Origin of the sequence: Salirhabdus salicampi, from assembly GCF_024259515.1 — a bacterium.
In the GTDB taxonomy this organism is placed as follows: domain Bacteria; phylum Bacillota; class Bacilli; order Bacillales; family Alkalibacillaceae; genus Salirhabdus_A; species Salirhabdus_A salicampi.
In genome coordinates, this window is sequence record NZ_JANBWE010000005.1 from 115,343 (window position 1) to 173,013 (window position 57,671).

At 37.7% G+C, this 57,671-nt stretch carries 59 protein-coding genes, 1 tRNA gene, 1 pseudogene and 2 other annotated features (2 of these 63 running past the window's edge); of the genes and pseudogenes, 30 read left to right on the forward strand and 31 right to left on the reverse strand.

Going from position 1 to position 57,671, the window contains the following annotated elements:
- From rlmD to treC, 3 genes are all read left to right on the forward strand, one after another.
- On the forward strand, nt 1-483 hold the final stretch of the coding sequence (rlmD, locus tag NLW78_RS13855) for a 23S rRNA (uracil(1939)-C(5))-methyltransferase RlmD (RefSeq protein ID WP_254497752.1). Its footprint begins 933 nt before the window's first position; the window shows 483 of its 1,416 coding nt (coding positions 934-1,416); the start codon falls outside the window, past its left edge; its stop codon occupies nt 481-483.
- A gap of 365 nt (nt 484-848) precedes the next feature.
- Nucleotides 849-2,258, forward strand: a complete 1,410-nt coding sequence (treP, locus tag NLW78_RS13860; protein ID WP_254497753.1) for a PTS system trehalose-specific EIIBC component — start codon at nt 849-851, stop codon at nt 2,256-2,258.
- Between the two features lie 69 nt (nt 2,259-2,327).
- Entirely contained in the window at nt 2,328-4,010 is a 1,683-nt protein-coding gene (gene treC, locus NLW78_RS13865; RefSeq protein WP_254497754.1) for an alpha,alpha-phosphotrehalase, read from the forward strand.
- A gap of 60 nt (nt 4,011-4,070) precedes the next feature.
- Here the strand turns inward: treC and NLW78_RS13870 are convergent, their stop codons facing one another.
- The 10 genes from NLW78_RS13870 to NLW78_RS13915 all read right to left on the reverse strand — a co-directional run bounded on the left by NLW78_RS13870 (nt 4,071) and on the right by NLW78_RS13915 (nt 13,153).
- Nucleotides 4,071-4,985, reverse strand: coding sequence for an ABC transporter permease (locus NLW78_RS13870; protein WP_437181983.1), 915 nt, complete (start codon nt 4,983-4,985; stop codon nt 4,071-4,073).
- 13 nt (nt 4,986-4,998) lie between these two features.
- On the reverse strand, nt 4,999-6,000 hold the full coding sequence (locus tag NLW78_RS13875) for an ABC transporter permease (RefSeq protein ID WP_254497755.1): 1,002 nt from the start codon (nt 5,998-6,000) through the stop codon (nt 4,999-5,001).
- 97 nt (nt 6,001-6,097) lie between these two features.
- Nucleotides 6,098-7,732, reverse strand: a complete 1,635-nt coding sequence (locus tag NLW78_RS13880; RefSeq protein ID WP_254497756.1) for an ABC transporter substrate-binding protein — start codon at nt 7,730-7,732, stop codon at nt 6,098-6,100.
- 58 nt (nt 7,733-7,790) lie between these two features.
- Nucleotides 7,791-8,759 (reverse strand): ABC transporter ATP-binding protein, encoded by a 969-nt coding sequence (locus NLW78_RS13885; protein WP_254497757.1) that lies wholly within the window; start codon nt 8,757-8,759, stop codon nt 7,791-7,793.
- Nucleotides 8,734-9,750, reverse strand: coding sequence for an ABC transporter ATP-binding protein (locus NLW78_RS13890; RefSeq protein ID WP_302328571.1), 1,017 nt, complete (start codon nt 9,748-9,750; stop codon nt 8,734-8,736). Before NLW78_RS13890 ends, NLW78_RS13885 begins: the two co-directional genes overlap by 26 nt.
- 247 nt (nt 9,751-9,997) lie before the next feature.
- Nucleotides 9,998-10,165, reverse strand: a complete 168-nt coding sequence (locus NLW78_RS13895) for a hypothetical protein (RefSeq protein ID WP_254497758.1) — start codon at nt 10,163-10,165, stop codon at nt 9,998-10,000.
- 74 nt (nt 10,166-10,239) lie between these two features.
- The gene (locus tag NLW78_RS13900; protein WP_254497759.1) at nt 10,240-10,686 is read right to left on the reverse strand and encodes a hypothetical protein; all 447 of its coding nucleotides are present in this window, start codon (nt 10,684-10,686) and stop codon (nt 10,240-10,242) included.
- A 107-nt stretch (nt 10,687-10,793) separates the two neighbouring features.
- Nucleotides 10,794-12,236 carry a hypothetical protein gene (locus NLW78_RS13905; protein ID WP_254497760.1) on the reverse strand — a complete coding sequence of 481 codons (1,443 nt, stop codon included), beginning with the start codon at nt 12,234-12,236 and terminating at the stop codon, nt 10,794-10,796.
- Nucleotides 12,237-12,734 (reverse strand): prepilin-type N-terminal cleavage/methylation domain-containing protein, encoded by a 498-nt coding sequence (locus tag NLW78_RS13910; RefSeq protein WP_254497761.1) that lies wholly within the window; start codon nt 12,732-12,734, stop codon nt 12,237-12,239.
- Complete coding sequence (locus tag NLW78_RS13915; RefSeq protein ID WP_254497762.1) at nt 12,734-13,153, reverse strand: prepilin-type N-terminal cleavage/methylation domain-containing protein; 420 nt, start codon at nt 13,151-13,153, stop codon at nt 12,734-12,736. Before NLW78_RS13915 ends, NLW78_RS13910 begins: the two co-directional genes overlap by 1 nt.
- Nucleotides 13,154-13,538: 385 nt before the next feature.
- Here NLW78_RS13915 and NLW78_RS13920 point away from each other — a divergent pair, with 385 nt between their 5' ends.
- From NLW78_RS13920 to mbcS, 9 genes are all read left to right on the forward strand, one after another.
- Nucleotides 13,539-15,179 carry a GspE/PulE family protein gene (locus NLW78_RS13920; RefSeq protein ID WP_302328580.1) on the forward strand — a complete coding sequence of 547 codons (1,641 nt, stop codon included), beginning with the start codon at nt 13,539-13,541 and terminating at the stop codon, nt 15,177-15,179.
- A gap of 24 nt (nt 15,180-15,203) precedes the next feature.
- Nucleotides 15,204-16,253: a type IV pilus twitching motility protein PilT gene (locus NLW78_RS13925; RefSeq protein ID WP_302328572.1), complete on the forward strand. Its 1,050-nt coding sequence runs from the start codon at nt 15,204-15,206 to the stop codon at nt 16,251-16,253.
- Nucleotides 16,240-17,448 (forward strand): type II secretion system F family protein, encoded by a 1,209-nt coding sequence (locus tag NLW78_RS13930; protein WP_254497764.1) that lies wholly within the window; start codon nt 16,240-16,242, stop codon nt 17,446-17,448. Before NLW78_RS13925 ends, NLW78_RS13930 begins: the two co-directional genes overlap by 14 nt.
- A 33-nt stretch (nt 17,449-17,481) precedes the next feature.
- The gene (locus NLW78_RS13935; RefSeq protein ID WP_254497765.1) at nt 17,482-17,919 is read left to right on the forward strand and encodes a prepilin-type N-terminal cleavage/methylation domain-containing protein; all 438 of its coding nucleotides are present in this window, start codon (nt 17,482-17,484) and stop codon (nt 17,917-17,919) included.
- Nucleotides 17,920-17,995: 76 nt separating this feature from the next.
- Nucleotides 17,996-18,748: a prepilin peptidase gene (locus tag NLW78_RS13940; RefSeq protein WP_254497766.1), complete on the forward strand. Its 753-nt coding sequence runs from the start codon at nt 17,996-17,998 to the stop codon at nt 18,746-18,748.
- A gap of 28 nt (nt 18,749-18,776) precedes the next feature.
- A complete protein-coding gene (gene pilM, locus NLW78_RS13945; RefSeq protein WP_254497767.1) occupies nt 18,777-19,769 on the forward strand; it encodes a type IV pilus biogenesis protein PilM in 993 nt (330 codons plus the stop codon).
- Nucleotides 19,769-20,299 carry a PilN domain-containing protein gene (locus NLW78_RS13950; protein ID WP_254497768.1) on the forward strand — a complete coding sequence of 177 codons (531 nt, stop codon included), beginning with the start codon at nt 19,769-19,771 and terminating at the stop codon, nt 20,297-20,299. The genes pilM and NLW78_RS13950 overlap by 1 nt, the downstream gene beginning before the upstream one ends.
- A 2-nt stretch (nt 20,300-20,301) precedes the next feature.
- Nucleotides 20,302-20,934, forward strand: coding sequence for a hypothetical protein (locus tag NLW78_RS13955; protein WP_254497769.1), 633 nt, complete (start codon nt 20,302-20,304; stop codon nt 20,932-20,934).
- 158 nt (nt 20,935-21,092) lie between these two features.
- Nucleotides 21,093-22,667, forward strand: coding sequence for an acyl-CoA synthetase MbcS (gene mbcS / locus NLW78_RS13960; RefSeq protein ID WP_254497770.1), 1,575 nt, complete (start codon nt 21,093-21,095; stop codon nt 22,665-22,667).
- A 204-nt stretch (nt 22,668-22,871) separates the two neighbouring features.
- On the opposite strand, the gene NLW78_RS13965 is transcribed toward mbcS, so the two are convergent.
- From NLW78_RS13965 to NLW78_RS13995, 7 genes and pseudogenes are all read right to left on the reverse strand, one after another.
- Nucleotides 22,872-23,252 carry a hypothetical protein gene (locus tag NLW78_RS13965; protein ID WP_254497771.1) on the reverse strand — a complete coding sequence of 127 codons (381 nt, stop codon included), beginning with the start codon at nt 23,250-23,252 and terminating at the stop codon, nt 22,872-22,874.
- 109 nt (nt 23,253-23,361) lie between these two features.
- Entirely contained in the window at nt 23,362-23,871 is a 510-nt protein-coding gene (locus NLW78_RS13970) for a GNAT family N-acetyltransferase (protein ID WP_254497772.1), read from the reverse strand.
- 151 nt (nt 23,872-24,022) lie between these two features.
- Nucleotides 24,023-24,505, reverse strand: a pseudogene (locus NLW78_RS13975) (HIT family protein).
- Between the two features lie 115 nt (nt 24,506-24,620).
- The gene (locus tag NLW78_RS13980) at nt 24,621-24,770 is read right to left on the reverse strand and encodes a hypothetical protein (protein ID WP_254497773.1); all 150 of its coding nucleotides are present in this window, start codon (nt 24,768-24,770) and stop codon (nt 24,621-24,623) included.
- Nucleotides 24,771-24,914: 144 nt separating this feature from the next.
- Nucleotides 24,915-25,448, reverse strand: coding sequence for a GNAT family N-acetyltransferase (locus NLW78_RS13985; RefSeq protein ID WP_254497774.1), 534 nt, complete (start codon nt 25,446-25,448; stop codon nt 24,915-24,917).
- Between the two features lie 199 nt (nt 25,449-25,647).
- Complete coding sequence (locus NLW78_RS13990) at nt 25,648-25,950, reverse strand: hypothetical protein (protein WP_254497775.1); 303 nt, start codon at nt 25,948-25,950, stop codon at nt 25,648-25,650.
- A 572-nt stretch (nt 25,951-26,522) separates the two neighbouring features.
- Complete coding sequence (locus tag NLW78_RS13995) at nt 26,523-28,058, reverse strand: sodium/proline symporter (protein WP_254497776.1); 1,536 nt, start codon at nt 28,056-28,058, stop codon at nt 26,523-26,525.
- 373 nt (nt 28,059-28,431) lie between these two features.
- Here NLW78_RS13995 and NLW78_RS14000 point away from each other — a divergent pair, with 373 nt between their 5' ends.
- Nucleotides 28,432-29,415: an aldo/keto reductase gene (locus NLW78_RS14000; protein WP_254497777.1), complete on the forward strand. Its 984-nt coding sequence runs from the start codon at nt 28,432-28,434 to the stop codon at nt 29,413-29,415.
- Nucleotides 29,416-29,564: 149 nt separating this feature from the next.
- Here NLW78_RS14000 and NLW78_RS14005 read toward each other — a convergent pair whose 3' ends face one another.
- On the reverse strand, nt 29,565-30,986 hold the full coding sequence (locus NLW78_RS14005) for a hypothetical protein (protein ID WP_254497778.1): 1,422 nt from the start codon (nt 30,984-30,986) through the stop codon (nt 29,565-29,567).
- A gap of 88 nt (nt 30,987-31,074) precedes the next feature.
- Nucleotides 31,075-31,629 carry a GNAT family N-acetyltransferase gene (locus NLW78_RS14010; RefSeq protein ID WP_254497779.1) on the reverse strand — a complete coding sequence of 185 codons (555 nt, stop codon included), beginning with the start codon at nt 31,627-31,629 and terminating at the stop codon, nt 31,075-31,077.
- Nucleotides 31,630-31,713: 84 nt separating this feature from the next.
- On the opposite strand from NLW78_RS14010, the gene NLW78_RS14015 reads away from it, so the two are divergent.
- From NLW78_RS14015 to NLW78_RS14025, 3 genes are all read left to right on the forward strand, one after another.
- Nucleotides 31,714-32,109, forward strand: coding sequence for a GNAT family N-acetyltransferase (locus NLW78_RS14015; RefSeq protein WP_302328573.1), 396 nt, complete (start codon nt 31,714-31,716; stop codon nt 32,107-32,109).
- Between the two features lie 155 nt (nt 32,110-32,264).
- Nucleotides 32,265-33,050: an N-acetylmuramoyl-L-alanine amidase gene (locus NLW78_RS14020; protein WP_254497780.1), complete on the forward strand. Its 786-nt coding sequence runs from the start codon at nt 32,265-32,267 to the stop codon at nt 33,048-33,050.
- 216 nt (nt 33,051-33,266) lie between these two features.
- The gene (locus NLW78_RS14025; RefSeq protein ID WP_254497781.1) at nt 33,267-33,440 is read left to right on the forward strand and encodes a hypothetical protein; all 174 of its coding nucleotides are present in this window, start codon (nt 33,267-33,269) and stop codon (nt 33,438-33,440) included.
- Between the two features lie 140 nt (nt 33,441-33,580).
- Here NLW78_RS14025 and NLW78_RS14030 read toward each other — a convergent pair.
- Nucleotides 33,581-33,653 (reverse strand) — tRNA-Ala (locus tag NLW78_RS14030).
- A gap of 222 nt (nt 33,654-33,875) precedes the next feature.
- Between NLW78_RS14030 and NLW78_RS14035 the strand changes: the two genes are divergently transcribed.
- Nucleotides 33,876-34,190, forward strand: a complete 315-nt coding sequence (locus NLW78_RS14035) for a hypothetical protein (RefSeq protein ID WP_254497782.1) — start codon at nt 33,876-33,878, stop codon at nt 34,188-34,190.
- A 147-nt stretch (nt 34,191-34,337) separates the two neighbouring features.
- Here NLW78_RS14035 and NLW78_RS15625 read toward each other — a convergent pair whose 3' ends face one another.
- Together NLW78_RS15625 and NLW78_RS15630 are read right to left on the reverse strand one after the other, a co-directional pair.
- Nucleotides 34,338-35,414 (reverse strand): redoxin domain-containing protein, encoded by a 1,077-nt coding sequence (locus NLW78_RS15625; RefSeq protein WP_263499981.1) that lies wholly within the window; start codon nt 35,412-35,414, stop codon nt 34,338-34,340.
- A 75-nt stretch (nt 35,415-35,489) separates the two neighbouring features.
- Nucleotides 35,490-35,624 carry a hypothetical protein gene (locus NLW78_RS15630; protein WP_302328574.1) on the reverse strand — a complete coding sequence of 45 codons (135 nt, stop codon included), beginning with the start codon at nt 35,622-35,624 and terminating at the stop codon, nt 35,490-35,492.
- Nucleotides 35,625-35,872: 248 nt separating this feature from the next.
- Here NLW78_RS15630 and NLW78_RS14050 point away from each other — a divergent pair, with 248 nt between their 5' ends.
- Nucleotides 35,873-36,076 (forward strand): cold-shock protein, encoded by a 204-nt coding sequence (locus tag NLW78_RS14050; protein ID WP_254497785.1) that lies wholly within the window; start codon nt 35,873-35,875, stop codon nt 36,074-36,076.
- Between the two features lie 478 nt (nt 36,077-36,554).
- Here NLW78_RS14050 and NLW78_RS14055 read toward each other — a convergent pair whose 3' ends face one another.
- Together NLW78_RS14055 and NLW78_RS14060 are read right to left on the reverse strand one after the other, a co-directional pair.
- Nucleotides 36,555-36,686 (reverse strand): YfhE family protein, encoded by a 132-nt coding sequence (locus NLW78_RS14055; protein WP_254497786.1) that lies wholly within the window; start codon nt 36,684-36,686, stop codon nt 36,555-36,557.
- Nucleotides 36,687-36,767: 81 nt separating this feature from the next.
- On the reverse strand, nt 36,768-37,322 hold the full coding sequence (locus NLW78_RS14060; RefSeq protein ID WP_254497787.1) for a GNAT family N-acetyltransferase: 555 nt from the start codon (nt 37,320-37,322) through the stop codon (nt 36,768-36,770).
- 313 nt (nt 37,323-37,635) lie between these two features.
- On the opposite strand from NLW78_RS14060, the gene recX reads away from it, so the two are divergent.
- On the forward strand, nt 37,636-38,454 hold the full coding sequence (recX, locus tag NLW78_RS14065; RefSeq protein WP_254497788.1) for a recombination regulator RecX: 819 nt from the start codon (nt 37,636-37,638) through the stop codon (nt 38,452-38,454).
- Between the two features lie 103 nt (nt 38,455-38,557).
- Nucleotides 38,558-38,899 carry a YfhH family protein gene (locus NLW78_RS14070; protein WP_254497789.1) on the forward strand — a complete coding sequence of 114 codons (342 nt, stop codon included), beginning with the start codon at nt 38,558-38,560 and terminating at the stop codon, nt 38,897-38,899.
- 41 nt (nt 38,900-38,940) lie between these two features.
- On the opposite strand, the gene NLW78_RS14075 is transcribed toward NLW78_RS14070, so the two are convergent.
- Both NLW78_RS14075 and NLW78_RS14080 read right to left on the reverse strand, forming a co-directional pair.
- On the reverse strand, nt 38,941-39,096 hold the full coding sequence (locus tag NLW78_RS14075; protein WP_254497790.1) for a YpzG family protein: 156 nt from the start codon (nt 39,094-39,096) through the stop codon (nt 38,941-38,943).
- A gap of 2 nt (nt 39,097-39,098) precedes the next feature.
- The gene (locus NLW78_RS14080) at nt 39,099-39,260 is read right to left on the reverse strand and encodes a small, acid-soluble spore protein K (RefSeq protein ID WP_254497791.1); all 162 of its coding nucleotides are present in this window, start codon (nt 39,258-39,260) and stop codon (nt 39,099-39,101) included.
- A gap of 122 nt (nt 39,261-39,382) precedes the next feature.
- On the opposite strand from NLW78_RS14080, the gene NLW78_RS14085 reads away from it, so the two are divergent.
- A complete protein-coding gene (locus tag NLW78_RS14085) occupies nt 39,383-39,622 on the forward strand; it encodes a YfhJ family protein (protein ID WP_254497792.1) in 240 nt (79 codons plus the stop codon).
- Here NLW78_RS14085 and NLW78_RS14090 read toward each other — a convergent pair whose 3' ends face one another.
- Complete coding sequence (locus NLW78_RS14090; protein WP_254497793.1) at nt 39,623-40,603, reverse strand: metal-dependent hydrolase; 981 nt, start codon at nt 40,601-40,603, stop codon at nt 39,623-39,625.
- 69 nt (nt 40,604-40,672) lie between these two features.
- Here NLW78_RS14090 and mutY point away from each other — a divergent pair, with 69 nt between their 5' ends.
- The 4 genes from mutY (at nt 40,673) to NLW78_RS14110 (ending at nt 44,608) form a co-directional block, all read left to right on the forward strand.
- Entirely contained in the window at nt 40,673-41,746 is a 1,074-nt protein-coding gene (gene mutY / locus NLW78_RS14095; RefSeq protein ID WP_437181987.1) for an A/G-specific adenine glycosylase, read from the forward strand.
- A 148-nt stretch (nt 41,747-41,894) separates the two neighbouring features.
- Nucleotides 41,895-42,077, forward strand: coding sequence for a gamma-type small acid-soluble spore protein (locus NLW78_RS14100; RefSeq protein ID WP_254497795.1), 183 nt, complete (start codon nt 41,895-41,897; stop codon nt 42,075-42,077).
- A 149-nt stretch (nt 42,078-42,226) separates the two neighbouring features.
- On the forward strand, nt 42,227-42,757 hold the full coding sequence (ntdP, locus tag NLW78_RS14105; protein ID WP_254497796.1) for a nucleoside tri-diphosphate phosphatase: 531 nt from the start codon (nt 42,227-42,229) through the stop codon (nt 42,755-42,757).
- Between the two features lie 75 nt (nt 42,758-42,832).
- A complete protein-coding gene (locus NLW78_RS14110) occupies nt 42,833-44,608 on the forward strand; it encodes an ABC transporter ATP-binding protein (RefSeq protein WP_254497797.1) in 1,776 nt (591 codons plus the stop codon).
- Between the two features lie 267 nt (nt 44,609-44,875).
- Here NLW78_RS14110 and NLW78_RS14115 read toward each other — a convergent pair whose 3' ends face one another.
- The 4 genes from NLW78_RS14115 to NLW78_RS14130 form a co-directional block, all read right to left on the reverse strand.
- Nucleotides 44,876-45,937 (reverse strand): FUSC family protein, encoded by a 1,062-nt coding sequence (locus NLW78_RS14115; RefSeq protein ID WP_254497798.1) that lies wholly within the window; start codon nt 45,935-45,937, stop codon nt 44,876-44,878.
- Between the two features lie 77 nt (nt 45,938-46,014).
- Nucleotides 46,015-46,530 carry a phosphatase PAP2 family protein gene (locus NLW78_RS14120; RefSeq protein WP_254497799.1) on the reverse strand — a complete coding sequence of 172 codons (516 nt, stop codon included), beginning with the start codon at nt 46,528-46,530 and terminating at the stop codon, nt 46,015-46,017.
- Between the two features lie 95 nt (nt 46,531-46,625).
- Nucleotides 46,626-51,101: a glutamate synthase-related protein gene (locus tag NLW78_RS14125; RefSeq protein WP_254497800.1), complete on the reverse strand. Its 4,476-nt coding sequence runs from the start codon at nt 51,099-51,101 to the stop codon at nt 46,626-46,628.
- A gap of 338 nt (nt 51,102-51,439) precedes the next feature.
- Nucleotides 51,440-52,735, reverse strand: a complete 1,296-nt coding sequence (locus tag NLW78_RS14130; protein ID WP_254497801.1) for a glutamate-1-semialdehyde 2,1-aminomutase — start codon at nt 52,733-52,735, stop codon at nt 51,440-51,442.
- Nucleotides 52,736-52,842: 107 nt separating this feature from the next.
- Here NLW78_RS14130 and NLW78_RS14135 point away from each other — a divergent pair, with 107 nt between their 5' ends.
- The 5 genes from NLW78_RS14135 to trpE all read left to right on the forward strand — a co-directional run.
- Nucleotides 52,843-53,547 carry a DUF421 domain-containing protein gene (locus tag NLW78_RS14135; RefSeq protein WP_254497802.1) on the forward strand — a complete coding sequence of 235 codons (705 nt, stop codon included), beginning with the start codon at nt 52,843-52,845 and terminating at the stop codon, nt 53,545-53,547.
- A gap of 88 nt (nt 53,548-53,635) precedes the next feature.
- Nucleotides 53,636-54,655: an ABC transporter ATP-binding protein gene (locus NLW78_RS14140; RefSeq protein WP_254497803.1), complete on the forward strand. Its 1,020-nt coding sequence runs from the start codon at nt 53,636-53,638 to the stop codon at nt 54,653-54,655.
- Entirely contained in the window at nt 54,648-55,439 is a 792-nt protein-coding gene (locus tag NLW78_RS14145; RefSeq protein WP_254497804.1) for an ABC transporter permease, read from the forward strand. The genes NLW78_RS14140 and NLW78_RS14145 overlap by 8 nt, the downstream gene beginning before the upstream one ends.
- Before the next feature lie 3 nt (nt 55,440-55,442).
- A complete protein-coding gene (locus NLW78_RS14150; protein WP_254497805.1) occupies nt 55,443-56,228 on the forward strand; it encodes an ABC transporter permease in 786 nt (261 codons plus the stop codon).
- Nucleotides 56,229-56,321: 93 nt separating this feature from the next.
- Nucleotides 56,322-56,578: a binding site (T-box leader), on the forward strand.
- A gap of 60 nt (nt 56,579-56,638) precedes the next feature.
- Nucleotides 56,639-56,891, forward strand: a binding site (T-box leader).
- 69 nt (nt 56,892-56,960) lie between these two features.
- On the forward strand, nt 56,961-57,671 hold the 5' portion of the coding sequence (gene trpE / locus NLW78_RS14155; protein WP_254497806.1) for an anthranilate synthase component I. Its footprint extends 696 nt past the window's final position; the window shows 711 of its 1,407 coding nt (coding positions 1-711); its start codon is at nt 56,961-56,963; its stop codon lies beyond the right edge, outside the window.

Consider the following 57,671-nt stretch of genomic DNA (forward strand, 5'->3'; position numbering starts at 1 on the left):
AAACTTTACAATGAAGTGAAAAAAGTCGCGGAGTTGACGGGTGAGGAAAAAGTCGTAGATGCATACTGTGGTGTAGGAACCATTGGCTTATGGTTAGCGTCAAATGCGAAGGAAGTAAGAGGGATGGAAGTTATTGAAGATGCAGTGAAAGATGCACGGAAGAACGCAGAGAAACGAGGAGTCGATAACGTAAAGTATTACACCGGAACAGCTGAAAGCTGGTTGCCAAAATGGAAGAAAGAAGGGTTTGACCCTGATGTTATTATTGTGGATCCTCCTCGTACTGGATGTGACAACCGTTTCCTGGAAACAGTAAAAAAGATCAGACCGAAAAAGTTTATTTATGTCTCATGTAATCCATCAACGTTAGCGAAGGATTTAGATGCATTAATGAGCAAATACGAAATCAAATCGATTCAACCAGTCGACATGTTTCCGCAAACAAGTCAAGTAGAAAGTATTACGTTGTTAGAATTGAAATAAAAAGAAATCTCTATTGCCTATAAAACACATTGTCGAAATCAACGGAGAAAAATTGTTAAAGAGAAGGGGAACAGAATTGAACGTTTCTGTTCTCCTTTTTTTGAAAAGTGCCCAGCATTGAAGAATCCCTGCTTTTTAACGTATTACATCTCTCTTCGATAGGTTTTTTACGTGTAAGCGTTTTAACAATATTTTCTGCTTTACGAATTGTAAGCGTTTTTTATATAATAGTTTTTGTGATTTAGCAGGGAAAAGGAAAAAAAATATGGATAAATGCTTACGAAACACAAAAATTAAAGGTGAGACATTACCCATACCCTTCTTCCAGACGCATAACAACAAAGATGATCTAGGGGGTACAACAGATGGATTTACGTAAACAGACAGAGAAAATCGTCGAGGCCATTGGTGGTAAAGATAACATCGATGCTGCAACACACTGTGTAACTCGACTTCGACTTGCGTTAAAAGATGAAGCGCAAGTAAACAAAGATGAATTAGAAAATCTCGATATTGTAAGAGGTTCCTTTTCATCAAATGGGCAGTTCCAAATCGTAATTGGACAAGGGACTGTCGATAAAGTGTATAAAGAATTTGTAGAAGTAACTGGAGTTGGAGAAGCTTCGAAAGACGAAGTGAAAGAAGCGGCAGCACAAAAACAAGGCCCAATTCAACGTGCAATTAAAACGCTTGCAGATATATTTATCCCAATTTTACCAGCTATCGTAACAGCCGGTTTATTAATGGGTATTAATAATATCTTAGCAAACCCAGGTATTTTCTATGAGGAATCATTTATTGATCGAAATCCAAACTGGGCCGGGTTAGCGGACATGATTAACATTATTGCGAATACAGCATTCGTCTTCTTACCTGGTTTAATTGGTTGGTCCGCAGTTAAAAAGTTTGGCGGTAGTCCGTTACTCGGTATTGTTCTCGGACTAATCTTAGTTCACCCAGACTTATTAAACGCCTGGGCTTACGGTAACGCTTTAAAAGAAGGTACCATTCCTTATTGGAATTTATTTGGATTAGATGTTCAAAAAATTGGGTATCAAGGACAAGTATTGCCAGTATTATTTGCATCTTATGTCCTTGCCAAAACAGAAATTTTCTTGAAAAAACGTGTTGGAGATGCATTCCAGCTACTAGTGGTAGGACCATTAACATTATTAGTTTCAGGCTTTTTAACTTTCATCCTGATTGGACCGGTTATGTTTACAGTAGGTAACTGGATTACAAGCGGATTAGTTACAATCTTTGATACGTTTGCGCTATTAGGTGGATTGATTTACGGCGGTCTGTACGCAGTGTTGGTTGTAACAGGTATGCACCATACATTCTTAGCTGTTGATATTCAATTAATTGGCAGCACAGGTAGCACATTCTTATGGCCAATTCTCGCGCTATCCAATATTGCCCAAGGATCTGCGGCATTAGCGATGATGTTCGTCACTCGCGATGAAAAAGTAAAAGGTTTATCTTTTACATCTGCTATATCTGCCTACCTTGGAATTACAGAACCTGCGATGTTCGGGGTTAACTTACGATTTAAGTTCCCATTCTATGCAGCATTAATCGGTTCAGCTATTGCAGCATCATTCATTACAATCCAAAAGGTTAAAGCAACATCTATCGGTGTAGGTGGTTTACCTGGATTCTTATCAATCTTTCCAGATAAATGGATACCATTCTTCATCGGTATGGCGATTGTAATTGTCGTACCATTCGTGCTAACCTATATCTTTGGTAAACGAGCAATGCGTAATCAATAAAAATTCTTTTACATGGCAACCGTTAACGGTTGTCATGTTCTTTACATAACTTCGGAGGTGTTAACAATAATGGATCAACAATGGTGGAAAAATGCGGTAGTATACCAAATTTACCCAAAGAGTTTTAACGATACGACTGGTAACGGTGTAGGAGATATTCAAGGAATTATTGATAAACTCGACTACTTGCAAGAGCTAGGCGTAGATGTCGTTTGGCTTACACCGATTTATAAATCACCACAAAATGATAACGGCTATGACATAGCTGACTATTTTGATATTCATGAAGAATACGGAACGATGGAAGACTTTGACCGATTATTAGATGAAGCCCATCAACGTGGTATAAAAATTATTATGGATATAGTCGTAAACCATACGTCAACAGATCATGAATGGTTCCTTAAATCAAGAGCTTCGAAAGATAATGAATACCGTGATTTTTATATTTGGAAAGATGGCGAAGATGGACAAGAGCCTACAAACTGGCAGTCTAAATTTGGTGGATCTGCTTGGGAATATGATGAAAATACCGGACAATATTACTTGCATCTTTTCGATGTAACACAAGCGGACTTGAATTGGGAGAATGATAAAGTGCGTAAAGAAGTGTATGATATGATGCACTTCTGGTTGAAAAAAGGTGTAGATGGATTTCGTCTAGACGTTATTAATTTAATTTCGAAAGACCAGCGTTTCCCAAATGACGACGGGTCAGTACCTCCAGGAGACGGCCGTAAATTTTATACGGATGGACCAAAAATTCATGATTACTTACATGAAATGAATAATGAAGTGTTTTCACATTATGACATTATGACAGTTGGGGAAATGTCATCTACTACGATTGAAAACTGTATTAAATATACACGGCCAGATCGTAAAGAATTAGACATGACATTCAACTTCCACCATCTAAAAGTAGACTATCCTAATGGGGAAAAATGGGTTACAGCTGACTTTGATTTTGTTCAGTTAAAAGACATTTTGTCTACATGGCAAAAAGAAATGCATAAAGGTGGAGGCTGGAATGCGTTATTCTGGTGTAACCATGACCAGCCACGTGTCGTTTCTCGATTTGGTAACGATGGGGAGTATCATAAAGAATCTGCCAAAATGTTAGCTACGACGATTCATATGATGCAAGGTACACCATATATTTTTCAAGGTGAAGAATTCGGTATGACAGACCCGAAATTTGATGATATCGATCAATATCGTGATGTTGAATCATTAAATATATACAAAATGAAAAAAGAAGAGGGAATGTCTGACGAAGATATCCTAGCTATTTTAAAGCAAAAATCACGTGACAATTCACGTACACCAATGCAGTGGAATGACGGTAAAAATGCAGGGTTTACAAAAGGTACACCTTGGATTCCAGTTTCCAAAAACTATAAAGACATAAATGCAGAAAAGGCCGTAAAAGATAAAGATTCCGTCTTTTATCATTACAAAAAGCTAATTGAGCTTCGTAAACAGTATGACATTATAACGACTGGAGATTATCAGTTATTGTTAAAAGATGATCCGCAAATTTTTGCATACGTTCGTAATGGTGAAGGAGAGAAGTTGTTAGTCGTAAACAATTTCTATAACAGTGAAGTAAGCTTTACGTTACCAAATGAGGTAGATGTAGAAGGTTACAGTGGTGAAGTAATATTGTCTAACTATGACAATTCAGCTGAGAATTTTCGTAACATAACTCTACGTCCGTATGAGTCTGTTGTATATTACTTGAAAAAATAATCACAATTCGTTCAAATAAAAACACTCCTTGAGTTTTATACTTAAGGAGTGTTACTTGTATTAGTTCTTCATTTTAGGATCCAGAGCATCCCGTAAGCCATCACCAATTAAGTTAAACCCAAGTACCACGAGCATTATGGCAACCCCTGGAGCGATTAATGTCCAAGGAGCTAACTGAATGAAATCACGTGAATCAGCAAGCATCTTCCCCCATTCAGGCAATGGTGGTTGTGCCCCTAGACCTAAAAATCCTAAAGCAGCAGCTTCTAAAATAGCTGTACCAAAACCTAGTGTCGATTGAACAATGATAGGTGCTAAACTGTTTGGAAGTATATGGTGAATGAGAATACGACCATTTTTCATTCCTTGAGCTCTTGCTGCCATTATAAATTCCTCTTCCCGTAAACTAATTACTTTTGATCGAACGAGTCGGCCGAAAATCGGAATATTAATGATCGCTATTGCAATTAAGGCATTTTCCAATGAGGCCCCTAAAATTGCAACGATTGCAATCGCTAATAAAATACTAGGGAACGCGAGTAAAATATCGAATATACGAGAAATTAACATATCAATCCAACGTCCGAAATATCCTGCAATAATGCCAAGCAATGTTCCGAAAACGAGCGCACCAGTTACGGCGAAAAATCCTACTTGTAGTGAAATTCTCGCACCATAAGCAATTCTCGTAAATATATCTCTGCCTAAGTTGTCTGTACCTAACCAATGCTCACCACTTGGTGGCTGGAGTCGCTTAATAATTTCCTGATCTTCGTAGGAATATGGAGTTAATAAAGGAGCAAACAAACCGAGTAATATAAAAAATATGATGATGATAAACCCCGTAACCGCGAATCGGTTTTTTCGCAACTGTTTATATGCATCTTTCCAAGGCGAATTCACTTTCATATCTTCTTGTTTTTGTACGGGGGTTGAAGCAAGCTCAATTTGTTCTTTTTTCTCTTCTAGTTTCATGTTCAAATCCCCCCTAATATTTAATCCTTGGATCAATATAAGAATATAGCAAGTCCACAATTAAATTGATCATTACGAATATGAACGCAACAATTAAAATCCCCGATTGGATTACAGGGTAATCACGATAATTTATCGCATCAAAAATATATCGTCCTACTCCCGGCCAACTAAAGATTGTTTCTGTTAATATTGCTCCACCTAATAGTACTCCTGTTTGGAGACCGATAACTGTGAGAACAGGAATAATAGCATTTTTAAGAGCGTGCTTATAAACAACTAAAAATTGCCCTGCACCTTTCGCGCGTACCGTACGAATGTAGTCAGAATTCATCACTTCTAACATACTTGAACGGGTCATACGTGCGATGATGGCCATCGGAATGGTTCCTAAGGCGATACTCGGCAAGACGAGGTGTTTTAACGTTGTGATTAATCGTTCAAAGTCAAGGTGTAGAAGAGAATCAATCACATAAAAATGGGTGATTGCAGTAATAGGATCTCGGCTATTTTCTCTACTTGATGCAGGTAACCATCCAAGCTCCTGGGCAAATACCCATTGCTCCATTAAAGCGAGCCAGAAGATAGGCATAGATACACCGACTAGAGCGAAAAACATAGCTAAAAAGTCAAACCAAGAATTTTGTTTCCATGCACTAATGATACCAGCGTTAACTCCAATGAAAATCGCAAATAACATGGCAAAAAAGGTGAGCTCAAAGGTAGCCGCCAATTTTGGCAAGATCTCAGTAGCTATTTCCGATTTTGTTTTTAGCGATATTCCTAAATCACCTTGTAATAGGTTGCTAACATAAATTCCATATTGAACGACATATGGCTTGTTTAACCCCATCTGTTCTTCCAATTTTTCGATTGCTTCTTCAGTGGCTGTTTCACCAAGGAGAATTTGAGCAGGATTACCTGGTATAAAGTGAACAATAGAGAAAACAAGTAAAGTCATTCCCAGCAGGACAGGAATTAACATAAGTAGACGTCTTATTGTGTAGGCTAGCATAGCATTCACCTCAATTCTCTGTTATTATCGTTGCTGTTTTATTAGAAAAAATAAAGGGTAGTAGAGGCTCACTCTACTACCCTCCAGTCGTGTATAGTTACTCTAATTCAACTTCTGCAAGTGATTCACTTGTAGATGGGTGTGGCACATAGTTTTTCACATAATCTTGAGCTGCTAAAACTGGAGTAGAGTGAACTAATGTAACCATTGGTGAATCTTCTAAAATAAGTCGTTGTGCTTCTTTATATAGTTCTGCACGTTCTTCTTGATCAATAGATACTTTTGCTTGGTCTAAAAGTTCATCAACAGTAGAATTTTGATAGAATGTACGGTTACTTCCGCCAGCAGCATCACCATGTAGTAAGCTACCTAAGAAGTAATCAGGGTCCCCGTTTGTACCAGACCAGCCTAACATGAACATTTCTTGTTCACCGTTTGCTGTTTTTTCTAAGTAAGGCCCCCACTCTTCACGTACAATGTTTGCTGTAATCCCAACTTGCGCTAAATCGTTTTGAATGATTTCAGCAACAGTTTCTGGGTCCGGCATATATGGTCTCGCAACAGGCATCGTCCATAGATCAATTTCGACACCGTCTTCATAGCCGGCTTCTGCTAATAGTTCTTTTGCTTTGTCTAAATTATAGTCATATCCTTCTAATTCATCGTTAAAGCCAAGATAACCTGGTGGTAATGGGTTTACCGCAGGGATAGCGTAGCCAGCATATAACGCTTCAGCAATCGCTTCACGGTTAACTGCATGATTAATTGCTTGACGAACGAGCTTATTATCCAGCGGTGCTTTGCTCGTGTTTAATCCTAAGTAACCGAAGTTGTTAGCAGCACGTGTGTGCAATACTAACGTGTCATCAGACTCAACACCTGCAGCATCATCAGGGTTTAAGCCATCCATAATATCAATCTCACCTGAACGTAAAGAGATTAAGCGTGCAGCGTTATCCGGGATAACCTCGAAAATTACACGATCTAGTTTAGGTAAACCATCTTTACGGTAATCTTCAAATTTCTCTAGCACGATTGTGTCATCTTTAGTCCAACTAACAAATTTAAATGGACCTGTACCAACAGGGTTTTCGTTAATTTCTGGACCATATTGCTCAAGTGCTGCTGGAGAAGTAATCGCAAAGTAACTCATAGCCATATTTTGTAAAAAGTAGCCTAGTGGACGGTTTAATACGAATTCAATTGTATAGTCGTCTAAGACATTAATTTCTTCGATGACATGACCTTCGTCACCTTTAAAACCGCCAAACATAATGCTGTAAATAACATATGAGTATCCTTCATCTGTAAAAGCGTATTTGTGACCAGGATCAGACCAACGCTCAAAGTTTGTCTTTACAGCTTCTGCGTTGAACTCAGTTCCGTCATGGAAAGTTACACCTTCTTCAAGATAGAATGTGTATTTTTTTCCGTCATCTTCTACATCCCAGTCGTGAGCTAAACCAGGTGTAATGTCGAAGGATTCCTTGTCAAACTCTAGTAAACTTTCGTAAATTTGTTTCGTTACACGGGAAGATTCCCCATCTGTTGTACTAGCAAAGTCTAAACTCTCGGAATCTCCTCCTCGAGCAAAGACAAGTACCTGCTCACGTTCCTCGTTGTTGTTGTTATCGCTGTCGTTCGATGGGTCTTCATCGTCTGATGCCTCGTTGTTACATGCTGCTAAAACTAACGCAAGCATGAGAACGAGTAAAAAAGAAAACTTCTTCATACTTTGTTTACCCCCTATTAATTTCATTTTTATATGATGACCACTTCGTTGCATCGCTTTATTCATATAAATGACATGCAACGAAGTGGTTATCGCCAATTTCTTCAAACTGTGGTCTAATCTCTTTACATATGTCCATTGCTTTCGGGCAACGTGTGTGGAAGGCACACCCTGCAGGGGGGTTAGACGGACTTGGTACGTCTCCTTCTAAAATGACACGTTCCTTTTTCTCATCGGGATCTGGAACCGGAACGGCGGATAGCAGAGCTTGTGTATATGGATGCTTCGGATTACTATACAATGTGTCCTTGTCTGCAAGCTCGACCATTCTTCCTAAATACATTACGCCGACTCGGTCGCTAATATGTTTTACGACGCTGAGGTCGTGGGCTATAAAGATATATGTAAGGTTAAACTCATCCCGCAATTCTTCCATTAAATTTAAGATTTGTGATTGTACCGATACATCTAACGCAGATACAGGTTCATCACAAATGATTAACTTCGGATTATTTGCTAAAGCACGCGCTATACCGATTCGCTGTCGTTGTCCACCACTAAACTGATGGGGATAACGTGATGCGTGGTATGAGCTGAGTCCAACAACTTCCAGTAGTTCGTGGATCCTTTGCTTACGCTGTTTTGAATCTTTAATACCATGGACTAACAGAGGTTCACTAATGATTTTCTCTACTGTGTGTCTCGGATTTAACGAAGCATATGGGTCCTGGAAGATAATTTGCATATCTCTTCTAAGCTTCCGCATCTCTTCATCGTTAAGATGAGTAATGTCTTGGTCTTCAAACTTCACTTCACCTTCAGACGGTTCAATTAGTCGCAAAATGGACTTTCCGGTCGTAGATTTACCACAACCAGATTCACCAACAATGCCAAGAATTTCACCTTCCATAACGGTAAAAGAGACGTCGTCCACTGCTTTCACTTCACCGACTTTACGGCCGAACACACCGCCTTTTAAATCAAAATATTTCTTGAGTCCGTTAACTTCTAATATTGGTTTCTGCATCTTTTAGTTCATTCCCTTCATTCTCATCATATAAGAAGCATCTTGATTGGCGGCCATTTTCATGGGAAAGAAGTTCTGGTGTTTCCGCAAAGCATCGCTTAAAAGCAAACTCACAACGGTCGGCAAAGCGACACCCGACCATATCCATACTTGGTTTAGGCACAGTACCGGGAATAGAGTACAACCGTTGTTCTTTTTCGTGTAATTTCGGTAAGGAACGGATTAGTCCCTTCGTGTAGGGATGTTTTGGATCTTTTAAAATTTCACGAGTTGTTCCTTCTTCGACCACCTGTCCGCAATACATGACAACAACACGATCACAAACCTCTGCAACAACACCTAAGTCGTGTGTAATCATTAAGATGGCAGTTTCTTTTTCTTTATTCAAGTTTTTCATTAAATCTAATATTTGGGCTTGAATGGTTACATCTAATGCAGTTGTAGGTTCGTCTGCTATGAGCAATTCAGGGTTACATGACATCGCCATCGCAATCATAACTCGTTGCCTCATACCACCTGACAATTGGTGGGGATATTCATCCACAACTGATTCTGCTCTGGGAATTCCAACAAGTTTTAGCAGATTAATAGATTTTAATCTTGCTTCTTTCTTACTAATGTTTTGATGGAGAAGAATAGATTCCATAATTTGATCTCCAATCTTAAAGAGAGGGTCTAAAGATGTCATCGGCTCTTGGAAGATCATTGCGATTTCATTTCCGCGAATTTCGCGCATACGTTTTTCTGATACCTGGGCAAGATTTTCCCCTTTGAAGTTAATATCCCCGCTTACGATTTTCCCAGGAGGGCTTGGGATTAACTGCATTACTGATAAAGAAGTAACACTTTTTCCACTGCCGGATTCTCCTACAATACCTACAACCTCGCCTTTATGTACTTTGAAACTCACACCATCAACAGCGGGAATTTCGCCTCCATCTGTCATGAAATGGGTGTGAAGTTGTTTAATTTCTAATACGACATCTGCCATTACTTTTCACTCCTTGGGTGTCATTCTTGAATCTAGTAAACGGTTATATTTCATTTATATGTCTTAGAAAGGATTTACATCATAGAAAATTCAAAAAAATAAATTAATATGCTTCGCCTTACTAATATACTTAATATTGGTATTATTTTCAATAGCAGTATTTTATCTTTTCTGAATATTTAGTCGAGGTATTGTTATAAGGAAGGGGAAATGAAAAAAAAACCCATCAAATGATGGGAGTACGTAACTATTCTTCATCATATAATATTTCGTCAGCACGGTCTTCTACTTCTTCCTCACCGTATTTCTCAAATTGGGAAAGCATTTCATTCGTGATTTGTTCAATTTCTCGTTTACTATAACCGAGCTGCTTCATTGCAATTGTCGTATAAGCCATCGCATGGTTTTTTTTCATTTTTTATCCTCCTGTACTAAGTATTTCTATTTTTAATATGTACAGTTTCCGCCGTTGTTATTGATCAATCCTGTTTATTGGGAGAGTACTTTAACATTTTTAAATTGGAATTCCGTTTTTTGTTTATAACTTGTGACAATGAGTACATCGATTAGTTGGGCATCCATTGAGAATGTAACGGGAAAGCGAATCCTTTGCCATTCATCGGATAACGTTAGTCGTTTGCTTGTCTGTTGTTGAAGAAATTTCCCTCTTCGGTCTGTTTCTTCTGTGCGGATATATATATGGCCTTCACCTTTCACTTCAAGCGATACGGTTACAGGGACGCCTTGTTTAATGTCTTTTACGGTGAAAACGGCTCCTTCTAACGGCTTCTCTCCTTTAGTTTGAACAATGTAACGATTATGTACGTTCTCTATAGCCGAGTTCACTTCAAAAAAGTTGATATCACTTTCTGCAAACAAACGGGAAGGAGAGAAGGTAAGTACGATTAGAAGAAAAACAGTAAAAAGTGTTTTCATATGTCACCTCTAGTTTGAACGATTACCCCAATATTTTTTGTATAGTTTTCCCTAAACTTTTATACCTTTATACAAAACAAGCTGACCATCACTGGTCAGCTTGTTAATTAGTATTTGACTTCAACTAATTTTGAAATCAGATCTGCAGGATCAGTGACTTCATAGACGGAACATTCTTCTAAGAAATCAACAGAACCGAGCGGGTAATGATACACAATGTGTCCGCCCTCATTCTTTTTTTCTTTGCCAGTATACTCTTTAATCTGGATGTGGGAGATAGGGTTTATTTCGGTCTCATATTGATCATCTTTATAATGGACAATGACATCCCCTTTAACGTGAATATTGTTTTTTAAATCATCAAATAAAAGATCTGTTTTATCCTTTACATTGAGGAATATGATATTGTTGTACACCTCAAAAGTGCCTGCTTGGCTACTGTATGATCCGGTAGCCGCATCGATGTAAAGATCTTCTCCAACTTGGAACTTAGAACTATTACCGGCATCGATGAGTAGGCCTTTCTTAAGATATGTACTTCTCCCGGTTCGGTAAGAGCCATTCGTGAGGTTAAACTTTTCCTCAAAAACAGCGTTGCCGCCAATTTCCATATAATTACCGTTAAAATCAACCTTCTTATAAAATTTTACATTTCCACAAACGGTAAACTTAGGCTCACCTTCCCCTTGTCCTTTTTTATTGTCTTGTTGTGTTTTGAAGATTCCTTCCACAAAGCAATGTCCGTCGATCATAATAGACGAATTTTGACTAAGTGTAACATTGTTGTTAAAATTCGCATCACCATTCACTTTTAAATTGGACTCTTGTGTAACAGATGTCTGGCCCTCGACATTTAAATTGTTCACTTCAATATTGTAGTAGGATAGCTCTGCATCGCTATACACATTTACATCTTCATCATAAGTTTCATACTCAATTGTTTCGGTTTCCTTCCCCTTCGTTTCTTCACCAGTCATGTTGCTCCAATTATGTTCTTGCCAATCATAATCTTCCTCTTCCAGGAAATTCGGAGGTTCTAGATGATTATGATCAAAACGTCTTACATCAATATCACTTAATAGATCGACTAACATAATTGTAGCTGTTAAATCTTTCTCCTTATCTCCGTCAATACCACGTACAGAAACGGTTACAATCGCTTCGTTTAAGTCATCAGATACAGAAATTGTGTAATCATGAAGCAACTGAAATTTCCGTTCCGGGTACTGTTCGTCTATGGTAACCCCATTAACATAAGCATCAATTTCACTAAGCATCGTATCAATATAGTTTCGGATGTTATTTTTGCTAAGAGTTGTTTTCGGTTCTGGGGGATGTTCATCAATATAATCTCTCACTCTGTCTTCGACATAGGTAACACCCATTTCAGCAATATGGGTGGTGCGGTAAATTTTATCCATTTGATGTGATTGTTTAGCGGTTGTAATTGCACTACTTGCAATGACCACTCCAAACAAGGAAATGATTACGACTGCGAAAAGAGAGAGGGCTAACGTGTATCCCCGCTCTTCTTGTAATTTTTTTACCATTTACTCCTCACCTCCTGCTTTCGTCATACGGGATATAACCGGGTTTAGTGTAACCTCGTCGTTTCTGCCGTTGGAATCACTCGTTAAACGTAATTGTACATGTAGCTTTTTATTTGCTTCATCTGTTAGATCAATATGAATGGAGTTCTCCTCTGTTAAAGTGATTGGTCCGCTGCCATTATCGACATGTAAAGATATCGGGTAGTAGTATGTATTAATCGTTGTTGTGTTTGCACCTTCATTATTTACGGCCGTAATCGAGAAAGAATGTTCGTTTATATAGTCAATCGTATATTCGGAGCTCCGTTGATGAACATTGGTAAGGGAAAAGATAATGTGGTTTGCGTGACTACGAATGTTGTTACTATCTTCAGCTGCATGGAAATTGTTCATGCTTGTCACAATAATCCCTATGACCAGTGCTGAAACCGTACCGATGATCGCTAACGTTGCTAACAGTTCAATTAACGTTATCCCTCTACTATCCAGTTTCTTCATTAGTCATTCACTCCTACATACTTATACGTCTCCGTAATTCTTGTGTTGTCTTGATTAACAATTTCAATTTTCACCTTACGTAGTTCGGTATGTTCTTCATCATTAATGATCAATTTTAATTTCAACTTTTCATTATCTATAAAAGTGCCATCTTCGTTAACCGCATTTATGTATGGATTATTTTCGCTATTGAAGGAAGTATATTCACCGTTCGTAGCTGGAAGTGCGTCTTTGCTCTGCAGCTCATCCAATACGACTTTAGCTAAATTCGTTCCTTTTATAGAAGAATCATTTTTTTGTGTGAATGTAGCACCTTGAGCAAACAAAGAGAAGAAACTAAGGAGAATAATAGATATGATTACAATCGACGCTAATAATTCGGTTAGGGTTAATCCTTTTTCATTGTTTATTATGTTCATCATAATCCTCTTTTCTTAACCGAAAATTAAAAAGAAATTCAGTTCAAATCTTGTAAAATAGTAATTTTATAGTAATATGAATATAGGTAATTTGCAATATTTGGGAAAAATATCTAGGTAAATAGTCGTAATCTATTTTAAAAAGCAAGTTCTATCCCATATTATAAACGCTTAATGAGGATAACATAAATACTTTCTCGGAAATCCTTAGTAAACTTACAAAAATAGTCAAAAATCGATGATATCATTCAATATTTTCTAATGAAAAGTTCTAGCAACAGTAGTATGATAATAGTATAAAAACTAATAGATTTACGAGACTTGCTAAGCATACAGAAAATCTTGCTTTATTGTGGAGGGTTTTATAGTGGCAATCCAAAAAAATATGCGACTTGGTGACCTACTCGTAGAGAGTGGAGTCATTTCAAAAGATCAGCTCATGCAAGCGCTCGATGAAAAAGAATCTCATCAAAAAATCGGTGATATATTACTTCAAAAAGGGTACATAACCGAATTACAGTTAGTAGAAGTACTGGAGTTTCAACTCGGTATTCCAAGAGTTAGTTTATATAACTATCCTTTTGATACATCACTCTTCAAGTTAATTACAAAAGAGTTTGCGAAAAGAAATCTCGTTATTCCTTTGAAAAAGGAAGTAGATAAGTTATACGTTGCGATGGCGGATCCAATGGATTATTTCGTCATAAATGATTTACGTCTATCTACAGGCTTTAATATTGAACCACTAATTGCAACAAAGGATGACATCATCCGTTGTGTGGCTAAATATTACGAAGTAGACGATTTCCAAACCGAGTTAGGGGACGACGTTGAGGAAGAAGAAGATGTCCAAAGTCTTGTTGATGATGAAGACTCTCCGGTAGTAAAACTAGTAAATCAATTAATTCAGCAAGCGGTAATCCAAAATGCCAGTGATATACATATTGATTGCCATGAAACAAAAGTGTTAGTTCGCTATCGTGTGGATGGCTCACTTCGAACCGAAAGAAGCCTTCCGAAACACGTTCAAGGTGCATTAATTACTAGAATTAAAATCATGGCCAACTTAGATATTACGGAGCACCGAGTACCACAGGATGGGCGTATCAAGATTAATGTTGATTACCGACAAATTGACCTTCGAATTAGTACTCTCCCTACAGTATTTGGGGAAAAAGTCGTAATCCGTATTCTCGACTTAACGATGGCAAAAAGTGACATTGACCAAATCGGGTTTGAAAAAGATAATTTAAATAAATTTTTGAAACTAATCAAAAAACCGCACGGTATTGTCCTCCTGACTGGACCTACTGGATCTGGTAAGTCATCGACAATGTACTCAGCGTTAAGCTATTTGAATAAGGACGACACAAATATTATTACGGTTGAGGACCCTGTAGAGTATCAAGTTGAAGGGATCAACCAAATTCAAGTAAATACGAATGTTGGCCTTACCTTTGCAAAAGGATTACGAGCGATTTTACGACAAGACCCTAACATTATAATGGTAGGGGAAATACGTGACCGGGAAACAGCAGATATGGCAGTTCGTGCCTCTATAACAGGTCACTTAGTATTTAGTACACTCCATACGAACGATTCGATTGGTACTATTAACCGCCTAAAAGATATGGGAGTTGAACTGTTTCTCATTGCTTCCTCTATTAACGGTGTAGTGTCACAGCGGCTTGTACGAAGATTATGTCGAGATTGCCGAAAGCCATCACCAGTATCTGTGAGTGAGAAAGAGATATTTGACCGATACGGTGTTGAAGTTGATCAAATATATCGTGGAGAAGGATGTCCTACGTGCAATATGACTGGTTATAAAGGAAGAACAGCTATTCACGAAGTTCTCGTCATTGACGATGAAATAAAAGAAGCCTTACTGAACAATGAATCTACGATGAAAATACGAGACTTAGCAGTAAAAAATGGCCTTACCTTTCTAGTTGAAGATGGCTTACGCAAAGTACAAAAGGGCATTACAACAACGGAAGAAATATTACGTGTTGCACTCGAATAGAAATGTCGAACTAGGGGGTAAAGCATGAAAGAACGCATGGATGAGCTATTACACAGGGCATATACAGAAGGAGCTTCCGATGTACACTTAACAGTTGGAATGCCTCCAGTATTTCGTTTATATGGGCATCTGGAAACAATAGGGAACACACCATTTTCCAAAGTAGAACTGGAAGCTATGACAAAATCATTAATGCCGGAACAACTATGGGATGAATTTCAACAAAACGGAGAAGTGGACTTCTCCTATGACCTTGCTGATATTTCCCGCTATCGTATTAACGTATATAAACAACGGGAAGGATTGTCAGCAGCAATTCGCTTAATCCCTGGAGGAATTCCGTCCCTTGAAAGTTTACAAATGCCAAACGTACTACAAAAAATCGCAGCAAAACCACAAGGTCTAGTCTTAGTAACAGGTCCAACAGGTAGTGGTAAATCAACGACGTTAGCCGCAATGATCGATTACATTAATGAAACGAAGCGTAAACACATTATTACACTAGAAGATCCAATCGAATATATTCATCACAACAAGAAGTCATTGCTGGAACAACGTCAAGTAGGACGGGATACCCAAACATTTGCAACGGGATTACGCTCAGCGCTACGTCAAGATCCCGATGTTATATTAGTAGGGGAGATGCGTGATTTAGAAACGATAACGACAGCAGTAACCGCAGCCGAAACAGGACACTTAGTTTTTGGAACATTACACACAAATAGCGCACCGTCAACAATTGAACGTATTGTTGATGTATTCCCAGGAGAGCAGCAATCCCAAATTCGATACCAGCTTGCTTCAGTACTAGTTGCAGTTATTTCACAGCGATTATTCCCACTAAAACACGGAAACGGCCGGATTGCAGCAACAGAAATTTTAGTACAAAATAACGCAGTAAGTAGTTTAATTCGAAATCATAAAATTCACCAGTTACCAAATTTAATGCAAACGTCGAGAGATCTAGGTATGCACACCCTTGAGATGAACATTAAGTCTTTACTACAAAGACAACTCGTATCCCATGAATCTGTTCAAGGTTATTTAGAGGAGAATGTTTATGGCTCAATTTAACTATGTAGCCCGCGATCGACAAGGGAAAAAGCATACAGGAGTCATCCAAGGTGATACGAAGAAGATGGTTCACTCCCGATTACGTGATCGGGGTTTACGTGTCGTAGATTTACAACCGAAAAAAGAAACCCTTTGGTCCAAAGATATTTATATCGGTAATCCTGTTAAGTTAGCAGACTTTGTCATTTATTTACGGCAATTTTCTACGTTAATTAAATCCGGAGTAACAATTGTTGATTCCACTCGAATTTTAATTAATCAAACAGAGAGTAAAGTATTAAAGAAAACGTTGGCTCAGGTGGAAGTAGACTTAAATGAAGGGAACTCCCTGTCTGATGCATTAGGGAAACACCCGAAAGTCTTTACACCTTTATTTATAAATATGGTCCATGCAGGGGAGGTGAGTGGGTCACTAGAAGAAACGTTAGAAGAGTTAGCCGAATACTTCGAACGCCAACATGAAACGAAGCAAAAAATCAAATCAGCTATGACATATCCTGTTGTGGTCGGTTTCATTGCATTAGCAGTAATCGCTTTTCTATTAATCTATGTCGTCCCAACATTTGTCGATATGTTTGCCCAATTTGACGGAGAATTACCAGGAATTACGAAATTTGTCATAGGTTCAAGTGCCTGGTTAATTGGAAATTGGTGGCTATTATTGTTAATCATTGTTATAATTGGTATAGGCTTGTATGCAATGATGCAAAAACCTGATACAAAGTATTACATAGATTTATTTCTATTAAGAATACCGATTTTCGGGAATCTATTAAAAAAAGCGTTAATTGCTCGTTTTAGTAGAACGTTAAGTTCGTTGTTAATGAATTCTGTCTCGATTTTAAAGGCGGTAGCATTAACAGAAAAGGTAGTCGGTAATGAAGTGTTTTCTAGAGCATTAGGGGAGTCGAGGTATGTATTAGAGCGGGGACGATCGATGTCGGAACCGTTAGACAAGCATTGGGCATTCCCACCTCTTGTTACCCAAATGATCGCAGTAGGCGAACAAACGGGTACTTTGGACCATATGCTTGGGAGAATTGCAGATTTCTATGAATCCGAAGTAGAAACCGCAACAGATTCTCTCAAATCATTAATTGAGCCGTTAATGATTGTTGTTTTAGCAGTAATTGTCGGGACTATTGTACTAGCGATTATGGTTCCGATGTTTGAACTATTTAACAATGTAGGTTAATAAATTTTTTAATATACTAAGGGGGAAAACCTAATGAAAAAATTGATGAAAAATGAAAAAGGTTTAACACTGATTGAATTGCTAGCTGTAATTGTAATTCTGGCAATCATTGCAGCAATTGCGATTCCGATGATTGGGAACTTAATCCAAAAATCAGAAGAAGATGGAGTTAAGGCTGATGCTATTAGAATTTTAGAAGCAGCGCAATTGTATCAGTTAGAAAATCCTAATGAATCTAGTGCAACTTTTGCGGTATCAGGATTAAGTGAATACCTTCAATTGACGGATGACAAATTGGCAGGTGCAACTGTGAATTTTTCTAGTTCTGAATTAGAAATTGATACAGGTAATATATCAGCTGGTAAAATAAAATTAAACTTTACTGGAGCTACAATAATGGAAATTAATGATGACGAAAGTGGTTCAGGTGAAGATAGTGGGACTCCAGGTGTTAGAACAATTGGAGACTAAAATGTTTAATTTAAAACCGTGGTTATATACCAATAACCACGGTTTTTCAAACAAAATTTAGAGGACTGAAAAAGCTGTGGTATATATAATCGGATATTTCTTTATCATTGGCCTAGTTATAGGTTCATTTGCAAATGTAGTAGGTTTACGAGTTCCAAAAGGAAAATCAATTGCAGCACCAAGGTCAGCCTGTCCTTACTGCCAACATCAACTAAAATGGTATGAACTCATTCCTGTATTTTCTTATTTGTTTCAAGGTGGTAAATGTAAAGCATGCAAAGCTACCATATCACCGCTATATCCAATTATGGAGCTATTGTCAGGGTTATTATTTGCATTCGCTGCTTACATAAATATGTTTCAGCTTGAGTTACTCGTTTCCTTAACATTCATTACGATGCTACTGATCATTACAGTAAGTGATCTAGCCTATATGTTGATTCCAAATAAAGTCGTTTTCTTTTTCTTCGTATTATTCATCATTGAAAGAACCTTCGTTCCACTACAGCCGTGGTATGATTCTATGCTCGGTGCTGTAGTTGCGTTTTTATTATTGCTTCTGATCGCCCTTGTTAGTAGAGGGGGGATGGGTGGCGGTGATATTAAGCTTTTTGCCGTCATTGGCTATGCACTAGGTATGAAATTAGCAATATTAGCATTCTTCTTCTCTGCTTTTTTAGGTGCTGTTGTCGGGTTAATCGGAATGGCTTTAGGACTAGTGAAAAGGAAAAAACCGATACCATTTGGTCCATTTATTAGCGTAGGGTCATTGCTAGCATATTTCTTCGGGGAAGAGCTATTAACATGGTACATTTCGTTTTTAATATAATAATTTCATAGAGTTAGGTGAAGAGGAAATGGCGTTATTAACGAATAAAAGATATGCGAATATTGAGTTTCAAGACTACGTAATTCGCTATGCTGAACTAAAAAGTCAAAAAAAGCCTGTTGTCGTAACCAATTGTGATGAACATTATTTACCTTCAGGAGTAGTGGAGAACGGGAAAATTATCGATCATGATTTGTTTAGTCGGGCGATTAAACAATGTGTTCGAAAGTGGCAATTAAAGGGTAAACAAGTTCGTTTCATCGTGCCAGATTCCTCCGTTATTGTTCGAAAAATGGACGTGCCATCGAAAATTGCCGATGAGGAGTTAGTTGGGCATGTATATTTTGAATTAGGGCATTCTATTCATCTACCCTTTGAAAACCCCCTTATCGATGTCGTTCCACTTGGAGCAAAGAGTGAAGATACGAAGGAAGTTTTAGTTGTTGCATCATCTGAGGAAATTGTGAATAGCTATTACAATTACTTGAAGGATGAAAGAGTCATACCAACCGTGGCTGACATTTCACCACTATGTCAATATCGTTTGTTGGATCATTTTGGTTTAACGAATGAAAATGATCAGTTCATGTTAATTCAATGCAATGTGAAATCTGTCTCTTTAAGTATCTTCGAGCAACATCGCCCAGTCTTTACCCAGGAAGTGAACGTACCTTATCCAGAGAATTCTTGGAAGGTTGTACCGTTGCATCAAGGTGGACAATTAAACCGGGAACAGTTTCAACGGAAACATGTTTTAAACGCCTTTGAAGAGGTTTATAACGAAATTGACCGTATATTACGTTTCTATCAATTTTCATTGCACAATGGAGAAAGGCAGATCACCCGTATTTTAATGACGGGAGATCATCCGTTCTTAGAGGAATTAATGGAACATATTAAAGAACGCTATGGTATACCGTTAGACATCCTTCCTCCGAATGAGATTCGCACAACGAAAAACTCAAACCCGAATTATAAGTTTTATAATGTGTTAGGTTTGGCGATGAAAGAGGGAGATTAATGTTAGTAGAAGTTAACCTTTTACCAAGGAAAGAACGAAAAAGTAAAATTTTTGTCTTTGGTGTTGCAAGTAGCGTCTTATTATTGGCTGCGGTTAGTGTACTAGCCTTTTATTACATCTCTAGTTTGAAGGAAAACATTGCTCAAATGGAAAAGCAGGCATCTCAAGTAGAACAGCAGGCATCAGCTTTACAAGCAGAATTAAATGATTCGGTGTCGGATTTCTCACAGTTAGATCATACAGTCACCATGCTACGTGACTACCCTGTTGCTAGTTCTCAAGTAGTGGCTAATGCTTCAAAGCTGTTGCCAAGTGCTGGATATTTTCAGTCCCTTCAATACCATGCTGGTAGTATCAGTTTAAACATACTGCTTGAAGATGATATAGCTGCTGCTTATTATTTCAACCACCTGTCGAACGCAGAATGGGTAAACGAAGTAACATTATCGTCCGTCGCAGAACAAGGTGACGGCTATATTGCCCACTACCAAATAACCGTTAATGCAGATGTGTTAAAGGGAGGGCGGTAGCTATGAAAAAAGAGTTAAACAAAGTTCAGAAAATGATATTAAGTATCTCTGCCGTTGTTGTACTTGGAGTTATTGTTGGAATCTATTTCTTTAACGTAAAGCCCTTATTAGCTGAACAGGATAAGGTGCAAGAATCGTTAGCCCAAAAGCAAAAATTATTAAAAGCAGTAGAAAAACGTTATGATGAAGAGATGAATCAATATGCTGATAAAAGCACGGTACATTTGCAAGAGCAATTACCGTTAAACCCGAATGTAGAACAAATTATTTTTGCGTTAAATGAGATTGAAGAAGCCACGGATAGCAATATATTTTCCTATAGTCTTTCAGAGCCACAACCATTTGCAAGTGAAGGTGAAGAAGAGGATTTTCGTGATATTATGAGTTTACATCTTCAATTGACAGTAGAAAGTCCAACATATGAAAATATGATGTCCTTTGTTGAATTGTTAGAGCAAAATGAACGGATCTTCTCCGTAGACAACCTATCATTTAACGACCCTGGTCCAGAGGGAAACTATTTGTTAACTTTATCGTTATCAACGTTCTATTACGAAGGGATAGAAGGGTTACAAGATGAGGCACCAACATTTAATATCCCTGAACCTTCTCAAAAGGAAAATCCATTTCAATAATATTTCATAAAACTCCCGATATAGACGGGAGTTTTTTACTAGACAGTAATACTAAGCATAAATGGAGAATAATTATCTAACAATTAAAAAGATTCATTAAAGTTTGATATAATCTAAATTGAAAACAAGCATATAAATTAGGATTAGGAGGGATCGGAATGAATCGTAATGAACTGATTGCACCTCAAAAATATAACATTGTAACAGAGTTTGAGAAATATACGACGAATAATAGAGTAGCGTTGAAATGGGAGAATGAGGAAGGTGCAAAGAACGAAATTACGTACAAAGAACTAATCCGTAATGGAAACAAAATCGGCAATGCGTTCAAAGGTGAAGGGCTGCAAAAAGGTGATAAAATCCTTGTTATGATACCTCGCTTAATTGAAGCTTATGAAGTGTATATTGGGGCATTAAAGGCGGGTATCATCTTAATTCCTAGTTCAGAAATGTTAATGCCGAAGGATCTCCAATACCGCATTGACCATGGAGAAGTGAAAGGAATTGTTGCGTTACAGCCATTTGTAGACCGATTTAAAGAAGTAAAGCTTAGCGAAAATGTGAAAAAGTTTGTACTAGGTGGCGAGGCAGAAGGATGGAAGCCATTGCAAACATTAATGGTTGAACAATCGGATCAACTTTCAACTGCCGAAACGTCACGGGATGATATGGCTTTTTTATCGTATACTTCAGGAACAACCGGCAATCCGAAGGGTGTTGTCCATTCCCATGGTTGGGGGTATGCTCACTTAAGAACAGCCGCGAAAAGTTGGCTCTGTATTGATGAAGGAGATACGGTTTGGGCAACAGCTGGTCCAGGCTGGGCGAAATGGGTATGGAGTCCATTTTTATCAGTACTCGGCAGTGGCGCAACCGGGTTTGTATATCAAGGGAGATTCGACCCGAACAAATATTTAAGTTTGTTAGATCAATATGATGTAAATGTTCTTTGTTGCACACCAACCGAATACCGATTGATGGCTAAAGTAGATAACCTAAAAGATTATCACTTAACGAATCTACATAGCGCAGTATCTGCCGGAGAACCGTTAAACCGTGAGGTCATTGATACGTTCCAAAAATATTTCGATGTAACGGTACGGGACGGTTATGGGCAGACGGAAAATACATTACTCGTTGGAATTATGAAGGATATGGAAGTAAAACCAGGCTCAATGGGAAAACCGACACCTGGTAATAGAGTAGAAATTATTAATGAAGATGGTGAACCGGTCCAAGTTGGGGAGATCGGTGATATTGCTGTTCATAAAGATACACCAGCTTTATTTAAACATTACTATAAAGATGACGAACGGACGAAAGCCTCTTATCGAGGTGATTACTACTTAACTGGTGATCAAGCGAAAAAGGATGAGGACGGGTACTTTTGGTTTGAAGGGCGTAGTGATGACATTATCATTAGCTCAGGATATACAATTGGCCCATTTGAAGTTGAAGATGCCCTCGTCAAACATCCGTCTGTGAAAGAGTGTGCTGTTGTAGCAAGCCCTGATGAAGTAAGAGGTAATGTTGTGAAGGCATTCGTCGTTTTAAAGGAAAATATTAAGCGAACAGAGAAGTTAGTGAAGGAACTGCAAGATCATGTAAAAGAATTAACGGCACCTTATAAATATCCTAGAAAAGTGGAATTTATCAAGGAACTTCCGAAAACAACATCAGGAAAAATTAGAAGGATTGAGTTAAGACAAAGAGAGCAAAAAGTACATGAATAAAAAAGAGTGTGACTTTATTTCTAACGGGTTCAGTTTCGTGAGAGAAAAATAGCTGATAACAACGGAAATAATACAATGATGAGTATACATTCCGAACTTTATTTCGCAGTATAAACAGCAAATTAAAACGCTCAGAAAAATATCTGAGCGTTTTATCGTATTATTTTATTTTCTTTTCAACTAAACTACCCGTTAGTGAAGTAACTATTTTTCTGTTTTCATAAAATTGACAATTTCATCTGCATCAGATGTATTCACCACAATTCCGCTATGGTCAATCAATATATAGGTTGGAAAATCGTCAATTAAGTGTCCATATTTTTCTAAGATTGCCTCCGATCTATTAAGGACCGCAGTTTCCGTTAAATTTATATCAGTAGATTCATTTAATTCCGAAACAACATTACGCATCTGTTGATATTGTGTTTCGATATCTTTATCAATAAAGGCTTTAAAATGGTAATTTCCCTCTTCTGGTACATTCATCATCCCGCCTTCACTTTTGGAACTTTCCGTACATCCTACTACAAGGAAGAGAGACATAAACAGAATTAAAAAAGGATGTCTTTGCATCAATATACTCACATTTTACACCTCCTATTTTTTAACATGCCTATTCATAACTTTATAAGCAACACGGGCTACGGCATTGACAACTCTCTGTTCACTATTAGCACCCCTAAGTTGAATAGTCTTAAATAGTCAACTTAAAGTAAACAAACTTTACACGGTTTCCATTCATTATAAATTCTTCATTACTTGTTGATATATGCTTAAACCCGCTTTTTTCCAAGACTTTTTGTGAAGCTATATTGTTAGTCGTTGTCTTCGCTAAAATCTGTTTAATACCTTGCTTGTTAAGAGTGTCTAATAACAGTTTCAATGCTCTGTTAGCAATTCCTTTTCCAGTATACTTTTCTCCAACTCTATAACCGATATAACCTAAATTACGGGATTTATCGATGTCTACTAAATTCATTCTTCCAAGAATTAAGCCAGTTTCATTTTTAATTAAATAATAATATGACAGCCCTTTAGTTTGCTCATCCAGTAAGGATTCGTGCCTTAATGTAAAGGTTTCGAAATTATAATACTCCTCTCCACGACTTGGTACCATTTTCTCAAAAAAATCTCTGTTTTTAAGTTCAAATTCGTATAACATTTTAGCATCATTTCGCTGCAGTTTTTCGAGTCTTATTTCCATAATTGTTTCCTCTTCATGTTATTTCTTAGATTATTGTTTAAAACTATTATCCTTATCATGAAACTGCTCCTTTAGCACTACAAGAAAAATGAGCGGCCGATTAATAGCCCCTCTTGCACTCTTGCTCCCGTTTGTTTAATAAAACAATTATTTAATTCAATTCTTTAGTTAGAGAGTTAATTGCTTCCATTACTTCTTTAATATTTTCTCTGCTGTTCATTTCATTTCTAGCATGAAGTAAAACAGGTCTAACAGATTCAACGGAACGACCAAAATCATACATCCATTCGTATCTTGGGACCATCCAAGTATGAAAATGGTGAGTTGTATCTTCATTGTAAAAATAATACACATACTCAATTCCTAAAACTTCTCTTTGAGCTTGTCTTACCTTTGATAGAACCTTTATATAATCTGATTTTTCCTCATCTGTTAATTCATCGAAACATTTGATGTGACGCTTAGAGGCTAATATGATTAATCACCTTATTGGATATGCAACATCTTGATGTACATGGAAGTATTCTGTTTCAAATATTACTCCCCCGTCTGGTGCAATAAGTCCACTTGTCAGAGCACAACTTAAACACTCTACTTCAATTGTTTTACCATTCGATAGAGTTATCTTCCTCATATCTTACCCCCTGAAAAGTAATAACACTTCTTCAACTTATTTGCTCTTTAGTACAATAAAAAAGGAGCGATCTACTTCTTTAACTAACGCCCCCGTTTGTTGAAGATAGATATTGTTAAGATTGCTTTTCTTTTTTTAGTAAACGATATAAATCCATTAGCGTGCCGGCTGTAAAACCTGCAAAAAAACCTGTAGGACTTGGATTGTCAAGAAAAACTGTTGACCAAACTGCTCCGATAACTCCCAATATCCAGGTAAATACCATATTTCCCCTCCTTTTTTAGCACCCCAAAAATAAGTAGCAAATAGCCTTTCTATTTAATTATACTGCCCCTTTAGTACAATAACTTCAACAAAAAAAGGAGCTTATCCTTCTTGTAGATAAGCACCCATTAGTTGAAGATAATAGTTAGTTATAATCTTTTTTTAGAAGACCATATATATCAATATCTTCGTATTTATCCCATCTTAAAATATCTTGTTTTAATGTACCTTCATAACTCAACCCAACTTTTTGCATTACCTTTCCTGACGCTTTATTCTTGCTCATTACTGGAGCCCAGATTCGATTTAGATTCAACTCTTTAAATCCAAATTCAAGCATTTTCTTAGAAGCTTCTGTTGCATATCCTTTTCCCCAATAATCTTTGCCTACCCAGTATGCTAACTCGCCTTTATGATGATTTTTATCAATACGAATAGTCATAGTCCCTATAAGTTGTTTTTCACTTTTTAATATTACTGCCAACGGATAAGCGTCTCCATTTTCGATGAGTGACGAATGATTTTTAATCCAATCTTCAACTTTTTCTAATGTGTATGGATAAGGAATAAAAGTAGTCTCTGCTACAGCTTTGTCGTCTCCTATTTTTTGAGCCCTCGGTGCATCACTTAAATCATAAGGTCTCAAAACTAAGCGTTCAGTTTCAAACTTTTGCAACATATTTCAATCGTACCTTCCTTATCTGTTATTTTTGATAAAGTTTATCACATTATTAAACTAAACTACCCCTTTAGTACAATGACTTCAACAAAAAAGGAGCTTGTCCTTCTTGTAGATAAGCCCCCAATAGTTGTAGAATCGATTTACTTGCACCCGTTTATAAACAAAAAGTCAGCTTATGAACTCATACTATTAATCATTATTTAAAGATATTTTGTATTTCCAATGGCTGCATTATCACGAAGTATGCCAGTATAAATGCAAACAAAAGAAACATAACGGCGTTCACTTTTTTGTTCAAGTTCCACTTATAGCCCCAAAAATGGATTACTAAAAGGGAAAGCATATTCGGAAGTAAAGCAATGAGATATAACCATATCACATTACCAAATCCGAGGTTCCCGTTCGTTAAAGCGCCACCTAGGAATCCAACAAACATGAGTGTAATAACAACCGGATATAACAATGCATTTAACAAAACGTAGATTAAGGACGTTTTCATAAAACAACCCACCTGAAAGAATATTATAACCCGTTCGTTCAACAGAGTTCATTTGCTCTCATTTAAAAATAGTCCAAAATTGCAACATTTCCATTTTCAAGGGGCGTATACGATTGCAGTATTCCTCTTTAACGCGTTCAAGGTATGGATAAATAAGCTACATAGTCAGTACAGGTAACACACAATACTTCTCTTTCTTTTCCTCAATTGTCCCACTGTCAAAAAAACATTTCTTATTAAACTAAACTGCCCCGTTGTGAACAAGCTCGTTCTGTTTCTATCCATTTTAACATAAATTCCCAGAAAAACTTTATAAAAGTAGAACAACTCATTTATAGCATTATTTATCACATTTAAAATATAATATTTTTAGCACCTATCTGTAAGCTGCATATAAATTTATGTACGTTTGTTATTTGTGATATGAATTCAGATGTTAAAAAACTTATAAATGTTGTCATATTAATAAAAATAGGAGCACGAAACGCTATGCGCTTTGTGCTCCTATTGGTGTGTTATTTCTCCGAATACTGAATACGTTACTCTATGTCCACACTCTTTTTAATTTACAATTACATTTTTTCTTCAATTTGTCCGTGTTTTAATTCGTCTACGATTTGAACAGAGTGATCAGGCTGCTTCGTAAAATAACTTACTACGACTGTAGCTAATGTTGCGACAAGGAACCCAGGTACTGCTTCGTAAGTGACCCCGAAAAGAATGTTGGCAAACATTTGTTTTACGTCGGGTAAAAAGGCATATGTCCATTGTGGCTGCTGTTTTACTAAGATTACTGTAATTAATCCAAGAATCATACCACTTAAAATTCCTGCCCTCGTTGTACGCTTCCAGTAGAACGAAAGAAGTAATGTCGGACCGAAACATGCCCCTAATCCACCAAAGGCGAATAATACCATCCAGAAAACGAATTCTGTTGCGGAAAAGGCTAACAGTACAGCAAGTAACATAAATACTACAATGGTTACCCGGCTATACAGGACAAGTTTTTGCTGTGGGATTTCTTTATCTTTCGCAAAGATTCGCTCATAAATATCTCGGATTACTGCACTTGAACCGACTAATAGTTGACTGTCCGCACTAGACATAATGGCTGCGAATACAGCAACGAACAAAATCCCCATCGTTACAGGGTCTAACAATTGACTACCTAATGTTGTAAACACCGCTTCATGGTTGCCGTTTGGAAGTTCATCAACAGAGGCAAAAAATGCTCGTCCTGCTAATCCGACCCAAACAGCTCCCCAGCCCATAATAACGTTCCAAAACGTAGATATTAAAGCGGCTTGGCGCATTTCTTTTACATTTTTCAAAGACATGTAACGAACGAGAATATGAGGGTTACCAGGACTTCCAAACCCAATTCCAAGTAAACCGACAATAGCACCAAATCCGAAGATCCAAATGCTCGTAAATCCATCTCCTTGTGTGTTCATCGCATCGATGATAGGACCAATGCCACCTAATTTAATGATTGCAATAATTGGTAGAACAACTAATGATAAAAACATAAAGAATGCTTGTAAAACGTCTGTTTTACTAACAGCGTGGAATCCGCCAAGCATTGTATAAACTAAAATAATCGCTGCCGTTATCCACATACCTGTAGAAGAGGGAATATCGAAACTAGCAGAAAAGGCAGTTCCTCCACCGACAATTTGTGCACCAACGTAAGCAATCATAAAAAAGATAATAATTAAGGAACTAGTCCAACGTAATAGGTGATGCTTATCGTTGTATCGGCTTTGTAAAATGTCTGGAATTGTAATACTTCCGGTCTTTTCACTGAAAATGCGGAAGCGACGGGCTACATAGAAAAACATAAATACTTCTACTGTAATAAAACCAGCTAATGCCCAAACTGCATTTAAGCCAGATAGAAAGGCCATTCCTGTTACACCAAGTACTAGCCAAGAACTTCTTCCGGAACTAACAGCACTAAGGGCAACTGTCCATTTCCCTAAATTTCTTCCAGCTAAAAAGAAGTCGGATAAACCTCCAGAACTTTTCTTCGTACTAGATAAACCAATAACAACTAATAAAGCAATATACAATACGAGAATCGCAAGCGTTATTGGATGTGCACTCATGAATGGTCACCCTCTTTCTTTCCTGTGTGGATGTAGCAGACTACTCCTGTAGCGATAATTCCTAATGGAATAAGGAATAGTCCAAGAATCATGTCAAAGTTCATCTGTAAAACCTCCTAATGTAATTTGTTCTTGCTCGTGAAAATAATCATCTAGGTTAGTCTTAGAAGTTGTGAGGTTAAAACGAGGTGTACGTGGAAAAATCGGAAAATTTCGACACGCACTTTTATAACATTTCGATGAAACCATCGATATTCCTTCAATAAAATAAGAAAATTTTCTTAGGAATTGATCACTATCCCGTGATCAAAAGGAAATGATAAATTGTTATCGAAAATACCTTTATACACATATGCAAAGGGAGTGCACATTTATGAATTATCGTACTTTAGGCAAAACGGGATACGAGGTAAGCGAATTAAGCTTCGGAACATGGGCGATTGGAGGTCATTGGGGAAAAACAAATGACGAAGAATCGTTAAATGCTCTAGCAAAAGCGATGGATCGGGGCGTTAACTTTTTTGATACTGCTGATGTATATGGGGATGGACATAGTGAGGAATTGTTAGCAAAGGCAACGAAAGGAAAGGAAGATGATATATATATTGCGACGAAATTTTGTCGAGCTGGAGATATTTATGACCCTGCTACTTACTCAGAGAAAACAGTCCGTACATATTTGGAAAATAGTTTAAGACGGTTAAACCGTGAGGCGATTGATTTGTACCAAATTCACTGCCCGCCATTAGAAATTTTAAAAGAAGGTACTGTTTTCACCGTACTTGATAAGTTAAAAGAAGAGGGAAGAATTAAACATTACGGAGTTAGTGTTGAAACAGTTGAAGAAGGTCTTTTCTGCTTACAAAATCCTAATGTAAGTACATTGCAAGTCATCTTTAACATTTTAAGGCAAAAACCGTTAGAACAGTTATTACCGAAAGCGAAAGAACAAAATGTAGGCATTCTTGCCCGTGTTCCACTAGCAAGCGGACTGTTAACTGGGAAGTTTACGAAAGATGCAAGCTTTGAAGAAAATGACCATCGTCACTTCAATCGAGATGGACAACAGTTTAACGTCGGAGAGACATTTGGCGGATTACAGTTTGAGAAAGGTGTAGAGTTAAGTGATGAGTTACGTTGGATAAGTGAAAACCGTGGAAATATGACTCGTGCAGCACTACGCTGGATTCTCGACCAAGATGGAGTATCTTCCGTCATTCCAGGTTTTAAAACAGTAAAACAAGTAGAAGACAATTTAGCAGCAGTACAAGTGCCATCTTATAGTGGAGAAGAGATAGAGAAGTTAAAGCAATTTTATCGTGACAAGGTGCATGAGTATATTCGGGGTGCCTATTAAAAGGAGAAACACCATGTGAAAATGAAAATACGGAAAATAATCCTTTGGAACTGGAGGGTACTTAGCCGATTATCCACCTGTTGTCTGCTATGACTGGCTACGAAAAAAATTTATAGAATTAACGAAAGCGACGTGATACTCACGTCGCTTTAATAGGTAAACTGGTTGTTAATAGGTTTCGGATTTAGCGGGTCAGACGTATCAACCCAATACATATCAGAGTATATTAACTGATTGGTAGAATGGTTGTATCCGTATATGCGGAAGAATACATTTCCTGTTGGGTTTGGGGGGTATTGATAGGAATTTCCCCCTGTTTTTACAGGACCGTAATGAACGGTTCCTTTCGTTTTCGTAGATTCAATGGCAATACCATATTGATACGGACTATTTACACTCGTTTGGTCCTTCCAAATAACAGTGTACTCCCAATTACCATTCCCTTCTGGATGGTTAAAGTGTAATGAGTATCGTGGGTGTCCTTCCACACGTGTCTCTTGACTTTCAATCCCTGTAACGGTAATCGTTCCAGCAAACGGTTTGGCGGCAGAAATACCGGTTAAACGAAGCCAATATTCTCGCAATCCTTTAATACTTTCAGGTGACGGTATAACTCTATTTTCCGTTTGGTGATTTAAAAAGTCAGCAGCGTTCTTTGGTGTCTTCCCAGTGGGGGAGCCGAATAACATAACGTAATCTTCGGCAATGATTTCCCCTAACTCCCAATAATGTGAAGAGCCTAATGGGTATCCATTGTTCAAAATCCCTCGTATTTTTGCCCACTCTGTATCCTTATCATTAGGCGTTTTGCCTTCCTTATTTAATAACCAATAATAAGCGAAATGGTGACCATATTCATGACTTAATGTGCGTGCTACAGAAGGAACAGTCGTTAGCTCATCTCCGTTATAAAGCCATATTTGAGCTTGTTTAAACGTATACTGACCACCGACTTGACTATACTCTACGTCATACGTTCCAGTAACATGACCCGAATGTGCGTATGGTACGATTTTTATATAGTCTAGTTCTTCTAATTCTTGCCCAAGTGTATTGTTTTGAAATTCCTTGACTAACTCTTGTAACTTGGCTTTATCCCATTTTGGCGTATAACTTAAGAACCATATATGCTTATACTGTAACTGAGCTACGAGATCGTGCCCCTTTGCTTTTTGTTCAGATTTAGGAAGGACGTCGTCGTCATGCTCATTTTCTTCATGTTGATCAGTTTCGTGCTTATCCTTATCCTTTGTTTCATTTGGAGTCGAATGAGAGACTTCATTATTTTCTTCCGTTTTATATACTTCCTTTGTTTGATCCTCTGTTTCTCCTTCTGTAAAATCATGAACTTGTAGTTTTTGTACAAAGGTGGAATCTAAAAAATAGAGTTTCCTGAAGTCTACATCGACGTTCAAAATTTCCGATGTTTTATCGTTCATTTGTATAAAGTAATCCGACAATGTCATTTCGCTCGTTGTCGATTTATAAATGGCATGAGTAAAAATAACAACGTATGTTAGTAACGAGAATGTTATAGCTAACATGATGACGGACATCAATTTACCCCTCATATTCTCTCTCCTATACTGTGAAATAATGAAACTACTATCATTATATATAAAAGTATCGTAAAACATAAAAAAATTTCATAGGTACGTTCTAGCTCCGAACATATTTCGTCATTAGCAGTAAATCGTAATATTCGTTGTTAACTTTTATAGCATGTTTTCGCACCCCTTCGGTAATAAAATCGTTCTTCTTATAAAGAGAAATGGCTTGGTCATTATTGCGCATTACTTCTAAATCAACTTTTTCAATTAATGGATGGCTCGAAGCCCAATCTATTAATGTTTTTAGTAGTACCTTACCAATACCTTGCCCTTGATATCGTTTCGCTACACTCATCCCAAAACTTCCCGTATGCTTTGTTTTATGTTTATTGCCGTTATGAAAGTCTAATGTTCCAATGATTGTTTGACCCATTTTGGCACAAATCATGAGCTTATTCGGGTTAGCATATATGTTGTTAATATGGTTACATTGTTGTTTCATTGTCGGCCTATATTCCTTAGCTGTTGTTACTAAGTAGGTTGATTCCAAGAGCGTTTGTTTTACGTAACGAATCACATTCATTCCATCTTTCTCAGTCACCGTTTCAATGGTGTAAGGTGTTCCGTCCTTCATATAATGGTGTTGTTTTGGAATATGCGCCATAAAAAAATCGCTCCTTTTTAAGTCATTATAACAGAGGGGATTTTAAGAAAGAACAATATCGTATAGAAAATGAGGTGTCCACAATTGTCTATATATATAACAAAATTTGAGGAGAGTGACTTTTCAGCTATTCAAGCTTTAAACAAAATAGAAGGCTGGAGTTCATTGGTTCATAATTGGGATGAAACGAAACGAGCATGGCAGAACTCCAATGTATCCTTTGTTGCTAAAGAACATGGTGAGATCGTTGGGTACATAAGAGGAATGACGGATGAATCGGTGACGTTATATGTATGTGAAATTCTCGTTCACCCGAAACATCGAGGAAAAGGGATAGGGAGGCAACTTCTCAAACATAGTCATCAACGTTATCCGACAACACGTATGGAAATGTTAGCGACAAAAAAATCATCTACTTATTATGAAGGTCTGGGGTTTAGGTTATTTTACGGATTTCGCAAAACATTTGAAGAAAAGTAACTTGTGTTATAGGTTGTTTCATTAAGCCTAAATACTACCAATTTCGTTTTTTTTCTCATTTTTTTTGACAAAATATTTATCCTTTTGGGCTCTTGTTGCATATATTGATTACGGGTCTGTTTTGACTGTTCTTAAATTATGAGAGGAGGCTCAAAATGGCGAAAGTAAAATTGGCATTTATAGACGGTGGCCATGGAATGGATACACCAGGGAAAAGAACGCCATTTATTTCATCATTAGGGAGAAGAATAAAGGAGAATGAATTTAACAGTGCAGTTGCTCGTAAGATATACGACCATTTAAAGCCGACAGAAATTGAAGCATTTTTAACTGCACCACAGGAACATGATGTTCCTTTAAAGGATCGAACGGATTTTGCCAATAACAAATTAAAAGAGTTTCAAGATGAACACGGTGAGGATGAAGTAGAAGCGGTATTTGTTTCTGTTCATTACGATGCTTACGACGGAGATTTTGATGACCCAAGTCCATCAGGTCATTCCATATTTGTCTATCCTGGACATAAAAATAAAGAAGCAGGAGAACTTGCAAATGCAATTGCAGAATATTTAAAGCAAGGTACAGAACAAAAATGGCGCGGCATTCGTGAAGCAAACTTCCACGTTTTACGCGAGACAGAAATGCCAGCTGTGTTAACGGAAAATGGTTTTATGGATAATAAAGATGAAGCACTATTAATGATTGATAACGATTTTCAGGAAGAAGTGGCAATGGAGCATGCTCAGGGGATAGCTGATTACTTTGAGGTGGAACTGAAGTCAGAAACGAAAGTGAAATCAGCTCAGGCGAAGAGGTCAACAGGTGAAACATATTACCGTGTTGTAACCGGCAGCTTCAAAAATTTAGAAAACGCGGAAAGAAGAGTTGAGAAATTAAAAGAGGCGGGATTCGATAGCTTCATTACACCTTACAAAAATTAGATAGTTCATGAATATGCCACTTTCGAGGTGTAGTTTGGTTATATTGTATAAAAAAGGCACAGGATTGACCTGTGCCTTTTTTAATAATATAAAGATTTTATAGAAAATTATACATCAAAATGACATAATAAAAGTAATTTACAATAATTGTTGTACGATTGTATTAGAATCGAGCAACTATTAAATATAAAAAATAATCATATAGGGGTAGATGAAATGAAGAAAGAAGTAAGGAATGTAATGATTCTTGTTATAGGTTTAATATTAGTTGCACTATCAAGATTCCCTATTATGTCACCACCAATAGCAATATCAGTCGGAGTAATTGGAGCCATTGTAATCATCTTCTCAGCAATTTTATTATTTAAGAATAAGAAGAGCACACATTAATATTAAGAAAAAACGGCGTGTGCAACCTGTTGTCAGTTTGCACGTCATTTTTTACTGTGTGGTAGGATATGCAACGATAAACGCAACGGGGAACTATGATTTAAAAAAGCTCTTGCTTATGCAAGAGCTTTTTTACTAGATGGAGCATACCGGGCTCGAACCGGTGACCTTCGCGCTGCCAGCACGACGCTCTCCCAATTGAGCTAATGCCCCCTATATATGATAAATAATAACAATTTTCATTTTGATATTCAATAGAACAGGGAAAATTGTATTAATCTTTGGAAAAAAATGTTTATATTTATCGATGTTTAAGATAAAATGAAATGGAAGAAATTACTGGTTTATTATTATTTTAATATAACGTTAATGATGTAATTTTTCTTATGTGATATCGTTTTTACCAGCTTATAGGTTCATAGGGGGTGCTTCCATTTGTATGGTTGTATAATTTTAGAGCACAATCAAATTACAAATAATACAAAAAAACAAATGTTAGAAACAGTATTATCAAATGGAAAACATTCAGTAGTGCAACAAGGTGAAGAGTACAAATATGTTCGGATTGAAACATTGGATGGAAATACAGTTCTGGCGGTTAAATCATGTAAATCGAAGGAAGAACTAATGACTGTCGCTCATCAATTTGAATCTTCATTTTTAACAACAGCATGTGGATTTGGTGAGGAGGAAGGGGAAGCGAAGCGAAAAGCGTTACAATCTTTAATAAGTAAAAAAGGAAATGACTAATAGTATAGTATAAGGTAGTTTTGATACTGGGAGAAAGGGGTTAAAGTAACAGATTAATGATCATAATAAATCGTACATTTAATTTACGTGAACTTATTCACAATCCCCTATTTTAAAGGGGATTAAAGGGACTGGCTTCTAGTCCCCTTAATCATGTAATTGTAATATTGGATAATAAGGTTTGTCTTCTAATTCTTTAAGGGCTTCTCTAAATTTATTTCTTTGTTCTTCTTTTGGCTCTACTAAGGACCAGGATTGACGTTTGTAATTCCAACTTTCTGGATGCAATTGTACTGTCTTATTAAAATATATCTTTGCTTTATCTAACTGTTTATGTTCAGTTAAATATATACCTAACTTGAAATACGCTGCAGCTAGAGCTTTTTCATATGTATGTTTTGACATTCTATTCTTTACTTCTTTTGTTGGGAGAACATGTTTACTTTTATCTCCATAGTGAACCCAGTTACGCAAAGCGTTAAAATAGTTGCTCTTTGATTGTTCTAGCCTAGAAAGATTCTCTGTCCTCCAACCGTCATTCCATCCGGCAGGTTCAGCACCCCTTACTATGTTTCCTTGTTCATTAATCCATACTGCATTTGGAACATTCACCATATTATATAATTCGGCCACAATGTGGTTTTTATCGATAAGACATGGATATGTAGGGTTAGCTTTGTCAATCCATTCTTTAACAGCTGATATACCAGCGGTGTCAAAGGCAACGGCTACAATAACAAAATTTTTATCTTTCAATTCCTCATAAAGGGACTGCCAAACTGGCAGATCAAATCGACATCCTCACCATGATGCCCAGGATACTAGAAGGATTTTCTTTCCTAAATATGAAGAAAGTGTGTGTTTCACTCCATTGAAATCAGGAAGAGTGAAATCTGGTGCAGAAAGTGTGGTACCACTTTTTTGTATGTCAGGTTGTCGTTCACCAATAACCCAAACATCTTTTTCTAAATCATGAACAACTGGTTCACCCATCATTCTAGAAAAACCAACAATGTTAAATAAGCTTTTTTCGTGTACAATTATTTCTTTTTCCTGTTGTTTGTTAAGAGGGATACACGTATCCTTAGTACAGACACCTTCAGGTTTAAGTTCCAAACCAGTGTACTCATTTAACTTATTAATTGGGATGTAAAGATCCCCGTCATGATGCAATGAATCGGATAGTATTATAGGCTGCCTTGATTTATAGAGGAATGTCGTCACTTTTTTAACTCCTTTTTATTTGCTTGGGTACAAAAGACATTTCTTCTAGATTCTTTTCGTACCTAAAATCCTATTTCAATAACTGGAGACTTTTCGTTTATTTTGTTTCTTCCAATCATTACTCGTTAATTTTAACATTAAATTCATTTTACTTGCATTTTCCTTTTTCCAGCCCGGATACCCCATAACTCCTTTATAAACAATTAGCATAAGAAGGAACTTCCTGCAGAACACTGGTCGTTTAGTAAAGAGAGGTAACAATAAGGAATGTGATTTTTGTGGGATCTTTACTCAATTAAATTCCATTGACTTGCAATTTTGTTCGTTTCCTGCTATTCTTAGTAAGAATTATTTTTGTTCGGTGTAGAGGATAGTATGTGTATGTCTTTATCGTCTTGATGATACTTTGGGCAAGAATAGTAATTTAATGTGTGGCAACGCACTAGGAGGCAACAAAAATGGAAAAAGGTACAGTAAAATGGTTTAACGCAGACAAAGGTTTTGGATTTATCGAAGTAGAAGGACAAGATGATGTATTCGTACACTTCTCCGCTATCCAAGGCGAAGGTTTTAAAACACTTGAAGAAGGTCAAGTTGTAACTTTCGATATCGAAGAAGGTAACCGTGGACCACAAGCTTCAAACGTTCAAAAATCTGCTTAATTTTAATCGTTAAAAAACAGGCCCTAAATATAGGGCCTGTTTTTTTATGTTCAAATAGGGGATGCAATGAAAAAAGATTTTAAGCTAGTTCTAAAAAGACCCAAATCACTTATGCAATATGGTCTTCTATTTTATATGCTATTTCGAGCGTTTTGTCCCTGGACCGGAACTGCTTACTCACAATGTTAGCCTTTTTTATACAAAAAAAGGATTGCCAATGTTTTTGATTTAAAAGGGGAGGAATCAACTTTGCTAAAGTAGCAAATTCACATTGGCAATCTCCTTATTCACAAGGTTATCCACATAACAAACACTTTATACACGTTAATTCACAAACTTATTAACACTATCCACAGAAAAAGTATGTAGTTATTCACAAAAAATTATTCACAAACTTAGTGTTGATAACATAAGGTTTTTTTTCTAGTTATACACATTGTGCACAACCATGTGGATAAGTGTTTATACACAAGCTAAATTAGAGTCCTTTGTTTTGCTGGTAAATTCGGTCTGCCTGTTTAAATTCCCGCTGATACAAAACTTGTTGTGTTTTAGATAAATTCAAATTCTTTTGTTCATGAGGTAGTCTTTTTCCTTTTCCCTTTGCCATATACATCATCCTTTCCTAAGTATTACAACGTATTATGTCCGAGTTAATCGGAAATATACAAAAGCCTGATTACGGATGCAATCAGGCTTGTTGTTCCACTTCGTTATATTGATTTTGCTGATTGTAGTAGTAGAATAAGTAATGGTCCTTTGGAATGACATATAAATCGTACATTGCTTCTTGGTTATTAATAGAAGCATATACTTGTGGATAAAGGTCGTTGCCTTGTATACTGTACGGTAGCTTTTCTACTGCCTTTTTTGAACGAATATTATCTTTTCGAATCTTCATAAACACTGCTTCAATATTGCATTCAAAAAACAACTCATACAAGAAAGATTCTTTAGCTAATTGATTGTAACCTTTTCCGAAGTAAGGTTTTCCTAACCATGTGGCTAAGAAACCACTATTTTGGTCAATATCATATAAATTAATCGTACCAATTGGTTTATTCCATTCATCTACTATTGTACGTGAAATGAGTTCTCCTCTTTCTTCTGCCTCGATTAATTGTTTCGTTATAAAGTAAAATTCATCTAAACTCGCTGCCTTATGTCGAACGTAAGGGAAGACGTTTGGATCGATTAACAAGTCAAAAAGTTCACTTGTTTCATGTAGTTCCCGTTTTTTAAGCATAAAAAAACCCTCCTTCATCATTAAGAGGGTGTAAAGACAGTACTAGCTAGTCACCCACCCTCGAATTTTTATCAATTGCTCACAAAAATTCGGGGTGGGAATCGAACCCACTAGAACCGGGTGTGTATGACCGGTGGCGCACCATTTGCCTTCCCATGTTTCAATACGTCAATTTGACTTTTCTATAATATACGATTTAATTCGAAAAAGAAATCACTTTTAAGGAAATTTTTTAAGTGTTTTTTTCTTGTTCGTTATGAACGTTTGTAAGTACAATAGAAGTAGGTTAGTCCATCATTAAGGAGGACTCGGTTTGATTAAAATTACTAAAATTACGACCCAGAAGAAAAATAAACAACGCTATAATATATACATTGATGAAGGAAACGGAGAACAATACGGGTTTAGTGTAAGTGAAGATTTACTTATAAAACATATGCTTCGTAAAGGTATGGAGTTAGATCAAGCAACAGTTCAAGCTCTGCAAAAGGAAGATGACGTCAATAAGTATTATTCAGCGACAATAAATTTTTTGAGCTATCGAATGCGTTCAGAGAAGGAAATTCGATCTTATTTAGTAAAAAAGGAGGCAGAACCTCCCCAGATTGACCAAGTTGTTGAGAAGTTAAAGACTGAAGGGTATCTAGATGACTTAGAATTTGCAAGAGCTTATGTCAAAACGAGAATAAATACATCTAGTAAAGGGCCCCAAATAATCAAAAAAGAGCTGTTTGATAAAGGGGTCAATAAACAAAATATCGAAGAAGCCTTACATTTGTATAATCATTCATTACAATTTGATAAGGCGTTAAAAGTTGCTGAGAAAAAAGTTTCTTCGAATGGGCAAAAATCACAGAAGCAACTGCTATTATCGTTGCAAAACTTTTTAATGCAAAAGGGGTTTAACGGCGAGGTGATTCAGTCAGTCTTAGAAGAAATAAAAGAACATCATATGAGCAATGATATGGATATACAAGCAATACAACGACAAGGTGACAAATTAGTAATGAAATACGAACGGAAGTTTTCTGGATTTCAACTTAAACAAAAGGTGAAGGAAGGATTATATCGAAAAGGGTTTTCAATGGAACTTATTGATCAATATTTACAAAATAGTATTGAGGATGAGTAGCAAGGAAGAATATGGTTGCCATTCTTGTAAGGTGAAAATAGCGAGTTCCTATCTGTCATGATAAAATGGTTTAACAGGCATAGGACGACAGGGGGAAAAGATGATGGAGAAAAGATATAGCCAATATACGTCACAGCAATTACATCAGGAAATTTCCGAGTTAACAGAGAAAGCGCGAAAGGCCGAACAAATGGGAATGGTAAACGAGTACGCAGTCTACCAACGAAAGATATTAATGGCTAAAGCTTATATGATGGATACATCTGCATTTAAACGAGGGGAAGTTTATGAAGTAGAAGGAGACCCCGGTGTTCGCTTTAAAATTGATTATATGAATGGCATATTTGCCTGGGGAAGTAGGATAGATCAAGCGGGCAATTCGATTTCAGAAGAAGAGGAAGAGGCCTTACCAATATCATTACTCGGCGAAAAGGTTACTGGATAGTAAAATGAACTCCCCCCACGGTTGTTGTGGGGGGATAATTGTTATGACCGTTTTCGCATCTGCTTTTCCGTAATAATATCTGCTTGAGACATGCGTGTCTCCCCATTTACCTGATTAGCAGCATGTTTCGGATTTGCCCGTGGAGACTGAAACGGAGTGTTACGTAAATATTTTTTAAAGCCCTTATTTTTCTCCATCGTCACTCAGCTCCATTTATATGAGGTCGTGAAGATTTCGCCATCCGTTCTTGTGGCCTTGTATTAATCGACCCGTCTGCACGCTTTGAGGCAAAGCGGGCTTTCGCGTGTGGGATCTCTTGAAAATGTTTTTCAGGGAAATTCTTTGCCTTATTACGGACCATAGAATGTACCCCTTTTTTTGAATTTGCACTTTAACAAGTGCAGTTATTATTTTTTGTCGGAATGGCAAATGTATGTGTTAAAATATAATGCGAATTGTTGGTAGTTCAAGGTGGTGAAATAAATGGAAGAGATTTATGAACGTTTAACAAAACAACTTATGAACATAAATAATGAATTATCAAAAGATGTTGCCCGTACTTGGGTTGAACTTCTTTGGGAAGATTTCGAAGTTACCCGGGCGAAAGCAGGACACAAGTATAAAGGACAAGAAATGACAGAGCGTATTGTGACAAATTGGATTATAAACTACGGCTCGAAATTACACGAGATGTCAGTCGATAAGTTTAAAAACCGAAAATAACTAACTTGTAGCAGGGGTTAGTTTTTTCTGAAGTTTATCCTCAGAATAGACCCAGCCTGTATAAGAGTTGCGTTTATTTAAGTTGTGATCAAACTTTACTACCGCTACAAACGGATATCGTCCTTTTGCACGATAACGAAGGTCGATAAATCGGATTTCAATTTCGTCATCACTTTTTGTTACTTCCCATCGGTACACAGGGGAGAAGGATAGAAAAGCTTGAATGTTATCATCTTCTAACGCGAGTTCAATTTCAGGTAGATCAGGTAGTGGCTTACGAATGTATTCGTCCTTAATTTTTAAAGTTTTATCCTCAAACTTGGCGACGAAAAACTTCTTTTTCGTAATAACACATACTTGCCATAAATTATTTCGGATAGTTGGTCGTGTCACAACGTGATCTACTTCCGGGATATACTCGTTAACCGCTTTGATAATCGCTTTTTTATCAAAATATCGCTTCACGTAATACAAAATAATCACGATATAGAGAATTAAAAAGGTCGGTCCAGGATTAGCACCGAGTAACCATGCAACAATCCCAACCACGTGAACGCCGAAAATAAAATAATCAAATGTGTTAATAAAGCCGTAGGCAATCCACTGTTTACTAATGGGGCGCATCGCTTGTGTTCCATAGGCGTTAAAAATATCTACAAGAACATGGATCCCCACGGCGAGTAAAGTCCATAAAAACAAACGCATAAAGTGTACCTCAGGCATAAACGTATGGATTAATACAGTAATGCCTGCTCCCCACATAAAAATAGACGGCAAGGAATGAGTAATGCCTCTATGATTGCGAATGTAGACGGCGTTATTTCTTAACTTCAAAATTGTATCAAAGTCTGGTGCATTGGAACCGACTACTGTTCCAATGAAAACGGCTTGAAATAAATGAGGGTCTTGTTGAACAACAGGGTCTAATGTAGCTAAACCTCCAAGGGCAATACCCATCGTGATGTGAGTAGCTGTATCCATCGAACGTTATCCTCCTTTAACATATAAACAACATTGATTGTAAAAAAAGGGTGAGTAAATGTGGAAAAGATATCTGTATTACCAGAAGGCTTCCAAACATTACAATTTCAACATGATTTAATCTCATGGTTCCAAAGTGAAAAGCGTGATTTACCTTGGCGAAAAGACCAAGATCCTTACAAAGTATGGGTATCGGAAATTATGCTCCAACAGACGCGAGTTGAAACGGTCATTCCATATTTTTATCACTTCATGGAAAAGTTCCCTACCTTACACCATTTAGCAGATGCTGATGAACAAGAAGTGTTAAAAGCATGGGAGGGTTTAGGATATTATTCCCGTGCCCGTAATTTGCAATCAGCAGTGCGTGAAGTGAAAAGCGAGTATGGTGGTACTGTTCCTAATAACCCAAAGGAATTAGGTAGCCTAAAGGGTGTTGGCCCATATACAAAAGGTGCGATTTTAAGTATCGCCTTTGACCAACCAGAACCGGCTGTAGACGGGAATGTAATGCGTGTCATTTCTAGAATATTAAGTAATGAAGATGACATCGCCAAACCGAAAACGAGAAAAATCATCGAAGAAAAAGTGTCAGAATTAATTTCTAGGGAAGATCCATCTTCCTTTAATCAAGGCTTAATGGAATTAGGAGCCTTAATATGTAAGCCGAAAAATCCTTCTTGTATGTTATGTCCAGTGCAACAGCATTGTATAGCCTATCGTGAAGGTGTTGAAACAACGTTGCCGATTAAAACGAATGCAAAAAAGCAACGTACAGTTCCATATACAGTGCTACTTATTAAAAATGCAGAAGGCCATGTCTTAGTGCAAAAACGTGAAGAAAAGGGTTTGTTAGCTAATTTATGGGTGTTTCCCATGATACCTTTACAAGATGTTGACTTAACAAATGTACCCCATTGGTTTTATGGGGAGTATGGACTTCAAATTGAAATTGGCGATAAAGCAAAAGATGTGAAACATATTTTCTCCCATTTAACTTGGGAATTAGAAGCTTTTGAAGCTAACTTATTAGATGGGCAGTTGGATCATGACAGAGCGAAATTTGTGAACATTGACGAGTTAGAAACGCTTCCATTTCCAGTATCCCATCAAAAGTTAAAAACTTATTTACTTAGTCATTAACGAAAAATCACTTGCTATCAATAGCGGGTGATTTTTATTTTTTATCGTTCACTCTTTTTTATTCTGACATTTGGTATTTTTTGGTTTTTTAAAATACTGTATAACGAATCTTATTATGAACAAATTAAGTAATGCGGAGGTGATATTGATGGCCAAAAGAAGAAACAATGCTAACCAAACAGCTTCTGGTACTAACGCACAAGAAGTAAGACAGCAAAACCAGCAAGCTGCACAAGGTGGCCAAGGGCAGTTCGGTTCTGAGTTTGCTTCTGAGACAGACGCTCAAGAAGTAAGAAGACAAAATCAGAAGTCTCAACAAAACAAAAGATAACACCCCCCTAAATGAGGCTGTAACTTAGAGCACTCCTTTTCATACATAGGAGTGCTCTTTTCATGTTATATTTTCATTTGAAGCAATAAATCGTTATAATGTTATGAAAGGACAATAATTGGACGTGTTTTTGTAGAGAGGAAGATTTCATGAACATCCCAGTACCTGGAGATAAAATTGAAATACAAAGTTATAAACATAACGGACAGCTCCATAGGGTATGGGAGAGTACAACGGTGCTAAAGGCAACTCGAAATGTGCTAATTGGTGGCAATGACCGAACTACGGTTACGGAGAGTGATGGCCGGACTTGGATAACGAGAGAGCCTGCGATCTGTTATTTCCATGCGAAGTATTGGTTTAATGTCATTGGAATGATACGGTTGGATGGCATTTATTACTACTGCAATGTCGGTTCTCCGTTTGTTTATGATGAAGAAGCGTTAAAATACATTGATTATGATTTAGATGTGAAAGTGTATCCAGATATGACCCATACGTTGTTAGATGAAGATGAATATGAACAACATAAGAAGGAAATGAATTATCCAACGGTATTGGATCAAATTTTAAAAAATAATGTAGAAACGTTACAGCGGTGGATTCGGCAAAGAAAAGGGCCGTTTGCGCCGGAATTTATTGATCAATGGTATGAACGCTATTTAACGTACTTAAGATAATATTAGGTATGTTAAAATAGAACCTGTTGCTTTCTTTCAACAGGTTTTTTTGATGAAAAGGGGAAGGGTGTTTGAATGGGAAGTATCAATAGATATATGACCTTTGTTAAGCCTTACAAATGGAAAATTTTCTTAACAATAGGGATTGGCATTATTAAGTTCGGAATCCCGCTATTAATGCCACTTATTTTAAAATACGTTGTTGATGATATTATCATCGCTGAGGATATTTCCCAAAGTGAAAAAATTAAAAAGTTATTATACGTTATGGGAATTACCTTTGGGGTCTTTTTAATTTTGCGACCTATTGTCGAGTACTGGCGTCAATATTTAGCCCAATGGACCGGGAGTAAAATTTTATATGATATACGGGATCGATTGTTCGATCATATTCAACGTCTCAGTTTACAATTTTATTCGCGAACGAAAACCGGGGAGATCATTGCTCGAGTGATTCACGATGTTGAGCAAACGAAAACCTTTGTCATTACAGGGTTAATGAACATATGGCTTGATATGATTACGATTATCATTGCATTAGGTATCATGTTTTATATGGATGTATGGCTTACGTTAATTGCAATTATGTTATTCCCGTTATATGGGTTTGCAGTGAAATATTTTTATTCCCGTTTGCGTAAATTAACACGTGAGCGTTCTCAAGCACTTGCCGAAATGCAAGGTCATCTCCATGAGCGCGTACAAGGTATGTCTATCATAAGGAGTTTTGCATTAGAAGACTATGAACAAGAGCAGTTTGACCGCCAAAATCATAAGTACCTATCAAAAGCATTGACCCATACGTCCTGGAATGCAAGAACTTATACGGTGACACATACAATTACCGATTTAGCGCCGTTATTCGTCATTGCCTTTGCTGGTTACCAAGTGATCTTAGGTGGTTTAACGATTGGTACAATGATCGCCTTTGTTGGCTTTATGGACCGGGTTTATAACCCGTTACGCCGACTCATAAACTCTTCAACTCTATTAACACAGTCTATTGCTTCCATGGACCGTGTGTTTGAATTTTTTGATGAGCAATATGATATTCAAGATAAACAGAATGCCAAGAAGATTGAAAACGTAAAAGGCGAAGTTGCATTTCGTAATGTATCATTTCAATATTCTGACGAAGAGTCTTATGTGTTAAAGGATATTAACTTATCCATTAATCAAGGAGAAACAGTTGCCTTTGTTGGGATGAGTGGTGGAGGGAAATCAACGTTAATTAGTTTAATTCCACGCTTTTACGATCCGACCGAAGGTGCTATAGTAGTAGATCATCAAGATATACGAGATATTCAGGCACGTTCTCTCAGAGACCATATTGGTATGGTTTTACAAGATAATATATTATTTAGTGATTCCGTAGCGATGAACATTAAAATGGGTAATCCGAACGCAACTGATGAAGAAGTAGTCGCAGCAGCGAAAGCGGCTAACGCCCATGAATTTATCGAAAATCTACCAAATGGATATAATACGTTAGTAGGGGAGCGGGGAGTAAAGCTTTCAGGTGGTCAACGTCAACGCGTGGCGATTGCTAGAGTGTTTTTGAAAAACCCGCCAATTCTCATTTTTGATGAAGCAACATCTGCTCTTGATTTAGAAAGTGAACATTACATTCAAGAAGCGTTAGAAAAATTAGCTGCCCATCGAACGACGTTTATTGTCGCTCATCGTCTTGCAACGATTACCCATGCGGATCGGATTGTATTAATAGAAGACGGTGAAATTAAGGAAATGGGTACACATGATGAGTTAATGAGAAAAGAAGGGAACTATTATAAATTGTTCCAAGTACAACAGCTTGATAAGGAAGCCTCAAAGCCGATAAATATTTCATAATATAAGGCTTGTTCATAGTATAACGGGGAAGAGAGAGGGGATACGGGTTAGCCCGGTACCGTTTATCACTAAACTCTTGTCCTGCAAGGATTTCTAAAATCATTGCCTATCGTTTTATTATCAACAAAACGCTCAGAAATTTGTGAATCTGAGCGTTTTTTCTATCTGTTTTATTATTGAGCTTTTACTCTCTTAGTTCTATTAAGGGACAGTCATGCTAACTAAGCTATAGAGTATAAAGGAAAAAACAATCTTTTAAATAGCAGTTTACTCATGTGGATTTGTTTTAATATCTTCGTTCTTATGATATTGACGATAGCTCGTTAACAGCTTTGCTAAATGCTCAAGTTGTAAATGATAATCAATTAAACTCGACGCAAGTGGTAGAAAATGAAACCTTTGAATTGACTCGTTTTCTTCGACGTTCATTAGTTCTTCGACAAGCTGTGGAACATTAGGCGTAGCATCAACCGAAAGAGGTGTTTGTTCCTTTATATGCCCCATACACATTAAGAGCAATTTTTCATGATTGTGGGCAACTTTATCAATTTCTGTGATTAATTGATTTTGTATATCAATTGGAATATGTGCAAGGTCTTTATCGAGTCGTTGTAAAGTACGTAATACTTCTAACGATTTCTTTGTTGTATGAATGAAATGACGGAATAAAACTAGTTTCCGTGCCTTTTCATACCGTTTTTTCTTCGTATAGGTTCGTTCTTCACTATAGAGTAAATACATATGATCAAGCTTCGTTATTTCTTGGATAAACCACTTTATTTCTTCCTTTAAAGAGGGTTGGTCAGATAAATGTCGGCTTGTCACCCGAATCCACTTTAATAAGTCGTTCGACGTCTTTTCTAGCTGGTGAAAAAGCTTCGTCTCATACTTAGGTGGCAAAAAGACGAGGTTCACAATAAAAGCGGATAAAATACCAATCATGATTGAAGAAAAGCGAATACCAGCAAATTGAATGAATGGAATATCTGTCGATTCCATAATGGCAATAACCGCTACAATTGCCAGTAATATCGTTTCTTCTTTTATTTTCAGGCTCATACAAACCGTTATAACGATAATAATGGTAAACCCAACGATAAGTGGATCGTTTCCGATAAACATAACAACAACGACCGCACTAATCACTCCTATAATATTCGCTTGAATTTGTTCAATAATGTTTTGATAAGAACGATAAATAGAAGGCTGAATCGAAAATACGGCTGCAATCCCAGCGAAAAATGCAGAAGTAAAATCAAAGCTTAATGCGATATACATGGCGATGGCTGCGGCTAAACCTGTTTTCAACACTCTTGCTCCAAACTTCATGGATGTATTCCTTCTCCTTATACGTAAATTGTAATGAAAGTATTATACACCGATTTTACGGTAAAAAGATGATATTTTTAAAAATTCATCGTCTTATCCATTTTATGCTCCATTCCCTGCCTAATAACCAAGGTGAAAAAGGAACCAAGTATAAACCCGACGACGATGTCGAAGGGGTAATGGTGACCGACAAACACACGAGATATGGCAATTAAACTACCAATTACAAAGGCAATCGTACCTGTTTTTCGACCAAGCATAAAACATAGGGCAACAATCACTCCGCAAATAACCGCTTGATCACTCGGGAAAGATGGAGAGGGACTTCTTGCAATTAAAATCTCGATATCATGCTCCATAAATGGTCGCGGTTGGTTAAATACGATCTTTAACACCCGGTTTACGACGAGGGATACACCTAAAGCGACAATGCCGATAACCCCAACCTTTCTCCATTTACGAGTGACCGTTAATCCGATTGTGAAGATGATCATGGCGATAAATCCCCATTTAGAGAATAGTATCATAATTTGATCAAGCCATATAGATTGTCCTGCTAGTTGATGGATGAGATGAAATAAATAATCGTTCATAGCCATTACGTCCTTTTCGTAAATTTGATTACCTATAGATTACCATAAAGAACATGGAAAAGGCTGAAAACGAATGAACGTTTTCAGCCTTTTGCTTATTCAGTAGAAATAGAAGGATCTGCTTGGATTTTTTCTGGTACGACTTGTAGGAAATGTTTATTTAAATCCTGTAGTAAAGCTTCTAATTCTTGTGCTTCTTCTGCTTGATCTGATTCTTTTAACTGTTCAATATAGATAGATAGTAATTCTTCGACATCTTTATGTCCAGTTTCATTTAGTGGCTCAATGGAAACTTTGGCACCTTTTGCGATACGCTTCTGTAACGCTTCCTCAGTTAAGCCCATTTCCGGCTGATGACGTAAATAGACAACCCCACCAGTCATCCCTGCGCAAATCCAAGGACCTGGGTCACCTAGAACTAATCCGCGACCATTCGTCATATATTCGAACGCGAATCCTTTAATGCTCGCATAGCAACCGATATTACCATCGTGTTGAGCATTGATAGGTGACTTAAGCTGTTGGCCGATAATTAAATCTGCACCAGATAAACGAATTCCAGCTCGGGAATCAGCTTGCCCTTGAACGAGAAGGGTACCTTTTTGGGCGCCGTAACCGAACCCTTTACCGACAGATCCGTTAATAAAGGTCTTGTTTTTCCCTTTAGATTTCGTAATGAACAGCTTCCCGCCGTATGCAGTTTTTCCGACACCATCTTGGGCACCACCGTTAACAGTAGATTGAATGCCTTCTGTAATGTACGCACCGAAACCGTTCCCTACAATTGAACCTTGTTTGTAATGTAACAGGGTTGGTTCCATTGTTTGATAAGAACCATCTAGTCGTCCCCGTACGCGAGCACAAGACACGCGGCTTCCGAGGTTTCGTTGGCTGCTCGTAACGGCAGAGAATGTACGCGAATGAAGCAGTGTTTGCTCGTCTTCGTCTAAATAATTTTCCGCTCCTACTGCAACAGCAAGTTTGCGTTCTTGCTGGGCTTCTTGGACACGATAAGCATCCATTTCTTCTACTTCTAATGGCGTTAATAATGGTGTTAAATCCATGCACTCCTTACCTGTCGATTGCTCAAGAAGATCGGAACGTCCAACAACCTCTTGTAAACTTGAGTAACCGAGATCAGCAATAAGCTGTTGCAGCTCTTTTCCGAATGCTTGGAACAGGTTCACAAGACCGGATACGGAAGGTTCGTATTGTCTTGGTACGAATCGTCGAAGGCCATGATCTTTCGCTTGGGCTTCAGAGTCAATTTGGGTAGCAATGCCGACGTGACATGTATCTAAGTGGCAGCCACGGCAAGCTGTACAACCTACAGCAATCATTGACAACGTACCGAAACCAACTCGGTTTGCTCCGAGTAAAACAACTTTTAACACATCTTTTACACTACGCAAACCACCATCACACCATATTTCAACTTTATGACGTAGACCTGCTTCCATTAATGCGTTATGAGCGGCTTTTACTCCAATTTCAGCTGGAAGACCAACGTGTTGTAACGCATGAACTCTTGCTGCACCAGTACCGCCATCAAATCCACTTAAGTTAATGTAGTCAGCACCAGCCTTCGCAATACCGACAGCGATTGTTCCAATATTCGGTACGATTGGTACTTTTACTGCTACTTTTGCTTCGTCATTGGCAGTTTTTAGTTCAGATATCATTTGGGCAAGGTCTTCGATTGAATAAATGTCATGGTTGTTTGATGGTGAAATTAAGTCTGAGCCGACTGTCGCATTACGTGCTTCAGCGATTTTTTCGGTTACTTTGGAACCAGGTAAGTGACCACCTTCACCAGGCTTAGCCCCTTGACCAATTTTAATTTCTAATAGATTAGAAGAATTGAGAAGTTCAGCATTTACTCCGAAGCGTCCAGAGGCAATTTGTTGGCCTCGTGTTTTCGGATATTTGCCGAGCATATCTTTAATTTCTCCACCTTCACCATTAATAGAAATCATGTTCAAACGATCAGCAGCTTCAGCATACGAACGGAATGCTGTTTCGTTTTGGGAACCGAATGACATCGATGAAATGATGAATGGCAGGTCGTGCTCACCCATCGTAATGTTGACGTCACTAGCTTCCTTCCCTTTCCCACTCGATTTAAATGATGTTAAATGACGAATGGAAATCGGGTTATCCTCTTCAATTTTCGTAAGCTTCTCCTCTAAAGGATCGTAAGAACCTCCTCTAGCAATATCACCAATCGCTTTCCAAATACGCGGAAGCACATGGAAGCTTCGGGTCGGTTTTGCTTTTTCATCATGGAAATCCAATCGACGCTTCTCGGCATCTTCTTTTAAAGCATCCCAGTTGTACGTAACCGTTTCAGCGCCGAGGAAATTTACAATACGTAAAATGTCAGCAAACGGCTCGTATAAACCGATAGACGAGAAGAGACGAGCATATCCTCTTAATTCATGAATTCCAATAGTAGAAATGACTTTCTCTAATCCTTTATTTATCGCATTATATAAATTAAATGTTGGATCATCTTCGTCACTTGCTACTGTAGCAAACATTAAATATGGATTAATTGCGTCGGCACCTAGTCCGTAAACCGTAATAATGTCATGTAATGAACGGATAGCAGCTGATTTTAAGATGATGGAGCTGCTTCTTCTTAAGTGATGCTCCCGTAAATGTTGATCAAGTTTTGATACGACCAAATGGGGATCCAGCCATAAATGTCCTTCTTGATGAGCTAACCGGTCATCTAAAACGACTAACTCTTTCCCTTCCGCAACTGCTTCTTCGGCGCTAATCGCGATGCGGTTTAATGCTTGGTCAACCGACTCATCATCCTTACAAGTCATCGACAGCTCGACTAACTTATCCTCATTCCGGAAATAGTCTAATACTTGCTCATATGAAGGTTGTTGTTCCGCTTTGCGAACAGAAAGAGCTCGAATGCCTTCCACTAAAATTGGCGATGATAACTCCAATGTTAGAGGAGCTTCATCATGGCCAAACAGGGAAGGACGTTTTCCTAATACTGTTCTCGTTGAAAAATGTTCTGCTTCCCGGTCACGGTCGATTGCAGGATTCGTAACAACGGCTACGCTTTCCTTTAAGTAATCAGCAATGTTTTTTCTCCCATTTTGTAACGCTGCTAACGGTACGTCATGACCTAAAGAGCGAATCGGTTCTGCGCCTTTTTCCGCCATTTGTTCTAATAGCTGTACTTGTTCACGATCCCACCCGTTTGCAGAGTACCAGCCATTATGAACATTTTGAATGGTTGGGTGAGGGTTGGATTCCGCTAGCTTTTGTGGCTGTAATCTCGTATTGAACTCCTCAAAAGATAAACGTTTCTTCAACCGGTTAAAGACTGTTTCTTGATATTGAAAATGATCAAATAATTGTAACAAACCGTCTTCATCATATTTCACCCCTACTTTTTCCCCCGGGGATAGCGGCTTCGGTTCATTTACGTATTGCTCGTTTGGCATAATGCCAGGCTCACTAGAGAAGAGGTAAGCATCTTCTGTTTCCAGTTGCCATAATGGACGGAGTCCTAATGAATCTAAGCTGAAGGCAGCTTCGTCACGGTAACGTGAGATAATTCCCGCAGGACCTTGGGCGAAGTGGCCCCATGCTTCCCGAATGTACGTATACATATCTTGTAAATGTTCTGGATAACGATTAATTTCGTTCACAATTGGCGGGAACATAATGTCTAATGCTTCAAATAGGCTGAGATTATGTTTGTTAATGAATGTATCTAATGTACGGTTTACATCCTGTGAGTCACTCCCGCCATTCGTCAACGGTACGCCTACCATTTCCGCTTCATCCCGTAGTTTCGCAATTGTATTAATTTCTCCATTATGTCCTAAAACGCTGAAAGGTTGCACACGGAAGAAGTTTGTTTTCGTATTGGTAGAATAACGGTTATGTCCTAATGTCATACTTGATGCCATATTAGGACTCTTTAAATCAACATAGTACTCTTGTAGTTGGTCTGCAGCACCCATCATTTTATAAACAACGTGATGGGAAGATAGTGATGCGACGTGTACATTTTCGTTTTTCTCAATTTCAATCGTTAAGTTAAATAAGACTTGTTCGAGATTTTCCATTGGTTGTTCTGGTAATAAGGCAAATTGCCAAAATATCGGTTCTTCTTTTTTGGCAATGGGTCCTAATGCTTCACTGTTTGTTACTTCGTTTGTTTCATAAATAATTGAAAGTTGTTGGTCTTGTATAGTATTTCGAATAGTGGATTGGATGTTTGCGGAATCGTGTGTGTGATTAATCATAATGTGACCTACTGCGAATTGAGGATCATACGCTAATGCTCGATTTTGATTAGCCAAGTTTAATTTCATTTCCCATAGTTTTCTAGGAATATCAATGTGTATCCCTACCCCGTCACCTTCCTCGTTCACAAAACCTGCCCGGTGATTCATGGTAACTAGTGCGTCAATTACTCGTTGAATGTTGTCATTTGTGGGCCTATTTTCTTTTTGTATACTAGACACGATTCCACATGCATCATGTTCATGCTTGTGGTAATCACGAAAAAGACTTGGTTTCCATTTTTCATTCATTCATGTCGGCCTTTGTGTGGCCTTCACCTCCTTGATGGTAAGAAAATTATGGTATTACGTTTAGGGAAAATAATAGCTTTTGCACAAAGCTATGCAAAAGCTGTGGGAAAATAAAAAAAGAAGGTAATACGGGTCAAAGTTTTCAGAATTATTTTTATATTATCACAGTATATTATTGAAATCAATTAAATATTCAAAAAAATGAATGAAGTATCAAAGGGAAAATGGGATTTAAAAAGTTTCGATTCGTTGCAAGTGTTGATAGTAAGCGCTTTCATAATTTTCGTAAAAAAACCTCTATCCGGATTACGAGGATAGAGGTGCATAAATTTTGTATATTAGTGATTCGACATTTTTTGAAATGTGCGATCCACAGCTTGTATCGTCGTCTTAATATCTTCTTCCGTATGGGCAATAGTTAAAAACCACGCTTCATATTTCGACGGTGCTAGATTGATTCTTTCTTGTAGCATATGTTTGAAAAATGTGGCAAACATTTTCCCGTCCGTATTTTCGGCTTGCTCGTAATTTTCAACCGTTTCGGTCGTAAAGTAAACAGTAAGAGCACCTTTTAAGCGGTTAATGGTCAACGGAATTTGGTGCTGTTTAGCTGAAGCTAAAATTCCTTCCTCCAGTTGTGCCCCTAATTTATCGAGCTTTTCATAAACACCTTCTTCTTTTAACACTTCTAAACAAGCAATTCCAGCTGATATAGAAGCTGGATTTCCAGCCATCGTACCTGCCTGATAGGCAGGACCTAATGGTGCAACTTGTTCCATAATATCAATGCGACCACCGTATGCACCGATCGGTAAGCCACCGCCGATAATTTTCCCTAATGCCGTCATGTCAGGTTCGATATTTAATAGTTGTTGAGCGCTTCCGTATGTGAAACGGAATGCCGTGATGACTTCGTCGAAAATAAGTAAAGAGCCTGCATCCCGAGTGATAGATTGAACCTCTTCTAAAAATCCGTCTTTCGGCTCAACGATACCGAAGTTTCCTACAATCGGTTCCACTAATACAGCTGCCACTTCGTCTCCCCATTTTTCCATTGCTTCCTTAAATGGTTCAATTTCATTGAATGGTACGGTAATAACTTCTTGAGCGATAGATTTAGGGACACCAGCAGAGTCAGGGGTACCTAAGGTAGATGGTCCAGATCCTGCAGCAACGAGTACTAGGTCAGAATGTCCGTGATAACATCCGGCGAACTTAATGATTTTCGTACGGTTGGTGTAAGCACGTGCTACCCGAATCGTCGTCATAACCGCTTCTGTTCCAGAGTTGACGAACCGAACCTTTTCCATGGAAGGAATCGCTTCTTTTAACATTTTCGCAAATTTGTTTTCTAATACAGTCGGTGTTCCGTATAACACCCCGTTTTCTGCACTATGACAAATTGCTTTCGTAATGTGTGGGTGTGCATGGCCAGTAATAATAGGACCGTATGCTCCTAAGTAATCGATATACTTGTTTCCGTCTACATCCCAAAAGTGGGCCCCTTGTGCTTTTTCCATAAACACAGGTGTGCCACCACCTACACCTTTGAAAGAGCGGGAAGGTGAGTTAACCCCGCCAACAATATGTTCTTGCGCTTCTATGTATAACTGTTCAGATTTTGAAAAGTCCATCATTCTACCTCCAATTCATAATCAACCTTCCGTTATTTTAGCACAATGTTTCTAGCATGATAATTGTGAGAAAAGTACAACATAAAACCAACGGAGGTGAGCACCTAATGCAATGGATGCAGTTTTATTTACTTGATCAAGTCGTGATCTTTATAGTCGGGTATATCATTTTTCGCATAATCGGAAAAAAAGCAGTACAACAAATGACAGCCTTCGACTTATTCTTTGTCATTTTAATTGGGGCAAACCTTTTACTCGGTAAATATAACGGGGAACTTTGGACTAGTGTTTTCACTAGTTTTATCTTTGCTCTACTATATAAAGGATTTTCCTACTTACTGTTACATCAGATTTGCCGTTGGTTTCTCGTACCCGCTCCGGTTGTATTAATTCGTAACGGGCGTATAAATATGAAAGGATTAAAACAAGCAAAGATGTCTATAAAACAGTTATTAGGGAAAATTCGGGAAAAAGGGTACTCAAAAATTCCTGAAATCGAATTAGCGATGATGGAGGAAGATGGGGCTATAAGTGTAATCCCGATAAAGAAAACAAATTCCACATTAAAAGAACATGTGGATCATCACACAATCCCGATTCCGGTCGTAATGGACGGAGAAATTTTAGACTTGAATCTGCAATATTTGAACCGGACGAGAGATTGGTTAAATGATCAACTGCAAAAATATAATGAAAGTTTAGATACAGTATGCCAAATTAAACTCGCTTTTTTAAATGAGCACGGTGAAGTGGAAGTAGACACGATGAACAAAGTTTTCTTGGAATCACCGAACGAAGCAGTACAAGATTAGTCTCCTTATTCCTTAGCTAATTATTTGTGTTTAACGAATGAGTTGAATAAACTAGTCATTAGTGGATAGAAATGCAGGAGGCTAAATCATGACATCAAAAGATATGATATACGTAAATGATTTAAGGAAGGAATTCAAATCCTACTCAAGTCGTTCAGGTTTAAAAGGAGCATTTCGAGATTTATTTAACCGTAATTATAAAATTTTACGAGCGGTAGATGATATTTCATTTTCTGTAAAACCAGGAGAAATGGTCGGCTACATTGGAGAAAATGGTGCAGGTAAGTCAACCTCAATTAAAATGTTAACAGGGATTTTAACCCCTACGAGTGGAGAGGTCGTTGTTAATGGGTACGTCCCACATAAAGAACGGGAAGAATATGTGCGGTCCATCGGGGTTGTATTTGGACAACGATCCCAATTATGGTGGGATATTGCCGTGCAAGAATCGTTTCGATTGTTGAAAAAAGTGTATAAAGTATCCGATGAGGCGTATGAAGAACATATGTCTCACGTTATCAATACGTTAGAACTAGGTCCATTAATGGACAAGCCGGTACGAAAATTATCACTCGGTCAACGGATGCGTTGCGAATTGGCGGCAGCCCTTATTCATAACCCACCATTACTCTTTTTGGACGAGCCTACCATTGGCCTTGATGTGTTAGTAAAAAATAAAATACGCCAGTTTTTAAAAGAAATAAATGAAAAATACAATACAACCGTGTTGTTAACGACCCATGATATTTCAGACATTGAAGCGTTATGTGAACGTGTCGTCATGTTGGATAAAGGAAAAGTCATCTATGATGGCTTATTAACCGATTTACGTAGCCGTTGGGTGGAAGGGAAAGAAGTAGAATTCCAGTTTGTGAACGAAGTGTCAGAACAAGAATTAAAACAATTAGCCAATGGCATCCCGATTTTCTGGCAACAGCAGGACCGAAACAACGTATGGAGTGCGAACGTAGAAGATGATGATGAAGTGATTTCAGATGTGATCGCAAGAGTGGTCAACCGCTTTAAAATCAATGATGTCAATGTAAAAGCAATCTCAACAGAAGAGATTATCCGCAACATCTATGAAGAGGGTGCTATTCGTGGGTAAGTATATAGAGATGATTCGAATTCGTTTTTTGATGATGCTTGCCTACCGAACGAACTATTACACAGGCATTATGATTTATACGATTAACATTAGTGCTTACTATTTCCTATGGACGGCCATTTATAGTGGGAAAAGCGATATTGAAGGCTTGTCCGCTACACAAATGGTCACATATGTTGCAGTAGCATGGATGGCTAGGGCCTTTTACTTTAACAATATTGATAGGGAAATTGCCCGTGAAATTAAGGAAGGGAAAGTAGCCGTTGAAATGATACGTCCTTATAGTTATTTAGGGATGAAGACGATGCAAGGACTTGGAGAAGGGATCTTTCGACTCTTCTTCTTTTCGGTACCAGGGATGTTCATTGTCGCACTTATCTTTCCGATGTCGTTTTCAACTGAAGTGACAACGTGGCTATGGTTTGCTTTATCAATCGTATTCAGCTTTATCGTCAATACTCAAATTAACTTAGTGACAGGTGTGTTAACGTTTTTCTTCTTTAACAATGACGGAATCATTCGGGCGAAGCGGGTCATAATTGATTTATTTTCCGGCTTATTATTGCCAATTAGTTTTTACCCGTTATGGGCACAGGACATCATGGCATTTTTCCCATTCCAAGCAATTAGTTATATCCCAAGTATGATTTTTACAGGAGGATTTTCAGGAGACGCTATTTACAATGCAATCTTGTTTCAAATGATGTGGTCATTCATTCTGCTTATTCCAATTATGCTTTTATGGCAACTTGCTAAGAAGCAACTTATTGTGCAAGGAGGTTAATCGATGTTTTATGTACAAATGTTCCTCCAATATTTTTCCCAATATATGAAAACACGCTTGCAATATCGTACCGATTTAGTCGTCGAATTTTTATCTGACCTCCTTTTCCAAGCCGTTAATTTAGTATTTATTCTTGTCGTGTTCGGGCATACCCAGCTGTTAAGCGGATGGAATCGAGAAGAAATTATTTTCATTTACGGATTTTTCCTCGTTCCGTTTGCGATATTTTCCGCCTTCTTTAACATTTGGGACTTTAACGAACGTTACATTATACAAGGTGAGATGGACCGAATTTTAACGAGACCGATACATAGCTTATTCCAAGTGATTTTAGAACGGATGGAGTTAGAATCGCTGTTCGGGATGATTACAGGAATAGCCGTTATGATTTATGCGGGCTCACGATTAGATTTATCGTTATCTTGGTATGATCCTATTTTGTTTATTCTTATGGTAATGGGTGGAGCCCTCGTATACGGTGCCATTTTCATTATGCTGGCAAGTATCGGCTTCTGGTCAGATGCGAAGACTGCGATTATGCCGATGATGTATAATATCGGGAACTACGGACGTTATCCAGTAGACATTTACAACCAAGTAATCCGTTACGTCTTAACGTGGATTTTACCGTTCGCCTTTGTCGGGGTTTATCCGTCGGCATACTTTTTAGGGAGGGAAGAATGGTACGGCTATGCTTTCGCCACACCATTTATTGGATTAGCCTTTTTTACTCTTGCCGTTATATTATGGAACTTAGGGGTAAAACGATACCGGGGAGCAGGCAATTAATAAGTAGTAGATTTTTCACGAAATTGTGACCGATTAGATATTGACAAAACAGGTCGTTAGGCAATATTATATTAGTAATCATTAATTGAACGACATTAGGCGTTGAAGAAGAAGAGTAATTATTACGGAAGCTGCAGAGAGCCGATGGTAGGTGCGAATCGGTGCGGAAGTAGTAATGAATGGACTTCTGAGCCTCCAAACCGAACTCTCATATGGAGATAGTAGGCTTTGGCGAATGGTCTCATCGTTACAAGAGACAGGTATTAAAGGGGAGGCCCCTTTGATGCTGTTGAGTGAACTGCTTGCAAGGCAGTTAATGAAGGTGGTACCACGGGTTCCTCGTCCTTTGGATGAGGAACCCTTTTTGTATTTTTTAGAGAGAGTGTTTAGCGTAGAGAAAAGTTGAGATTGAGAAAGCGTAGAGTGAGAAGAGTAAGTAATCAGATTCATTACAGAGAGCTGAGCATAGCTGAGAGCTGAGCATGATATGATTAGCTGAATGGCCTTACGAGTGGCGTTCTGAACAGTAGAGTAGGAATGCACGGCATCCACCGTTATCTGGAGCGAGTACAGTACATATATACAATGTGTACGTACGAATGAGAGGGTATAAAGTATTCTTTATACCAATGCGAGGTGGCACCGCGGATAACCGTCCTCCAATTACACAGCTATGTGTAATTGGGGGACTTTTTGTTTATATAGGTTCGATTTCAAAAGGAGGCTGTCCAAATGACGACACCATTTCATCAGTCAAAAACAAACACGAATATCGTTGTGAAGGAAGTGGAAGGAGATACGTTAACACCGATTTCCATCTTTCACAGATTATCAGGTAAAAATAAATTTTTGTTTGAAAGCTCATTAAAACACGAAAAAACAGGTCGGTATTCCTTTATCGGAAGCAACCCTTTCCAAGCGGTAGAAGGAACAGGAAAAAAACACGAGCTCGTTGATTTGCAAACAGGTGAACGAACACCCATCAAAGAAGATGTTACGACTTTTATTCAAAAGTACATGTGCAAAGAAACAGAAGAATTACCATTTCCGTTTTACGGCGGCGGTATAGGCTACTTCGGTTATGACGTCATTCGTAATTACGAACAAATTGGTCCAATTCCAGAAGACGAATTTCATATGCCAGACGTTCACATGATGTTTTACGAAAAAGTCGTTGTGTTCGACCATCAATTGCAAAAGATTTTTATCGTCATGGTCGATTTATCGAACCGTCATCATCAAGAAGAGATGGAAGCAGAAGTGGCGTTGATTGAAGAGCAATTACGTACACCGTCGAAAAGCGAATTTGAAGTGGAAGAAGTAAAGGCAGGCTCATTTATCTCCAATGAGACGAAAGAAGGATTCGAAGAAAAGGTGGAAAAAGCGAAGCAATACATTCAACAAGGGGATATTTTCCAAGTCGTCCTATCCCAGCGCTTGCAG

Excerpts from the sequence above, each read along its gene's own strand:
- treP (WP_254497753.1), top strand. The coding sequence starts at position 849 with ATGGATTTACGTAAACAGACAGAGAAAATCGTCGAGGCCATTGGTGGT.
- treC (WP_254497754.1), top strand. The coding sequence starts at position 2,328 with ATGGATCAACAATGGTGGAAAAATGCGGTAGTATACCAAATTTACCCA.
- NLW78_RS13870 (WP_437181983.1), bottom strand. The coding sequence starts at position 4,985 with ATGAAACTAGAAGAGAAAAAAGAACAAATTGAGCTTGCTTCAACCCCC.
- NLW78_RS13875 (WP_254497755.1), bottom strand. The coding sequence starts at position 6,000 with ATGCTAGCCTACACAATAAGACGTCTACTTATGTTAATTCCTGTCCTG.
- NLW78_RS13880 (WP_254497756.1), bottom strand. The coding sequence starts at position 7,732 with ATGAAGAAGTTTTCTTTTTTACTCGTTCTCATGCTTGCGTTAGTTTTA.
- NLW78_RS13885 (WP_254497757.1), bottom strand. The coding sequence starts at position 8,759 with ATGCAGAAACCAATATTAGAAGTTAACGGACTCAAGAAATATTTTGAT.
- NLW78_RS13890 (WP_302328571.1), bottom strand. The coding sequence starts at position 9,750 with ATGGCAGATGTCGTATTAGAAATTAAACAACTTCACACCCATTTCATG.
- NLW78_RS13895 (WP_254497758.1), bottom strand. The coding sequence starts at position 10,165 with ATGAAAAAAAACCATGCGATGGCTTATACGACAATTGCAATGAAGCAG.
- NLW78_RS13900 (WP_254497759.1), bottom strand. The coding sequence starts at position 10,686 with ATGAAAACACTTTTTACTGTTTTTCTTCTAATCGTACTTACCTTCTCT.
- NLW78_RS13905 (WP_254497760.1), bottom strand. The coding sequence starts at position 12,236 with ATGGTAAAAAAATTACAAGAAGAGCGGGGATACACGTTAGCCCTCTCT.
- NLW78_RS13910 (WP_254497761.1), bottom strand. The coding sequence starts at position 12,734 with ATGAAGAAACTGGATAGTAGAGGGATAACGTTAATTGAACTGTTAGCA.
- NLW78_RS13915 (WP_254497762.1), bottom strand. The coding sequence starts at position 13,153 with ATGAACATAATAAACAATGAAAAAGGATTAACCCTAACCGAATTATTA.
- NLW78_RS13920 (WP_302328580.1), top strand. The coding sequence starts at position 13,539 with ATGCGACTTGGTGACCTACTCGTAGAGAGTGGAGTCATTTCAAAAGAT.
- NLW78_RS13925 (WP_302328572.1), top strand. The coding sequence starts at position 15,204 with ATGAAAGAACGCATGGATGAGCTATTACACAGGGCATATACAGAAGGA.
- NLW78_RS13930 (WP_254497764.1), top strand. The coding sequence starts at position 16,240 with ATGGCTCAATTTAACTATGTAGCCCGCGATCGACAAGGGAAAAAGCAT.
- NLW78_RS13935 (WP_254497765.1), top strand. The coding sequence starts at position 17,482 with ATGAAAAAATTGATGAAAAATGAAAAAGGTTTAACACTGATTGAATTG.
- pilM (WP_254497767.1), top strand. The coding sequence starts at position 18,777 with ATGGCGTTATTAACGAATAAAAGATATGCGAATATTGAGTTTCAAGAC.
- NLW78_RS13950 (WP_254497768.1), top strand. The coding sequence starts at position 19,769 with ATGTTAGTAGAAGTTAACCTTTTACCAAGGAAAGAACGAAAAAGTAAA.
- NLW78_RS13955 (WP_254497769.1), top strand. The coding sequence starts at position 20,302 with ATGAAAAAAGAGTTAAACAAAGTTCAGAAAATGATATTAAGTATCTCT.
- mbcS (WP_254497770.1), top strand. The coding sequence starts at position 21,093 with ATGAATCGTAATGAACTGATTGCACCTCAAAAATATAACATTGTAACA.
- NLW78_RS13970 (WP_254497772.1), bottom strand. The coding sequence starts at position 23,871 with ATGGAAATAAGACTCGAAAAACTGCAGCGAAATGATGCTAAAATGTTA.
- NLW78_RS13980 (WP_254497773.1), bottom strand. The coding sequence starts at position 24,770 with ATGGTATTTACCTGGATATTGGGAGTTATCGGAGCAGTTTGGTCAACA.
- NLW78_RS13985 (WP_254497774.1), bottom strand. The coding sequence starts at position 25,448 with ATGTTGCAAAAGTTTGAAACTGAACGCTTAGTTTTGAGACCTTATGAT.
- NLW78_RS13990 (WP_254497775.1), bottom strand. The coding sequence starts at position 25,950 with ATGAAAACGTCCTTAATCTACGTTTTGTTAAATGCATTGTTATATCCG.
- NLW78_RS13995 (WP_254497776.1), bottom strand. The coding sequence starts at position 28,058 with ATGAGTGCACATCCAATAACGCTTGCGATTCTCGTATTGTATATTGCT.
- NLW78_RS14000 (WP_254497777.1), top strand. The coding sequence starts at position 28,432 with ATGAATTATCGTACTTTAGGCAAAACGGGATACGAGGTAAGCGAATTA.
- NLW78_RS14005 (WP_254497778.1), bottom strand. The coding sequence starts at position 30,986 with ATGAGGGGTAAATTGATGTCCGTCATCATGTTAGCTATAACATTCTCG.
- NLW78_RS14010 (WP_254497779.1), bottom strand. The coding sequence starts at position 31,629 with ATGGCGCATATTCCAAAACAACACCATTATATGAAGGACGGAACACCT.
- NLW78_RS14020 (WP_254497780.1), top strand. The coding sequence starts at position 32,265 with ATGGCGAAAGTAAAATTGGCATTTATAGACGGTGGCCATGGAATGGAT.
- NLW78_RS14025 (WP_254497781.1), top strand. The coding sequence starts at position 33,267 with ATGAAGAAAGAAGTAAGGAATGTAATGATTCTTGTTATAGGTTTAATA.
- NLW78_RS15630 (WP_302328574.1), bottom strand. The coding sequence starts at position 35,624 with ATGCTAATTGTTTATAAAGGAGTTATGGGGTATCCGGGCTGGAAAAAG.
- NLW78_RS14050 (WP_254497785.1), top strand. The coding sequence starts at position 35,873 with ATGGAAAAAGGTACAGTAAAATGGTTTAACGCAGACAAAGGTTTTGGA.
- NLW78_RS14055 (WP_254497786.1), bottom strand. The coding sequence starts at position 36,686 with ATGGCAAAGGGAAAAGGAAAAAGACTACCTCATGAACAAAAGAATTTG.
- NLW78_RS14060 (WP_254497787.1), bottom strand. The coding sequence starts at position 37,322 with ATGCTTAAAAAACGGGAACTACATGAAACAAGTGAACTTTTTGACTTG.
- NLW78_RS14070 (WP_254497789.1), top strand. The coding sequence starts at position 38,558 with ATGGAGAAAAGATATAGCCAATATACGTCACAGCAATTACATCAGGAA.
- NLW78_RS14075 (WP_254497790.1), bottom strand. The coding sequence starts at position 39,096 with ATGGAGAAAAATAAGGGCTTTAAAAAATATTTACGTAACACTCCGTTT.
- NLW78_RS14080 (WP_254497791.1), bottom strand. The coding sequence starts at position 39,260 with ATGGTCCGTAATAAGGCAAAGAATTTCCCTGAAAAACATTTTCAAGAG.
- NLW78_RS14085 (WP_254497792.1), top strand. The coding sequence starts at position 39,383 with ATGGAAGAGATTTATGAACGTTTAACAAAACAACTTATGAACATAAAT.
- NLW78_RS14090 (WP_254497793.1), bottom strand. The coding sequence starts at position 40,603 with ATGGATACAGCTACTCACATCACGATGGGTATTGCCCTTGGAGGTTTA.
- NLW78_RS14100 (WP_254497795.1), top strand. The coding sequence starts at position 41,895 with ATGGCCAAAAGAAGAAACAATGCTAACCAAACAGCTTCTGGTACTAAC.
- ntdP (WP_254497796.1), top strand. The coding sequence starts at position 42,227 with ATGAACATCCCAGTACCTGGAGATAAAATTGAAATACAAAGTTATAAA.
- NLW78_RS14110 (WP_254497797.1), top strand. The coding sequence starts at position 42,833 with ATGGGAAGTATCAATAGATATATGACCTTTGTTAAGCCTTACAAATGG.
- NLW78_RS14115 (WP_254497798.1), bottom strand. The coding sequence starts at position 45,937 with ATGAAGTTTGGAGCAAGAGTGTTGAAAACAGGTTTAGCCGCAGCCATC.
- NLW78_RS14120 (WP_254497799.1), bottom strand. The coding sequence starts at position 46,530 with ATGAACGATTATTTATTTCATCTCATCCATCAACTAGCAGGACAATCT.
- NLW78_RS14125 (WP_254497800.1), bottom strand. The coding sequence starts at position 51,101 with ATGAATGAAAAATGGAAACCAAGTCTTTTTCGTGATTACCACAAGCAT.
- NLW78_RS14130 (WP_254497801.1), bottom strand. The coding sequence starts at position 52,735 with ATGGACTTTTCAAAATCTGAACAGTTATACATAGAAGCGCAAGAACAT.
- NLW78_RS14135 (WP_254497802.1), top strand. The coding sequence starts at position 52,843 with ATGCAATGGATGCAGTTTTATTTACTTGATCAAGTCGTGATCTTTATA.
- NLW78_RS14140 (WP_254497803.1), top strand. The coding sequence starts at position 53,636 with ATGACATCAAAAGATATGATATACGTAAATGATTTAAGGAAGGAATTC.
- NLW78_RS14150 (WP_254497805.1), top strand. The coding sequence starts at position 55,443 with ATGTTTTATGTACAAATGTTCCTCCAATATTTTTCCCAATATATGAAA.